General features: G+C 69.7%; 55 protein-coding genes, 2 rRNA genes and 1 riboswitch (1 of these 58 running past the window's edge). Of the genes, 23 read left to right on the top strand and 34 right to left on the bottom strand.

All coding sequences use genetic code 11. The features are described 5' to 3' along the window. Positions 1-71 precede the first annotated feature (71 nt). From OG302_RS35045 to OG302_RS35020, 6 genes are all read left to right on the top strand, one after another. Positions 72-776 carry a TVP38/TMEM64 family protein gene (locus OG302_RS35045; RefSeq protein ID WP_371530426.1) on the top strand — a complete coding sequence of 235 codons (705 nt, stop codon included), beginning with the start codon at positions 72-74 and terminating at the stop codon, positions 774-776. A 189-nt stretch (positions 777-965) separates the two neighbouring features. Further along, entirely contained in the window at positions 966-2,018 is a 1,053-nt protein-coding gene (locus tag OG302_RS35040; protein WP_371530425.1) for a dipeptidase, read from the top strand. 78 nt (positions 2,019-2,096) lie between these two features. Then, positions 2,097-3,761 (top strand): PucR family transcriptional regulator, encoded by a 1,665-nt coding sequence (locus OG302_RS35035; RefSeq protein ID WP_371530424.1) that lies wholly within the window; start codon positions 2,097-2,099, stop codon positions 3,759-3,761. Positions 3,762-3,954: 193 nt separating this feature from the next. Further along, complete coding sequence (locus OG302_RS35030; RefSeq protein ID WP_371530423.1) at positions 3,955-4,830, top strand: undecaprenyl-diphosphate phosphatase; 876 nt, start codon at positions 3,955-3,957, stop codon at positions 4,828-4,830. A gap of 108 nt (positions 4,831-4,938) precedes the next feature. After that, the gene (locus OG302_RS35025; RefSeq protein WP_371530422.1) at positions 4,939-5,895 is read left to right on the top strand and encodes an alpha/beta fold hydrolase; all 957 of its coding nucleotides are present in this window, start codon (positions 4,939-4,941) and stop codon (positions 5,893-5,895) included. Between the two features lie 426 nt (positions 5,896-6,321). Further along, entirely contained in the window at positions 6,322-6,636 is a 315-nt protein-coding gene (locus OG302_RS35020) for a DUF6401 family natural product biosynthesis protein (RefSeq protein WP_371530421.1), read from the top strand. 50 nt (positions 6,637-6,686) lie between these two features. Here the strand turns inward: OG302_RS35020 and OG302_RS35015 are convergent, their stop codons facing one another. Next, positions 6,687-7,457, bottom strand: coding sequence for a hypothetical protein (locus tag OG302_RS35015; RefSeq protein ID WP_371530420.1), 771 nt, complete (start codon positions 7,455-7,457; stop codon positions 6,687-6,689). A 246-nt stretch (positions 7,458-7,703) separates the two neighbouring features. Here OG302_RS35015 and OG302_RS35010 point away from each other — a divergent pair, with 246 nt between their 5' ends. Continuing rightward, complete coding sequence (locus OG302_RS35010; RefSeq protein WP_371530419.1) at positions 7,704-7,883, top strand: hypothetical protein; 180 nt, start codon at positions 7,704-7,706, stop codon at positions 7,881-7,883. Between the two features lie 91 nt (positions 7,884-7,974). Here the strand turns inward: OG302_RS35010 and OG302_RS35005 are convergent, their stop codons facing one another. Beyond that, positions 7,975-8,586 (bottom strand): HAD family hydrolase, encoded by a 612-nt coding sequence (locus OG302_RS35005; protein ID WP_371530418.1) that lies wholly within the window; start codon positions 8,584-8,586, stop codon positions 7,975-7,977. A 373-nt stretch (positions 8,587-8,959) separates the two neighbouring features. On the opposite strand from OG302_RS35005, the gene OG302_RS35000 reads away from it, so the two are divergent. Continuing rightward, on the top strand, positions 8,960-9,502 hold the full coding sequence (locus tag OG302_RS35000) for a nuclear transport factor 2 family protein (protein WP_371530417.1): 543 nt from the start codon (positions 8,960-8,962) through the stop codon (positions 9,500-9,502). Positions 9,503-9,617: 115 nt separating this feature from the next. After that, the gene (lnt, locus tag OG302_RS34995) at positions 9,618-11,384 is read left to right on the top strand and encodes an apolipoprotein N-acyltransferase (protein WP_371530416.1); all 1,767 of its coding nucleotides are present in this window, start codon (positions 9,618-9,620) and stop codon (positions 11,382-11,384) included. On the opposite strand, the gene OG302_RS34990 is transcribed toward lnt, so the two are convergent. Continuing rightward, a complete protein-coding gene (locus OG302_RS34990) occupies positions 11,308-12,213 on the bottom strand; it encodes a Gfo/Idh/MocA family protein (RefSeq protein WP_371750329.1) in 906 nt (301 codons plus the stop codon). The genes lnt and OG302_RS34990 overlap by 77 nt on opposite strands. 311 nt (positions 12,214-12,524) lie before the next feature. Here OG302_RS34990 and OG302_RS34985 point away from each other — a divergent pair, with 311 nt between their 5' ends. After that, positions 12,525-12,980, top strand: coding sequence for a hypothetical protein (locus OG302_RS34985; protein ID WP_371530415.1), 456 nt, complete (start codon positions 12,525-12,527; stop codon positions 12,978-12,980). A 51-nt stretch (positions 12,981-13,031) separates the two neighbouring features. On the opposite strand, the gene OG302_RS34980 is transcribed toward OG302_RS34985, so the two are convergent. Beyond that, the gene (locus OG302_RS34980) at positions 13,032-13,520 is read right to left on the bottom strand and encodes a hypothetical protein (protein ID WP_361843469.1); all 489 of its coding nucleotides are present in this window, start codon (positions 13,518-13,520) and stop codon (positions 13,032-13,034) included. A gap of 97 nt (positions 13,521-13,617) precedes the next feature. Next, positions 13,618-14,592, bottom strand: coding sequence for a helix-turn-helix transcriptional regulator (locus tag OG302_RS34975; RefSeq protein ID WP_371530414.1), 975 nt, complete (start codon positions 14,590-14,592; stop codon positions 13,618-13,620). 131 nt (positions 14,593-14,723) lie between these two features. On the opposite strand from OG302_RS34975, the gene OG302_RS34970 reads away from it, so the two are divergent. Then, positions 14,724-15,131 (top strand): DUF3224 domain-containing protein, encoded by a 408-nt coding sequence (locus OG302_RS34970; protein WP_371530413.1) that lies wholly within the window; start codon positions 14,724-14,726, stop codon positions 15,129-15,131. 66 nt (positions 15,132-15,197) lie between these two features. Here the strand turns inward: OG302_RS34970 and ung are convergent, their stop codons facing one another. From ung to OG302_RS34940, 6 genes are all read right to left on the bottom strand, one after another. Continuing rightward, positions 15,198-15,881 (bottom strand): uracil-DNA glycosylase, encoded by a 684-nt coding sequence (gene ung / locus OG302_RS34965; RefSeq protein ID WP_371530412.1) that lies wholly within the window; start codon positions 15,879-15,881, stop codon positions 15,198-15,200. Positions 15,882-15,991: 110 nt separating this feature from the next. Continuing rightward, the gene (locus OG302_RS34960; RefSeq protein ID WP_371750328.1) at positions 15,992-17,452 is read right to left on the bottom strand and encodes an ABC transporter substrate-binding protein; all 1,461 of its coding nucleotides are present in this window, start codon (positions 17,450-17,452) and stop codon (positions 15,992-15,994) included. Positions 17,453-17,767: 315 nt separating this feature from the next. Further along, complete coding sequence (locus OG302_RS34955; RefSeq protein ID WP_371530411.1) at positions 17,768-18,523, bottom strand: SDR family oxidoreductase; 756 nt, start codon at positions 18,521-18,523, stop codon at positions 17,768-17,770. A 23-nt stretch (positions 18,524-18,546) separates the two neighbouring features. Next, the gene (gene fabG / locus OG302_RS34950; protein ID WP_371530410.1) at positions 18,547-19,308 is read right to left on the bottom strand and encodes a 3-oxoacyl-ACP reductase FabG; all 762 of its coding nucleotides are present in this window, start codon (positions 19,306-19,308) and stop codon (positions 18,547-18,549) included. 135 nt (positions 19,309-19,443) lie between these two features. After that, entirely contained in the window at positions 19,444-19,851 is a 408-nt protein-coding gene (locus OG302_RS34945) for a DUF3037 domain-containing protein (RefSeq protein ID WP_371530409.1), read from the bottom strand. Further along, complete coding sequence (locus tag OG302_RS34940; RefSeq protein ID WP_371530408.1) at positions 19,848-20,639, bottom strand: HipA family kinase; 792 nt, start codon at positions 20,637-20,639, stop codon at positions 19,848-19,850. Before OG302_RS34940 ends, OG302_RS34945 begins: the two co-directional genes overlap by 4 nt. Positions 20,640-20,729: 90 nt before the next feature. Between OG302_RS34940 and OG302_RS34935 the strand changes: the two genes are divergently transcribed. Next, complete coding sequence (locus OG302_RS34935) at positions 20,730-21,215, top strand: Rieske (2Fe-2S) protein (RefSeq protein ID WP_371530407.1); 486 nt, start codon at positions 20,730-20,732, stop codon at positions 21,213-21,215. A 10-nt stretch (positions 21,216-21,225) separates the two neighbouring features. On the opposite strand, the gene OG302_RS34930 is transcribed toward OG302_RS34935, so the two are convergent. Further along, positions 21,226-21,867, bottom strand: coding sequence for a cysteine hydrolase (locus tag OG302_RS34930; protein WP_371530406.1), 642 nt, complete (start codon positions 21,865-21,867; stop codon positions 21,226-21,228). Between the two features lie 194 nt (positions 21,868-22,061). Here OG302_RS34930 and OG302_RS34925 point away from each other — a divergent pair, with 194 nt between their 5' ends. After that, complete coding sequence (locus OG302_RS34925) at positions 22,062-22,541, top strand: pyridoxamine 5'-phosphate oxidase family protein (protein WP_371530405.1); 480 nt, start codon at positions 22,062-22,064, stop codon at positions 22,539-22,541. 3 nt (positions 22,542-22,544) lie between these two features. Here the strand turns inward: OG302_RS34925 and OG302_RS34920 are convergent, their stop codons facing one another. Beyond that, positions 22,545-23,447, bottom strand: coding sequence for a LysR family transcriptional regulator (locus OG302_RS34920; RefSeq protein ID WP_371530404.1), 903 nt, complete (start codon positions 23,445-23,447; stop codon positions 22,545-22,547). A gap of 74 nt (positions 23,448-23,521) precedes the next feature. Here OG302_RS34920 and OG302_RS34915 point away from each other — a divergent pair, with 74 nt between their 5' ends. Further along, positions 23,522-24,580, top strand: a complete 1,059-nt coding sequence (locus tag OG302_RS34915; protein ID WP_371530403.1) for a DMT family transporter — start codon at positions 23,522-23,524, stop codon at positions 24,578-24,580. On the opposite strand, the gene OG302_RS34910 is transcribed toward OG302_RS34915, so the two are convergent. Then, on the bottom strand, positions 24,571-25,902 hold the full coding sequence (locus tag OG302_RS34910) for an aminotransferase class I/II-fold pyridoxal phosphate-dependent enzyme (protein ID WP_371530402.1): 1,332 nt from the start codon (positions 25,900-25,902) through the stop codon (positions 24,571-24,573). The genes OG302_RS34915 and OG302_RS34910 overlap by 10 nt on opposite strands. Positions 25,903-25,937: 35 nt before the next feature. Between OG302_RS34910 and OG302_RS34905 the strand changes: the two genes are divergently transcribed. Then, positions 25,938-26,642 carry a pyridoxamine 5'-phosphate oxidase family protein gene (locus tag OG302_RS34905; RefSeq protein ID WP_371530401.1) on the top strand — a complete coding sequence of 235 codons (705 nt, stop codon included), beginning with the start codon at positions 25,938-25,940 and terminating at the stop codon, positions 26,640-26,642. Then, entirely contained in the window at positions 26,642-27,277 is a 636-nt protein-coding gene (locus OG302_RS34900; protein WP_371530400.1) for an FMN-binding negative transcriptional regulator, read from the top strand. Before OG302_RS34905 ends, OG302_RS34900 begins: the two co-directional genes overlap by 1 nt. A 59-nt stretch (positions 27,278-27,336) precedes the next feature. Here the strand turns inward: OG302_RS34900 and OG302_RS34895 are convergent, their stop codons facing one another. The 3 genes from OG302_RS34895 to OG302_RS34885 all read right to left on the bottom strand — a co-directional run bounded on the left by OG302_RS34895 (position 27,337) and on the right by OG302_RS34885 (position 30,200). Further along, a complete protein-coding gene (locus OG302_RS34895; protein WP_371530399.1) occupies positions 27,337-28,326 on the bottom strand; it encodes a DMT family transporter in 990 nt (329 codons plus the stop codon). Between the two features lie 164 nt (positions 28,327-28,490). Continuing rightward, positions 28,491-29,513 (bottom strand): DMT family transporter, encoded by a 1,023-nt coding sequence (locus OG302_RS34890; protein WP_371530398.1) that lies wholly within the window; start codon positions 29,511-29,513, stop codon positions 28,491-28,493. 96 nt (positions 29,514-29,609) lie between these two features. Beyond that, positions 29,610-30,200: a Clp protease N-terminal domain-containing protein gene (locus OG302_RS34885; RefSeq protein WP_371530397.1), complete on the bottom strand. Its 591-nt coding sequence runs from the start codon at positions 30,198-30,200 to the stop codon at positions 29,610-29,612. 217 nt (positions 30,201-30,417) lie between these two features. On the opposite strand from OG302_RS34885, the gene OG302_RS34880 reads away from it, so the two are divergent. Continuing rightward, on the top strand, positions 30,418-30,588 hold the full coding sequence (locus OG302_RS34880; protein WP_361843518.1) for a hypothetical protein: 171 nt from the start codon (positions 30,418-30,420) through the stop codon (positions 30,586-30,588). A gap of 29 nt (positions 30,589-30,617) precedes the next feature. Here OG302_RS34880 and OG302_RS34875 read toward each other — a convergent pair whose 3' ends face one another. Further along, complete coding sequence (locus OG302_RS34875; protein WP_371530396.1) at positions 30,618-31,433, bottom strand: putative protein N(5)-glutamine methyltransferase; 816 nt, start codon at positions 31,431-31,433, stop codon at positions 30,618-30,620. A 304-nt stretch (positions 31,434-31,737) separates the two neighbouring features. On the opposite strand from OG302_RS34875, the gene OG302_RS34870 reads away from it, so the two are divergent. Continuing rightward, positions 31,738-32,166 (top strand): SRPBCC family protein, encoded by a 429-nt coding sequence (locus OG302_RS34870; protein ID WP_371530395.1) that lies wholly within the window; start codon positions 31,738-31,740, stop codon positions 32,164-32,166. 106 nt (positions 32,167-32,272) lie between these two features. Here the strand turns inward: OG302_RS34870 and OG302_RS34865 are convergent, their stop codons facing one another. Next, positions 32,273-32,893: a PadR family transcriptional regulator gene (locus tag OG302_RS34865; RefSeq protein WP_160503658.1), complete on the bottom strand. Its 621-nt coding sequence runs from the start codon at positions 32,891-32,893 to the stop codon at positions 32,273-32,275. A 234-nt stretch (positions 32,894-33,127) separates the two neighbouring features. Between OG302_RS34865 and OG302_RS34860 the strand changes: the two genes are divergently transcribed. Continuing rightward, positions 33,128-33,949 carry a PhzF family phenazine biosynthesis protein gene (locus OG302_RS34860; protein WP_371530394.1) on the top strand — a complete coding sequence of 274 codons (822 nt, stop codon included), beginning with the start codon at positions 33,128-33,130 and terminating at the stop codon, positions 33,947-33,949. A gap of 101 nt (positions 33,950-34,050) precedes the next feature. Here OG302_RS34860 and OG302_RS34855 read toward each other — a convergent pair whose 3' ends face one another. Continuing rightward, complete coding sequence (locus OG302_RS34855; protein WP_371530393.1) at positions 34,051-34,851, bottom strand: CPBP family intramembrane glutamic endopeptidase; 801 nt, start codon at positions 34,849-34,851, stop codon at positions 34,051-34,053. Between the two features lie 166 nt (positions 34,852-35,017). Here OG302_RS34855 and OG302_RS34850 point away from each other — a divergent pair, with 166 nt between their 5' ends. Next, positions 35,018-36,790, top strand: a complete 1,773-nt coding sequence (locus tag OG302_RS34850) for a substrate-binding and VWA domain-containing protein (RefSeq protein WP_371530392.1) — start codon at positions 35,018-35,020, stop codon at positions 36,788-36,790. An 18-nt stretch (positions 36,791-36,808) separates the two neighbouring features. Here OG302_RS34850 and OG302_RS34845 read toward each other — a convergent pair whose 3' ends face one another. Next, positions 36,809-38,326 carry a glutamate--cysteine ligase gene (locus OG302_RS34845; RefSeq protein WP_371530391.1) on the bottom strand — a complete coding sequence of 506 codons (1,518 nt, stop codon included), beginning with the start codon at positions 38,324-38,326 and terminating at the stop codon, positions 36,809-36,811. A gap of 483 nt (positions 38,327-38,809) precedes the next feature. On the opposite strand from OG302_RS34845, the gene OG302_RS34840 reads away from it, so the two are divergent. Together OG302_RS34840 and OG302_RS34835 are read left to right on the top strand one after the other, a co-directional pair. Next, entirely contained in the window at positions 38,810-39,394 is a 585-nt protein-coding gene (locus OG302_RS34840; protein WP_371530390.1) for a hypothetical protein, read from the top strand. Between the two features lie 305 nt (positions 39,395-39,699). After that, entirely contained in the window at positions 39,700-39,906 is a 207-nt protein-coding gene (locus tag OG302_RS34835; RefSeq protein ID WP_361843540.1) for a DUF5999 family protein, read from the top strand. 89 nt (positions 39,907-39,995) lie between these two features. On the opposite strand, the gene gcvP is transcribed toward OG302_RS34835, so the two are convergent. Further along, a complete protein-coding gene (gcvP, locus tag OG302_RS34830; protein WP_371530389.1) occupies positions 39,996-42,881 on the bottom strand; it encodes an aminomethyl-transferring glycine dehydrogenase in 2,886 nt (961 codons plus the stop codon). A 197-nt stretch (positions 42,882-43,078) separates the two neighbouring features. Continuing rightward, positions 43,079-43,176, bottom strand: a riboswitch (glycine riboswitch). Between the two features lie 144 nt (positions 43,177-43,320). Here gcvP and OG302_RS34825 point away from each other — a divergent pair. Next, positions 43,321-43,701 (top strand): PRC-barrel domain-containing protein, encoded by a 381-nt coding sequence (locus tag OG302_RS34825; RefSeq protein ID WP_361843546.1) that lies wholly within the window; start codon positions 43,321-43,323, stop codon positions 43,699-43,701. Between the two features lie 78 nt (positions 43,702-43,779). Here the strand turns inward: OG302_RS34825 and OG302_RS34820 are convergent, their stop codons facing one another. The 12 genes from OG302_RS34820 to OG302_RS34765 all read right to left on the bottom strand — a co-directional run. Next, complete coding sequence (locus OG302_RS34820) at positions 43,780-45,204, bottom strand: DNA polymerase IV (RefSeq protein WP_371530388.1); 1,425 nt, start codon at positions 45,202-45,204, stop codon at positions 43,780-43,782. A 72-nt stretch (positions 45,205-45,276) separates the two neighbouring features. Then, positions 45,277-45,900, bottom strand: a complete 624-nt coding sequence (locus OG302_RS34815; RefSeq protein WP_371530387.1) for a MerR family transcriptional regulator — start codon at positions 45,898-45,900, stop codon at positions 45,277-45,279. Positions 45,901-46,072: 172 nt separating this feature from the next. Then, a complete protein-coding gene (locus tag OG302_RS34810; protein ID WP_006123076.1) occupies positions 46,073-46,546 on the bottom strand; it encodes a bifunctional nuclease family protein in 474 nt (157 codons plus the stop codon). Positions 46,547-46,599: 53 nt separating this feature from the next. Continuing rightward, complete coding sequence (locus tag OG302_RS34805; protein WP_371530386.1) at positions 46,600-47,343, bottom strand: MerR family transcriptional regulator; 744 nt, start codon at positions 47,341-47,343, stop codon at positions 46,600-46,602. Between the two features lie 42 nt (positions 47,344-47,385). Further along, complete coding sequence (locus tag OG302_RS34800; protein ID WP_371750327.1) at positions 47,386-48,354, bottom strand: FHA domain-containing protein; 969 nt, start codon at positions 48,352-48,354, stop codon at positions 47,386-47,388. 82 nt (positions 48,355-48,436) lie between these two features. Further along, complete coding sequence (locus OG302_RS34795; protein WP_371530385.1) at positions 48,437-49,312, bottom strand: DUF881 domain-containing protein; 876 nt, start codon at positions 49,310-49,312, stop codon at positions 48,437-48,439. Between the two features lie 5 nt (positions 49,313-49,317). Beyond that, positions 49,318-49,650: a small basic family protein gene (locus tag OG302_RS34790; protein ID WP_030794354.1), complete on the bottom strand. Its 333-nt coding sequence runs from the start codon at positions 49,648-49,650 to the stop codon at positions 49,318-49,320. Beyond that, the gene (locus OG302_RS34785) at positions 49,647-50,546 is read right to left on the bottom strand and encodes a DUF881 domain-containing protein (protein ID WP_371530384.1); all 900 of its coding nucleotides are present in this window, start codon (positions 50,544-50,546) and stop codon (positions 49,647-49,649) included. Before OG302_RS34785 ends, OG302_RS34790 begins: the two co-directional genes overlap by 4 nt. Before the next feature lie 89 nt (positions 50,547-50,635). Further along, positions 50,636-53,131, bottom strand: coding sequence for a sugar phosphate nucleotidyltransferase (locus OG302_RS34780; RefSeq protein WP_371530383.1), 2,496 nt, complete (start codon positions 53,129-53,131; stop codon positions 50,636-50,638). 113 nt (positions 53,132-53,244) lie between these two features. After that, a complete protein-coding gene (locus OG302_RS34775; RefSeq protein WP_371530382.1) occupies positions 53,245-53,853 on the bottom strand; it encodes a CDP-alcohol phosphatidyltransferase family protein in 609 nt (202 codons plus the stop codon). A gap of 161 nt (positions 53,854-54,014) precedes the next feature. Then, positions 54,015-54,131 (bottom strand): 5S ribosomal RNA (gene rrf / locus OG302_RS34770). Between the two features lie 91 nt (positions 54,132-54,222). Beyond that, positions 54,223-56,907, bottom strand: a 23S ribosomal RNA gene (locus OG302_RS34765) (it continues 440 nt past the right edge of the window).

Genomic DNA, 56,907 nt, shown 5'->3' with positions numbered 1-56,907 from the left:
ACCTTAGAACTGTGACGTGCGTGAGACGCTCCATACGGCGATCACACACATATGTCGGTTAGTCTCCCCGGATGTTCGACTCAGCCGCAGCCCGCCCGCAGGGTCTCGCCGAGCGCTGCACGAGGGTGCTGCTCTCGCCGTGGTCGCGGCTGTCCCTGCTGGTGGCGCTGCTCGCGGCCGCCGGAACGTGCGTGCTGCTCTTCGAGCCGCAGCGGCTCATGTCCGACGGCTGGCCCGCACAGCTGGGCGGCGCCGCGGCGGTGCTGGTCTTCGCCGTCGCGTACGGCGTGTGCACGACCGCGTTCGTGCCGCGTCCGTTGCTCAATCTGGCGGCAGGCGCCCTCTTCGGTTCACAGGCGGGCCTGGCCGCGGCGCTCGCGGGCACGGTCCTCGGCTCCGGGATCGCCTTCGGGCTGGGCAGGATGCTGGGGCAGGACGCGCTGCGCCCGCTGCTCCGCGGGCGCTGGCTGAAAGCGGCCGACGGGCAGCTGAGCAGGCACGGCTTCCGGTCGATGCTGGCGGCGCGGCTGTTCCCCGGGGTGCCGTTCGCGGCCGCCAACTACTGTGCGGCGGTGTCGCGCATGGGCTGGCTGCCGTTCCTGCTCGCGACCGGCCTGGGGTCGATCCCGAACACCGCCGCGTACGTCATCGCGGGCGCCCGCGCGTCGACGCCGACCTCCCCCGCCTTCCTCGTCGCGATGGGCTTCATCGCGGTGACCGGGCTCGCGGGCGCGGTGGTCGCGTGGTGCAAGCGCCACCACTTGCGCGGCCGTTAGCCGCCCGAAGCCCTCCGGCTGAATGACCGTCGGGTCCCACGGCGGCCCGGACTCGCTTGTCGTGCGGCACCAGCCGCCCAGTTCTTTCTTGTGCGCCGGAACGAATCGCCGCCTCCCGAGTGACGCGAGACTCACTGGTCGAGGAGGACCTCGGCGCCTCCGTGACCGCCGGCCGAAGGGAACCCGCACATGACCACGGCATCGGGCGAAGCCGCCGCACTGCACCGGCGCAGCGTCGTCGCCGACACCCACAACGACCTGCTCTGCGCGGTGACGGCACGGCCCGTCGACCGGTGGGCGGGGTTCTTCCGCGAGCGGTGGCTGCCCCAGCTCCTGGCGGGCGGCGTCGACGTACAGGTGCTGCCCGTGTTCATCGACGACACCTACCGGCCCGAGGGAGCGCTGCGGCGGACGCTGCGCATGATCGAGGCCGCGCACCGCGTCGCGGAGGGCAACGCCGACGCCGTCCGGCTCTGCGGCGACGGCGCCGAGGTGGACGCCGCCCTGGACGACGGGAGGATCGCCCTGGTGCTCGCCCTGGAAAGCGCGCCGGGCGTCGCCGACGACATCGAACTCCTGGAGACGCTGCACCGGTTGGGCGTACGGATCGCCTCGCTCGCGCACTTCGGACGTACGCCGCTCGCCGACGGCAGCGGAGAGGACGCGGCCGGGAGCCGGCTGACCCGTGCGGGTGTGGCCGCGCTCGCCGAGATGGAACGCATCGGCATGATGTTCGACATCAGCCATCTCGGCGCCGCCGGTGTCGACCACGTACTGGAGCTGGCGTCCCGGCCGGTCATCGCCACGCACTCCTCCGCGCGTGCGCTCCGCGACCACCACCGCAACCTCACCGACGACCAGGTGCGGGCGACCGCCGCGAACGGCGGCGTGATCTGCGTGAACTTCTTCGCCCCGTTCCTCCACGAGAGCGACTTCACCCTCGACCGGCTCGTCGACCACATCGAGCACCTCGCGGACGTCGCGGGCCTCGCACACGTGGGCCTGGGACCGGACTTCGTCCAGGAGGTCATGGCCGACACCACCCCGCCCTGCTGCGCGCACCCGGTCGTCGAAGGCGTGCGCACCGACCAGTTCCTGCCCGGTCTTGAGGGCCCCGCCGGACTTCCCCTGGTGACCGAGGCGCTGCTGCGGCGCGGCTGGGCCGACGGCGACATCGCCCGGGTCCTCGGCGGCAATGTGCTCCGCCTCTTCCGCGACGGCCTGGGCATACCCGCCTCCTGACCCCTGCGGCGTACGACTGGCCGCGCATGACGCCGATTCTCATCCCCCGGCCCATTCCCACCCCCTTCAGGAGGAAGCGTGCTCGTCCCGGTGACCACCCACCCCCGAGCCAGCCTCCGGCGCGTCCTGGAGGATCTGGGCCCCACCCTCCTGGACCTCGTGTGCGGCGACCCGGACGGTGCCGACGACATCGGCGGCGTCGTCATCCACGACCCGCACGACGAACCGGTGCCGCCCCCGCAGGCGCTCGTGCTCGGCGTCGCCGTGCAGGATCCGGTGCAGATCGTTCACCTGCTCGACGCCCTCGGCACGCAGGGCGCCGCCGGGCTCGTCGTCCGTGCGCCGGTCGCCGCCGACGAGAAGGTCACCGAGGCGGTGCGGAGGTCCGGGGTCGCGCTGCTCGGTCTGACGCGCGGCGCCTCGTGGGCGCAGCTCGCCGCGATGCTGCGCGCGCTCATCGCGGAGGGGGATGTCGGGGAGACGGGGCAGGAGACCCTGGGCGGGGTGTCGTCCGGCGACCTGTTCGCACTGGCCAACGCCGTCGGGGCGCTCCTGGACGCGCCGGTCACCATCGAGGACCGCAGCTGGCGGGTGCTCGCCTTCTCCGGGCGGCAGGACGAGGCCGATTCCTCGCGCGTCGAGACCATCCTCGGCCGCCAGGTGCCCGAACGCTTCACGCGCGTCCTGGAGGAGCGCGGTGTCTTCCAGGCCATGTACCGCAGCGACCGGCCCGTCTACGTGGAGCCCCTGGTGGAGGTGGAGGGCGGCGATCTCAGCCTGCCGCGCGTGGCCCTCGCGGTGCGCGCAGGTGACGAGATACTCGGCTCCATCTGGGCCGCGGTCCACGGACCGCTCAGCGCCGAGCGCGAGCAGGCCCTGCGCGACGCCGCCAAGCTGGTCGCGCTGCATCTGCTGCGGCTGCGGGCGGGCGCCGACGTCGAACGCAGGCTGCGCGCCGACCTCGTGGGCACGGCCCTGGAGGGCGGACCCGGCGCGGCGGAGGCCGTCGCCCGCCTCGGGCTCGCCGAGCAGCCGGGCGCGGTGCTCGCCCTCGCCTTCGCCGGCCGCGGGGACGGCGACCGCTCCGCCGCGCGGCACGCCCGTTACGTGGCCGAACGGCAGCGCCTCGCCGACGCGTTCGCGATGCATCTGACGGCGGTCCACCCGCGCTCGGCCGCCGCGCTCGTCGGTGACGTCGTCTACGGCATCGTCCCGGCCCCTGCCGGGCGGCCGGACGCCGAGGAGCGGGCCGCCCGGGTCGCCGAGGAGTTCCTCGAACGCGTCGGCGAGCGGCAGGAGTTGCTCGTCGGGGTCGGTCCGCCCGCGCCGGAGAGCGCCGCCCTGCCCGCGTCCCGGGCCGGCGCCGACCGGGCACTGCGGGTGCTGCGGGCGGGCGAGGGCCATCGCTCGGTGGCCCGCATCAGCGACGTACTCGTCGAGTCGTTGCTCCTGGAGCTCACGGACGCGATCGCCGAACGCGGCGACCCGCCGTCCGGCCCCGTGGCCCGGCTCGGCGCGTACGACGCGGCGCACCACACCTGTCTCGTCGAGACGCTGCGGGCGTGGCTCGACGCGTTCGGCGACGTCGCCACGGCGTCCACCGCCGTCCATGTGCACCCGAACACCTTCCGCTACCGGCTGCGGCGCCTCGCGGAAGTGGGCGGCATCGACCTGACGGACACCGACGCGCGCTTCGCCGCCATGCTGCAACTGCGGCTGTGGCCGCAGACTCGACGGTCCTGACGGAGCGACCGGTGGGCCCGGCGCAAGGAGGGCCGCCGCCCCCGGACAGCGGCCCTCCGGCGATCTCGTAACCAAGTGACGCTACGCTGCCCACGGCAAGGGAGTGATCACCCCTCGCGCTCATACCTTCCGTATCTCCCATCACATGACCGCACCCGCAGCCCATGATCCGTACTTGGACGGCGCAGTTTCCATGTCTTGGCTTGAATCCTTCATTCTCGGGCTCGTCCAGGGACTGACCGAGTTCCTCCCGATCTCGTCCAGCGCGCATCTGCGGCTTACCGCTGCCTTCGCGGGCTGGCACGACCCCGGGGCCGCGTTCACCGCGATCACCCAGATCGGCACCGAGGCAGCCGTGCTGATCTACTTCCGCAAGGACATCGCGCGGATCATCTCCGCGTGGTTCGGCTCCCTCTTCGGCAAGGTGCCACGCTCGGACCACGACGCGCAGATGGGCTGGCTCGTCATCGTCGGCTCGATCCCGATCGGCGTGCTCGGCGTCACGTTCAAGGACCAGATCGAGGGCCCGTTCCGCGATCTGCGGCTCATCGCCACGACGCTCATCGTGATGGGCATCGTCCTCGGCGTCGCCGACCGCCTCGCGGCCCGCGACGAGACCGGCGGCAAGCACCGTGCCGTGAAGGAGCGCAAGAGCCTGAAGGAACTGGGCGTCCGCGACGGTCTGATCTTCGGCTTCTGCCAGGCGATGGCCCTGATCCCGGGCGTCTCCCGCTCCGGCGCCACCATCAGCGGCGGCCTGCTCATGGGTTACACCCGCGAGGCCGCGGCCCGCTACTCGTTCCTGCTGGCCATCCCGGCCGTCCTCGCGTCCGGCGCCTTCGAGCTCAAGGACGCGGGCGAGGGCGGGCACGTGTCCTGGGGCCCCACCATCTTCGCGACGATCATCGCGTTCATCGTCGGCTACGCGGTCATCGCGTGGTTCATGAAGTTCATTACTACGAAGTCCTTCATGCCGTTCGTGTACTACCGCATCGCCCTGGGCATCGCCCTGTTCGTGCTGGTGGGGACGGACGCGCTGAGCCCGCACGCGGGCGAGTCGGCGGACTGAGCTGGGCCCGGGCGACGGCTCTCCGGGCGGTCGGCCGCGGGCCGGCGCCCTGCGCGCGGCGTGTACTGATCTCACCGCTGGAGGATCACAACACGTAGGCTCGTGGCCATGGTTGAGCATCGGATGATCGACGTGAACGGGATACGGCTGCACATCGCCGAGGAGGGTGAAGGCCCCCTTGTCGTGCTGCTGCACGGCTTCCCCGAGTCATGGCACTCCTGGCGCCACCAGTTCGGCCCCCTGGCCGCCGCGGGCTTCCGCGTCGTCGCCCCCGACCAGCGTGGATACGGGCGCAGCGACCATCCCGCCGACGTCGACGCGTACAGCATCCTTCACCTGGTCGGCGACGTCGTCGGGCTGGTCCACGCGCTGGGCGAGGAGAAGGCGTACGTCGTCGGGCACGACTGGGGCGCGCCGGTGGCCTGGCACACCGCGATGATGCGGCCTGACCTGGTGCTCGGGGTGGCCGGGCTCAGCGTGCCGCCGCCCTCCCGGGGTCCCGAGCCGCCGCTGGCCGCCATGGACAAGGCTTTCGGCGGGCGCTTCTACTGGAACTACTTCGACCGTCCCGGTGTCGCCGACGCCGAGTTCGCCGAGGACACCCGCACCGCCCTGCGGAAGTTCTTCTACGCGGCCTCCGGTGACGCCCCCGGCGAGATCATGCAGCCGATGGTCGACCCCGAGCGGGGCTGGCTCGCAGGCATGCCGGACCCCGAGGTCCTGCCGGACTGGTTCACCGAGGACGACCTCGACGTGCTCACGGAGAGCTTCGCCGGGGGCTTCACCGGCGGCCTCAACTGGTACCGCAACCTCGACCGCAACTGGGAACTGACCGCGCCGTGGCAGGACGCCGTCATCACCCCGCCCGCCCTGTACATGTACGGCGACCGGGACATCGTCGCGGCCTTCCCCGGCACACCCGAATTCATCGAGAGCCTTCCCGACCGCTTGCCCCACCTGCACCGCAAGCCCGTCAAGCTGGCGGGCTGCGGGCACTGGACCCAGCAGGAACGCCCGGACGAGGTGAACGAGGCGCTCATCGATTTCCTCGGGACGCGCCGCTGAGTCCGGCCCGTCAGGGGGTGGCACGCAGGAGGACGAGGGATCCGGTGTAGGTGGGCCGGTGGCGCAGGTGGCCGAAGGCCTCGTCCCAGGCGCCGGATCCCAGGGCGCGGCGCAGGGAGGTGTCGATGGGGGGACCTCGCCTCGTGGGCCTGGACCTGGGCCGGGACGGTGACCTCCGCATCCCGAACGACGTCCCCTATCTTGCATCTGCCACGTGAGATCTCATAGATGGCTGGCTAATGCTTGGCTGGTCGACCAGGGCTCTTGGCATATGTGGAACTTCACCCTTGGATGTTGTGCCAGGGGTGGGATGGGCTTGGAGGCGCGAGCGTGAGGCTGTCCGGCCATGGCGGGGCGAGGAGCGTGTGACCAATGGCATGCCAAAAGACCCTCTTCCGGAGGGTTTGACCGGCCTACGGTGAGGGGATGTCGCCCCTCGCCCGCATCAGCGCCTCGTACGCCCCGCGCTTCGCCGAGTTCGCCTTCGAGCCAGCGTTCACGGCCGCCGTGGACCAGCACGTCGCGGAGCTGCGGGACCGGCTCGAGATGGGCGGGGCCGGGCTCGTGCCGCCGACGCCGGACCCCGAGATCCTCGCGGACTACGCCCTGGGGTTCCTCGACGCGCTGTCGGAGAACGGGTGGCGGGAGCCGGTGGGCCATGACTACGCGGTGTGCCGCCTCACCGCCATCTCATGGCTGGTGAGGCGGCACGACCTGGTGCCGGAGTCCGCAGGATCCTGACCGAGGAGCCGAGGGCCCCCGAACCGGTTCCGTCCGGGACCCCGGACCGGTCAGATGTCGAAGCGCTCGCGCTCCTCCACCGGCTGGTTGGTCATCGCGTCCTCGCGCCCCGCCTGGTAGGCGCTCACACTGCCGCGGGCCTTGGCCGTCTCCTGCTCCGCCGTGTTCAGCCACCGCTCCCAGCGCTGACGCATCGGGCCGATGAGACCACCGCCGACGCCGACGATCAGGATGCCCGCACCGGCCGCGAGCGCCGCGTACAGGACGGGCTGGGTGACCGTCGTGGCGATGCCCGCCTGACCGAGGGCCGCGATCACGCCGAGCGCGACGATGCAGGCCCAGACGATCGTGCCGATGGTCTTCCCGTACGACATCGAGGACAGGGCGCTGGTGACGATGTCGCGCACGACGTTGGCCACCGCCATGGCGACGACCATCAGGACGATGGCGACGACGGCACGCGGGATCCAGGAGACGATGCCGTCGAGCATCGTGGAGACCGGGTTGCTGCCGAAGACACCGAAGCCGAGCTGCAGGGTGATCAGGAGCAGGGCGAAGTACACGACCTTGCAGACGATCCCCGTCATGTCGTACTTGGAGTTCGCCAGCATCCGGTGCGCACCCGCCCGTTCGGCGAGTTTCTCGGAACCGGCCTTGCGCAGCACCTTGTCGAGGACCTTGGCGATCATCTTCGACACGAACCAGCCGATGGCCATGACGACCAGGAAGCCGATCAGCTTCGGCACGAATTGCGCGACCTTCGACCAGGCGTCGTTGAGACCCTGGGTGAAGTCCACGGAGAGACTGATGTACTGGGACATGAGTGGCCCTCCACTCGGTGAGCCCGGGCGCCACAACGGCGTCAGGGCGATGAATCCCCCACGGCGCGCGGCTTCCGGCGCGTCCCTTCTCCCTGGATATCAGGCACCACGGGCGGGGACTGTGCGGTGATGGGCCGGATGGGTGACGGCGTGTGACGCACCGGGGCGCTGTGTGTCCGCTCACTTGGAGGATCTGCCCAGTAGCTGAGAGTTCCGATTGTCGTAGCCATCCCCTAGGCTTGACGCATGCCCTTAACCCCTCAGCCCCTTGGTTCCGCACGGTCTGCCGCGGAACTGAACGAGCGGATCCGCGGTCTGTGGATGCGCGCCGGTGGACGTCTCTCGGTCGAACAGCGCCGTGAGTACGAGCAGTTGGTGACCGCATGGGCCGCCGCCGTGCGCGAAGAGGTCGTCAAGGCGGCCTAGCTGCCCAGTTGATGCCCCGGCGCCCCGCGGGCGCTGCGGGCCCGCCCTTCGGGCCACCCTCCGGGCTCTCCCGTCCGGCGCTTGCGAGCCCTCAGCCCTGAGCCGTGAACTCCGCGATACGCGCGAGGGTTTCCGCCGTGCCGGTGTGCACGTGACCCGCCATTCCCAGCGCCCGCGCCGCCGCGACGTTGTCGGCGGTGTCGTCGATGAACAAGGCCCGCTCGGGCTCGACGGCCAGCAGCCGCAGAGCGATCTCATAGATCCGCAGGTCCGGCTTGGCGCATCCGACCTCGCAGGACAGCACGAGGTGATCGGCGACGTCCGACAGTCCACCGGCCGACATGCGCGCCCGCAGACCGGGCCAGGTGTTGCTGACCACGGCGGCGGGGACGCCCCGCTGCCGCAGGCCGCGCAGGCACGCCACGAGCTCCGCGTCCCAGTTCTCGGCGGCCGCCAGGTCCCGGCGCAGCTCGGCGATCACGTCCGGTCCCGTGCGGAGCCGCCCCCGGACGGTGTCCCACCACGCGTCCTCGCTGACGCGGCCTACGAGAACTCCGGATTCGTTCCCCTCGTACAGCGCGGCCATGAAGGCGGCGGCCGGGATGCCCAGCCGCCTGCCCCAGGCCGCCGCGACGGCGGGCAGGTATTCGCGGACGAGCACACCGCCGACGTCGATCAGTACGCCGCGGGTGTACGAGCTCATGAGCCGTACCTTCGACGAGTGGCGCCCCGCCGTCAACGGCTGCCGCGTCAGCCCTTGCCCTGACGTGCCTTCCTCGCGATACGGCGCTTCTGCCGCCCCGTCAGTTCCCTGCGGTTGCCCTGCCTTTTGTACGCCGCGATGCGCTGCTCGTTCTTCACCGGGCCTCCCAGCTCGGAGTGCTCACGCTTCCCGAAGAACGCTCCACGAACACTCTACGAACGCACAGCGGGCGCTCAACTGTCCGGCATAGTACGACAGTTGGTCTGCACGGCGCCCCGCACCGACCGCAACATACGCGCCGCGCCGCCAGCCCTTTCCGGCATGTTTCCGCATGCCTCTTGGCTGCGCACGCCCCGTGCCCAACACTGACCCGATGACGCAGCGCGTGGAACTCGCCGCCGTGATGGACCGGTTGGCCATCGACTCCCTCATCACCGAGTACGCAGTGACCGTCGACGACGGCGACTGGGGCGCCTACCAGCGGCTCTTCACCCCGGACGGACGCGCCGACTACAGCTCGGCGGGCGGTATCGACGCGAGCGCCGCCGAGGTGGCCGGATGGCTGGCGGGGACGATGGAACTCTTCCCGATGCGGCAGCACCTGATCGTCAACAGGATGCTGCGGTTCGGGACGCTCGACCAGGACGTCGGCGACCTCGCGCAGGTCCAGGCGGACTACGTGAACCCGATGCGCTTCGCCACGAGCGAGGGGGCGGGCGAGGACGGGAACGGGGATGGAGGGAAGGGAGATGAGGGTGGGGGCGGCGCGGAAGCCTCCGCCCCCGACTTCATCTGCGGCGGCCGCTACGCCTTCACGGCCCTGCGCACGCACCAGGGCTGGCGGCTGCGCCAGGTGACCGTGCGCGAAAAGTGGCGCCAGGTCCAGCAGCGGTCCCGGACCCGCGCGTCCGGCTGAGAAACCGTGCCGGAAAAGCCTCTGGGAAATTGCACGGCAGGCGCACTGTCCTAGATCGTCCGGGGCGCGCACACTGGAGGAACGACCTGGCGTCGGGGAGCGAGGGAGGCGCTGCATGGATCTTCTCGGCGACGACCGGGACCGGCGGTGGCCACGCCTTTCGGCCGCCTGGGCCGCCCCGGCCTCCTCGGCTTCGGGGCTGCTCGCATCGGCCCGATGGCGAGGCGTCCTCGCCGTCCTCGCCGGCGCACTGCCCGCCCTCGCCTTCCCCGCCCCGTCGCTGTGGTGGTTCGCCTACGTCGCGCTCGTGCCCTGGATCCTGCTGGCACGCTCGGCGGAGACCGGACGCAGGGCCGCGATCGACGGATGGCTCGGCGGCCTCGGGTTCATGGTGGCCGTGCATCACTGGCTGCTGCCGAGCCTCCATGTGTTCACCCTCGTCATCGCCGCGCTGCTGGGCCTGCTGTGGGCGCCGTGGGGCTGGCTGGTACGCAGGCTCCTGGGCGGGGCGATCACACCGGGGCGGACCACGGCCGCGCTGGTCGTCCTGCCGTCGGCCTGGCTGATGGTCGAACTGGTCAGGTCCTGGGAGGGGTTGGGCGGTCCGTGGGGGCTGCTCGGCTCCAGTCAGTGGCAGGTCGAGCCCGCCCTGCGCCTCATGTCGGTGGGCGGGGTGTGGCTGGTCAGCGCCCTGATCGTCACCTTGAACACCGCCGTCGCCGCGCTCGTCGCGGCCCACGCCGTCCGCTCGCCGGGGGCATCACGCACGTCAGCGGTGCCCCGCGCCTCGGGGGTGTCCAGGAGTTCCACGATCTCCGGGATCTCCCGCGCATCCGTGGCCAGGACCCTCCCCGCCACCGCCGGGCTCGTGGCCGTGGCCGCCGTGACCACCTCCGCGTGGGTCTGGGCGCCGCGCCCCGAGCCCACGGGCCGGACGATGCGCGTGGCCGTCGTCCAGCCCGGCGTCATGGACGGGGTCGGCGGCGCCGACAAGCGGCTCGCGCGCGAGGAGGAACTGACCCGCGGCCTGGCGGGACGGGACCTGGACCTCGTCGTCTGGGGCGAGAGCAGTGTCGGCTACGACCTCGCGGAGCGCCCCGACGTCGCCCGGCGGATAGCCGCGCTCTCCCGGGAGGTGGGCGCCGACATCCTGGTGAACGTGGACGCCCGCCGATCGGACATGCCAGGCATCTTCAAGAGCTCCGTACTCGTCGGCCCCCAGGGCCCGACCGGCGACCGCTACGACAAGATGCGGCTCGTCCCCTTCGGCGAGTACGTACCCGCCCGCTCGCTCCTCGGCTGGGCGACGTCCGTGGGCAAGGCGGCGGGCGAGGACCGCAGGCGCGGTGAGCGTCCGGTGGTGATGGACGTCGGGGGCACCCTGAAGGTCGGGCCACTGGTGTGCTTCGAGTCGGCCTTCCCCGACATGAGCCGGCATCTGACGCGTGAGGGCGCCCAGTTGCTGCTCGCGCAGTCGTCCACCTCGTCGTTCCAGTCGAGCTGGGCGCCCGAGCAGCACGCCTCGCTCGCGGCGGTGCGGGCCGCCGAGACCGGCCGCCCCATGGTGCACGCCACGCTCACCGGCGTCTCCGCGGTCTACGGCGCCGACGGCGAGCGGGTCGGGGCACCGCTCGGCACCTCGGCGAGCACCACGTCGACGTACGACATACCGCTGGCCAAGGGCGTCACCCCGTATGTCAGGCTGGGCGACTGGCCCGTGCACACGGCCCTCGCCGTGCTCGCGGTGCTGTGCGCGGCGGAGGGCGTGCGTTCCCTGCGGGGCCCCGGCCCCGTGAAGGGACGGCTCAGCCAGCCTGCTCCTGAGCCGCGAGAACCACGCGCTCGCACAGCTCATGGGTCGCCAGCGCATCCCGGGCGCTGAGCACCTTGCCCGCGCGCACGGCGTCGAGGAACGCGAGGACCACCTGCTCGATGCCGCGCTGCCGGGCCACCGGCACCCAGTCGCCGCGCCGCCGCACGCTGGGCTGGCCCTTGTGGTCGATGACCTCGGCGAGGTTGAGCACCTGCCGCTTGGTGTCCTGTCCGGACACCTCGAGGATCTCCTCGGTGGAACCGCTCAGCCGGTTCATCATGCCGATCGCGGTGAAGCCGTCCCCCGCGAGCTGCAGCACGACGTGCTCCATGAGCCCGTCCTGGCTGCGGGCGCGCACGCCGACGTGCTCGACCGGTCCCGGCACGAGGAATCGCAGCGTGTCCACGACGTGGATGAAGTCGTCGAGGACGAGCGTGCGGGCGTCCTCCGGCAGGCCGACGCGGTTCTTCTGCATCAGGATCAGCTCGCGCGGGTGCTCGACGCACTGCGCGTAGCCGGGCGCGAAGCGTCGGTTGAAGCCGACGGCGAGGCTGACCGCGCGCTCCTCCGCCAGCCGCACGAGCCGCTCGGAGTCGGCGAGTTCGTACGCGAGGGGCTTGTCGACGTAGGTGGCGACGCCCGCTTCGAGCAGCCGCGTCACGATCTCCGGGTGGGCGGAGGTCGAGGCGTGCACGAAGGCCGCGTCGATGCCCTGGGCGAGGAGCGCGTCCAGATCGGTGTGGCAGCGCTCCTCGGGGATGTGGTGGGTGCCCGCGACGCGGGCGAGGGTGGCGGGCGTGCGCGTCTGCAGGTGCAGCTCGACCCCCGGCAGGGTGGTGAGCACCGGCAGATACGCCTTCTGCGCGATGTCACCAAGTCCGATACAGCCGACCTTCACCACTGTCCCTGTCTCCTCTATCACTGTGCGAGTTCTGCTCCCGCAGCATACGGCGGCTGCGGCGGCTGCCATCCGGCGATCGGGGCGAGGCGCCGCAGGATCAGGTTCGGGCCCAGGCGCCCGGCCGGGGCTGCCGGGTAATCGGGTGGGTGGGAAAGATCCGCCGCGCAGCGGCGGGCAGGGCGCAGTCGACCCGCGGACCAGCCCCCAGCCCCCGCACCCCCCGCCGGCCAGAGGCGAACTCACCCATGCGGGCCAACTTCCGCCCGTTCCCTCGCCGAAAGCACCCCCCGCCCCCCAGAGTTGCGCGAATGCACCGAACCACGACCGCCGCCACGCTCCTGGCCTCCGTGGCGGTCACCGCCCTCTCCGGATGTGTGAGCGTCGAGCGGCACCCCGCCCCAGGTCCGTCCGCCGAGAGTGCCCCGCCCCCGGCGCCCCGCACCGACGGCTACTCCCGCCCCCGGGTCGTGGAGGCCCCCGCCCGCGAAGCCCTTGAACTCATCGGCCCGCCCCGCGCCCCGGCACCCCGCACCACCGGCACCGCCCCGACCGTCCCCGCCGCACCGCAGCGCACGCCCGACCCCGCGCGCCACTCGGACCCGCCCCCGCGCCGCCATGCTCACCGGCCCGAGGCCGCCGAACCGCCGGCTCTTCCCACCTCCGTGCCCACGACCGCGGACCTCTGCGCCCTGGGCAAGCAGTACGGCGGCTGGCAGCCGGGCAGCCCCGAGGCAACCATCTGCCAGGACGCCTACGGGCACTGACCCCACCGCTGACCCCACCCCACAAAGCCACCGCACACGGAGCCCTCCCCCTCACTCCACCTCGCTCCCCTCCCCCAACTGCAGCTCCAGCCGCCCGATGGCCGCCCGAATCCCGTCCCCGTACCCGTCGTCCCCCAGCGCTCCGACCACCCCGCGCGCCCGCCGGATGTGGTTGCGCGCCGCCTCGGGGCGGCCCAGCTTCGCGTAGTCCGCGGCCAGGTTCAGGTGCAGGGACGGGTAGAAGCCGCGGACCGCGATCGAGTCGTGGTGTTCATGCAGGCGCTCGTCCGTGAGCTCGTCCGCCGCCGACAACGCCCGCAGGTCCCACGCCAGTTCGTCCGACGGGTCCTCCTGCGTGTCCGCCATGTAATGAGCGAGCGTGCAGCGGTGCAGCGGGTCTCCGTCCTCGCCGATCTCCGACCACAGACCGAGGAAGCGGCCCTGCGCCTCCTCACGGTCACCCCCGTGGTGCAGCATGACCGCCTGCCCGATCCGGGTCATCATGGCATCTTCCGCCGCCTGCTCCTGCTGCTCCGCCACCAGGTCCTCCACGCTCGTACGCCCATCGTGCACACCGTTCTCGACGCTATCCGCCCCCACTGACAATCACGGTCAGGCGCGATCGGCCGCGAGGCGCTCACGCATACCGCTGGGCCAGGCCGGTGACGGTCCTGGTCAGTGCGGCGCGGAGTTCGGGCGGGCCGAGCACCTCGGCTTCAAGCCCCAGCCTCAGGAGGTCGCTCACCGCGACGGGCAATGTCTCGACCTCCAGGTCGACCACCCGTCTGCCGTCCGCGTCCGGCTCGCCCGCCGCCTCCACGGCCCGCGCCCCCGCCGCCCCGAACAACGCGGGCAGCAGCCGGAGCCCCGCCGGTGAGATCCGCACGCGCGCCGTGCCCTGCAGCACCCGCGCCCGCAGGTCGCGCGCGGCGCCCTCCCAGTAGGCGGCCAGATCGAACCCGGCGGGCCGCACGGAGGGCTCATCCGCCGCCGTCACCTCCAGGAAGCGTGAGACCCGGTAGGTACGTACGGCGTCGTCGGCGGCCTCACCTGCAGCTGCCACCAGATACCAATTTCCCGCCTTGAGCACGAGCCCCAAAGGATGCAGCTCACGCCGCACTTCACCGCCCCACCGCCGGTAGTGCGCCCGCAGCACCCGCTGACGCCACACGGCGTCGGCGACGACGGACAGCAGCGGCGCGGGATCGGCCGCGCGGAACCACCCCTCCGCGTCCAGGTGAAAGCGCTCCTGGATCCGCCGTGACCGCTCACCGAGCCCGGCCGGGAGCGCCGCGCCCAACTTGAGCTGAGCGGTGACCAGTTCGGCCCCCAGACCCAGATCGGCGGCGGCGGCCGGCATCCCCGCGAGGGCAAGGGAGTCGGCCTCGTCGTCCGTGAGTCCGGTCAGCCGGGTGCGGTAGCCGTCCATCAGCCGGAGACCGCCCGCCGGACCCCGCTCGGCGTACACGGGCACACCGGAGGCGGCGAGGGCCTCCGCGTCCCGGTAGACGGTCCGCACCGAGACCTCCAGCTCCTCGGCGAGTTCGGGCGCGGTCATGCGCCCGCGGTTCTGGAGCAGCAGGAGCAGGGCGAGAAGCCGGTCAGCACGCATGGGATCAAGTCTGCACCCGTACCTGACAGAAGGTGTCAGGTACGGGCGTCAAGCTCTTCTCAGGACCCCGGGGCCACCCCGGCCCGCCGAACCCCGGCACCCCACCAACACCGCCCCGAGAAAGGCACCCCATGACCACGCAAGCCACCGGCACCTTCACCTTCTCCCACTGGGACGAGAAGCCGGTCTCCGGAGCGGAGGGCGGCGCCCGCATCGCGCACGCCGCCGTCACGAACGACTTCGCCGGTGCCATCGAGGCCACCGGCACCTCCTGCGAGTACACGCTCGTGTACGTCGACGAGACCACCGGCGCCTTCGTGGGCTACGAGTTCATCGAGGGAACCGTCGACGGTCGCACGGGCTCCCTCGTCCTGGAGCAGCGCGGCTCGTTCGGCGCCGACGGCACGGTCACCTGCCTCCTGACCGTGCAACCCGGCTCGGGATCGGGTGAGTTGACGGGCCTCTCCGGCACCGGCGCGTTCACCGCACGGCACGGTGAGACCACCGTCCCGTACAGCCTCACGTACGAGATCGGCTGACCCCGGCCCACAAAGACCCCCGCCCACAAAGAAGTCAGCCCACAAGGAGGTCAGCCCGGAAGACAGTCAGCCCAGATCCGGAATCCGCCAGTCGATCGGCTCGTGACCCTGCGCCGCCACCGCCTCGTCGATCTGTGTGAAGGGGTGCGAGCCGAAGAACTTCTTCGCGGACAGCGGCGAGGGGTGCGCTCCCTTCACGACCACGTGCCGCTCCTCGTCGATGAGCGGGAGCTTCTTCTGGGCGTAGTTGCCCCACAGGACGAAGACGGCGGGATCGGGGCGCTCGGCCACCGCACGGATCACCGCGTCGGTGAACTTCTCCCAGCCCTTGCCCTTGTGGGAGTTGGCCTCTCCCGAGCGGACCGTGAGCACCGCGTTCAGGAGCAGGACGCCCTGCTTGGCCCACGGCATCAGATAGCCGTTGTCCGGCACGGGGTGGCCGAGCTCCTCCTTCATCTCCTTGTAGATGTTGCGCAGCGAGGGCGGGGTCTTCACGCCCGGCCGCACGGAGAAGCAGAGGCCGTGCCCCTGCCCTTCGCCGTGGTACGGGTCCTGGCCGAGGACCAGCACCTTCACCTGGTCGTACGGCGTCGCGTCGAGCGCGGCGAACACTTCGTCACGCGGAGGGTAGACGGGACCCTTCTCCCGCTCTTGCTCGACGAACTCGGTGAGCTCCTTGAAGTAGGGCTTCTGCAGCTCCTCGCCGAGGACTCCGCGCCAGGACGCGGGCAGCATGGCGATGTCGGTCACGTCAACAACCTCCGGTGTGCGGTCACTTCTCACTCACCGAAGAACCTACCGGCGGCCACTGACAATCAGCGCCGCCCACCGGTCGCCGGCCACGCGCCACCAGCTACGCGCTACCAGCTGGTCTTGCGCTGCAGCTCCCACATCATCATGATCGCCGAGGGGTCGAGGGCGCGCTCGCCGCCCGCGATCTCCTCGCTCGCCATGATGTACTGCTTGCCCTGCCACAGCGGCAGCAGCCGCGCGTCGTCCACGAGGAGCTTCTGGGCCCGCTCGAAGTCGTCGGCGACCGCGCCCCGGTCGGCCTCACGGCGCGAACGCGGCAGCACCTCGTCGGTGATCTCCTTCGACGGGTACGGCGTATTCAGCACGTTCTTCTCGCCGATGAACGGCGCGATGAAGTTCTCCGCGTCGGGGAAGTCGGGGAACCAGCCACGGCCGAAGACCGGGTACTCGCGCTTCTTGGTGCCCGCGTCGAACTCGGTCCAGGGACGGCCCTTGATGGTGATCTTGAACAGGCCCGACGCCTCGAGCTGCCGCTTGATCTCCTTGAACTCTCCCTCGGTCGCCGAGCCGTACCGGTCGGTCGTGTACCAGAGGGTGAGCGGCACGGGTGCGTTGATGCCCGCGCTCTTGAGGATGTTCGCGGCCTTGGTGTCGCTGGGGTCCCCGTAGTCGTCGAAAAAGCCGGTGCCGTGCCCGGTGAGCCCCTGGGGGACCATCGAGTACAGCGGCTCGACGGTGTCCTGGTAGATCTTGTGTGCGATGGCCGGGCGGTCGATGACCTGGGCGAACGCCTGGCGGACCGGCTTCTTCCTGGCCCAGGGGTCATCGGGGTTGAACACCAGGTAGCGGATCTCGGTGCCCGAGCCCTCCACGAGCTGGATGCCCTCGCGCGCGTTCTTGTTCGCCTGCATCTCGACGATGTCCTTCGCCGCGAGTCCGCGGAAGGTGACGTCGATCTGCTTGTTCTTCAGGGCGTCGACCATGGCGGCCGACTTGTTGAAGTATCGGATCGTGACGGCGTCGTTCTTGCGGTCGGCCGCACCCTTGTAGTTGGTGTTCTTGACCAGGTCCGCGCGGTCACCGGCCTTGTACGCCTCCAGGTCGTACGGCCCCGAGCCCGCGATCGTGGTGCCCTCGCGGAGCTTGTCCGCCGGGTACTCACTGGGGTCGACGATCGACATGGCGGGCGTGGAGAGCACGAACGGGAAGGTGGCGTCCGGCTTCTTGAGCCGGAACGTGACCGTCCGGTCGCCCTTCGTCTCCACCGAGTCGAGTGACCCGAGCAGACCCGTGGGCCCGCCCTTCACGTCGATGCGCCGCATGCGGTCGAAGGTGTACTTGACCGCCTTCGCGTCGAGGTCGTGGCCGTCGGAGAACTTGAGGTCCTCGCGCAGCTCGCAGGTGAAGACCATGTTCGTCGCGTCGGTGAACTTGCAGGACTCGGCCGCGTCCGGCTCGGGCTCGGCCGCCCCGCTGGGGAAGCTGAGGAGCGTCTGGAAGACGTTGCGGTACAGCTCCCAGGAGCTGTCCCAGGCGGCGGCCGGATCGAGGGTGCTGGGAGCACTCATCGTGCCGACGGTGATCCGCTGCTCCTCGTCGGAATCGTCCGACGAGAAGACCCCGCATCCCGAGAGCAGGGACAGGGACACCAGCGCCGCGGCGGGCCGCAGACCCCGGCGGGGCAGCCCGGCCGGGCCACGGAGACCCGCTGCCGCCACCAGGCGAACTTCACTGAACACGCGCACGCTCCTCGATCGGCCATGCCATGGGGTCGGGAGACAATATCGCAATGCCCCGCCGGGCCAACTTGCGGCGCCGACGGGGCACTTGATGCGCGCGTACGTCCCCTTTAGGTGGTGTACCTCGCGGTTGGGCGGGCTTCGTCAGCTGACGCCCGCATTGAGGAAGATGCCGCCATCGACCACGAGTGTCTGACCTGTGACCCAGTCGGACTGGCTGGACGTGAGGAACGCGGCGGCGCCCCCGATGTCCTCCGGCACACCGAGCCGCCCCAGGGGGTACGCGGCGGCGGCCTCCTCCTCGCGGCCCTCGTACAGCGCCTGGGCGAACTTGGTCTTGACCACGGCCGGCGCGATCGAGTTGACCCGCACCTTGGGCGCGAACTCGTGCGCGAGCTGGACGGTGAGGTTGATCATGGCGGCCTTGCTCATGCCGTACGCGCCGATGAACGGCGAGGGGGCGACGCCCGCCACGGAGGCGATGTTCACGATCGCGCCGCCGTTCTCGCTCTGCCAGGCCTTCCAGGTCTGCTGGGCGAAGCCGAGCGCCGAGATCACGTTGGTCTCGTAGACCTTGCGCGCCACGTTGAGGTCGAGCTCCGCCATCGGACCGAACACCGGGTTCGTGCCGGCGTTGTTGATCAGGAAGTCGACCCGTCCGAAGGCCTCCATGGCGCGCTCCACGGCGACCGCCTGGTGGGCCTCGTCATGGGCCTTGCCCGCGACGCCGATGACGCGGTCGGCGCCGAGCTTCTCGACCGCCTCCTTCAGCGCGTCCTCGTTGCGTCCGGTGATGCATACGCGGTCACCGCGGGCGACGAGCGCCTCCGCGATGCCGTAGCCGATACCGCGGCTGGCGCCCGTGACGAGCGCGGCCTTTCCGCTGTCCTGCACAGTCATCTCCGCATCCCTCCGGGACAGAACTAGTTGAGCGGGCCGCCGGCCACGTACATGACCTGACCCGAGACGAAGCCCGCCGCGTCGCCCGTGAAGAAGGCGATGGCGTTGGCGATGTCATCGGGGCGGCCGACGCGCTGCACCGGGATCTGGGTGGCGGCGGCGGCCTGGAAGTCCTCGAAGCCCATGCCGACGCGGTCGGCGGTGGCCTTGGTCATCTCGGTGACGATGAAGCCCGGGGCCACGGAGTTGGCGGTGACGCCGAACTTGCCGAGCTCCTTGGCGAGGGTCTTGGTGAAGCCCTGCAGACCGGCCTTGGCCGCGGCGTAGTTCACCTGGCCGCGGTTGCCGAGCGCGGAGGACGAGGAGAGGTTCACGATCCGGCCGAACTTGGCGTCCACCATGTGCTTCTGGATCGCCCGGGACATCAGGAAGGCACCGCGCAGGTGCACGTTCATGACCATGTCCCAGTCGTCCGCGCTCATCTTGAAGAGGAGGTTGTCGCGGAGCACACCGGCGTTGTTCACGAGGATCGTGGGCGCGCCGAGCTCGTCGGCGATCCGGGCGATGGCCGCCTCGACCTGAGCCTCGTCGGACACGTCGCAGCCGACGGCGATCGCCTTGCCACCGGCAGCGGTGATCTGCGCGACGGTGTCCTTGCAGGCGGCCTCGTCGAGGTCGATCACCGCGACGGCGCGGCCTTCGGCGGCCAGACGCACGGCGGTCGCCGCGCCGATGCCTCGCGCTGCTCCGGTCACGACCGCGACGCGCTGCTCAGTGGTGGACATGCTGGTTCTCCTCGCCCTTGGGATGCGGCTCTACGGTACGCCCCGATGGTGAGCGACCGCTTAGTACCTTCAGCTGAACGAGACGCTAGAAGCCCTGGCACCCGGTGTCAACGGCACACCGGGGCCTGTGATTCTTTACCTCACCAGGAGGTCGAGGAGTCGGTCCACCTCTGCGGCAGGATCCGCCGTGAGGCCCGTGTGCACCGGCCCCGGCTGTACGACGGTCGAGCGCGGCGCGATCAGCCACCGAAAGCGCCGCCCGGCGTCGTCGCGCTCGGCCTGGCCTGCCGCTTCGCCGCCCTCGCAGATCCGCTGGACGGCACCGAGCGCGGCCCTGATGCCGCTCACGTCGGCCCCGGGGTCCAGGGCCCGCAGCTTGCCCTCGTCGAGATGGGTGCGGGCGGCCACGAAGGACTTGGCCCGGCAGTAGACCACCACGCCAGCGTTGAACTGCTCCCCGCGCTCCACGCGCGGCACGACGCGCACGAGGGCGTACTCGAAGACGTCCCGCTGAGGCGGCTGTGGCGACGGCTGCTCGGTCACTGGGTGGCGCCCTTCCGCTGCGGCTCGGGCAGCTGGATCCGTTCGTGGATGGTCTTGGCGCGCGGCAGCAGGGCCGCCACGTAGGCGCGGCGCACGGCGTCCGGGCTGTCGAAGCCGGGCTCGTCCACCAGCCATGCGTCGGGCACGTCGGCTGCCGCGGCGGTGAGCAGCTCCTCCGTGACGAGCGGGGCGAGCTCGGCCGCGGCGGCGGCCACGTCGGGGCCGAACGGGGCCAGGGCGTGGTCGGAGGCGTCGTACGGCTTGGCGGCGGCGGTCTCCGCGGTGCGCCAGTTGTGGTGCCAGATCATGCTCGCGCCGTGGTCGATGAGCCACAGGTCGCCGCCGACGACCAGCATGTTCGGATTCCGCCAGGAGCGGTCCACGTTGTTGATGAGCGCGTCGAACCACACGACGCGGCCCGCCTCGGCCGGGTCGACGCCGAAGGCGAGCGAGTCGAAGCCGAGGGCGCCCGAGAGGTAGTCCATGCCCAGGTTCAGGCCGCCGCTCGACTTCAGGAGCTCCTGCACCTGCTGGTCGGGCTCGCCCAGGCCGATCACGGGATCGAGGTGGATGCCCACCAGGCCGGGCACCCGGAAGCCGAGACCACGCGCCAGCTGTGCGCAGATCACCTCGGCGACCAGCGTCTTGCGGCCCTGTCCGGCCCCGGTGAACTTCATGACGTACGTCGCGTACATCCCCTGGCCGTCGGCGGCCTCGACGAGGCCGGGGAGCGATCCGCCCTCCCGCAAGGGCGTGGCGTAGCGGACCGCGGTGACTTCGGTGAGCATTGCCCCAGGTTAATGCCGGTCCGAACGCGGCCCGCGCAAGAAGTGCTTGAGCGTTTGAACACAGCGGGGCGCGATCTCGTACCACCGGACATGACCATTTCGAAGGAACCTCAGCCCGCGCTCTCCCGCCGCTCCGTCGTCGCGGCGGCGGGTGTCGTCAGCCTGGCCGCGGCGCTCGCCGCGTGCGGGGAGGGCGATGACGGCGGATACGGCGGGGACGGCAAGGACGCTGCCGACTCCACTCCTGCCGCCGAGCAGACGCCCGGCGAGGCTGCCGGTGGCGCCGCCGGGGCCGCGCTCGCCAAGACATCGGAGATCCCGGTGGGCGGCGGCAAGATCTTCAAGAAGGAAGGGGTGGTGGTCACCCAGCCTACGAAGGGCGAGTTCAAGGCCTTCTCGAACCGCTGCACCCATAAACAGTGTCCGGTGACGAGCGTCGAGGGCGGCACCATCAACTGCCCCTGCCACGGCAGCAAGTTCTCCATCGCCGACGGGAGCGTGAAGGCCTCCCCGGCACCGAAACCGCTGCCCGCGGCCGAGATCAGTGTGGACGGCGACTCGATCAAACTGGCCTAGGACGTCTCGGTCACACTGCCCTGGGCCGCTTCCAGGTGCCGAGTATCTCCTGGGTGGTGGCGATGGTGGCCACCAGGGCGAGCGTGTTGCGGATCATCGCGGGTGCGTAGTCGGAGGGGACTCCCGCGATGGCGTCCGACGGCACGACGGCGGTGTAGCCCAGGTTCACGGCGTCGAAGACGGCGTTCGGTATCGCCACGTTCGCCGACACACCGGTCACCAGGAGGGTGCGGCAGCCCAGGTTGCGCAGCAGCGGGTCGACGTCCGTGCCCGCGAGGGGCGAGAGGCCGTGCAGCCGCCGTACGACGAAGTCCTCCTCGGCAACTTCGATGGGCGGCGCGATCCGCACGGCCTTCGTCCCGGAGAGCTGCTGCACGGGCAGCCGTCCCGCGGCACGGAAGAGGCGGGCGTTGTGGTTGGCGCCGCGCCCGTCGGGCCGCCGTTCGGCGACGGCGTGCAGCACCTGGACCCCGGCCTGGTGGGCGGCGGAGACGAGCCGCGCGACATTGGCGAGGCAGCCCGACGAGCGTGCCACGTCGGCGAGTTCGGGCAGCGCGCTCTCCGTCCCCACCACGCCCTGCTGGCACTCGACGGTCATCAGGACGGTGCTTGCGGGGTCGAGGAGTTCCCTGAGCTGTTCGTACGACGGCATCGCTCCCCCTGTCCGGATCATCCGGGTCGGCTGGGTCATCCGGGGCGGCCGGGACAGCCGGCGCCCGGGATGCGCGGAGGTTAGCCGCCATTGCGTCATGGCGGAAGAGACCGCATGCTTTCCAGACGCACGGTTCTGACGGGTTGTCAGTTCTGGCTGTGCGCCCACCTTTTCCACATGTCGCGGGAGGACCGATGGCCGTCACACAGCGCCGGGGCCGCAGGATCATGATGTCGCCGGGCGAACTCGACGCCTACCTCAGCACGGAACGTACCTGCCGCGTCGCGACCGTGTCCGGCGACGGCGCCCCGCACGTGAGCGCCCTCTGGTTCGCCTGGGACGGCACGTCCTTGTGGCTCTTCTCCATCACCCGCAGCAAGCGCTGGGCCGATCTGCGGGGCGACCAGCGGATCGCCGTGGTGATCGACTCGGGCGTGGAGTACGGGGAGTTGCGGGGCGTGGAGCTGTCCGGGACGGCGGTCTTCGTGGCCGAGTCACCGCGGATGGGCGATCCTTGCCCCGAACTCGAAGCCCCGGAGCGGCTGTTCGCCCAGAAGTACTTCGGGATGGACACGATGCCGTACGACGGGAAGCACGCCTGGATCCGGCTCACCCCCGACGCGATCACGTCCTGGGACTTCCGGAAACTGGCGGAACTGCAGGCCCGGCCCTGAGCTCTAGCGCAGCCCGGCACCGGCCACCTGGAGCGCCTCCACCGCCGCCCTGATCGACGGGCGGCGGTCGGCGTCCGCGCGCCACACGACGTACACATGACGGCGCACGAGGTTGCGCACCGGGACCGCCCTGACCCCGGCCGGCATCGGGTCGCGCCCCAACTGGGGTGCCACGCAGACGCCGAGGCCCGCGGCCACCAGCGCGAGCTGGGTGTGGTGCTCCTCCGCGCGGTGCGCGATCCGCGGCTCGATGCCCTTGGCGCGCAGCGTGAACATCAGCCACTCGTGGCAGAACTCCCCCTCCGCCCAGGTGATCCACTCGTCGTCCGCGAACTCCTCCAGGTCCACCTCGGCACGGTCGGCGAGGGGATGCGCCGCGGGCATGGCGACATCGGCGGGGTCGTCCAGGAGCGATGCCTTGACCAGACCTTCGGGCATCGGCAGCGGCTTGTTGTACCAGTCGAGGACGACCGCCATGTCGATGTCTCCGCGCACCACGGCGGCGACTCCGGGCTGCGGCTCCATCTCCTGGGAGCGGACGCGCAGGCCGGGGTGCCCGGCACGCAGTGCGGTGAGCGTGGCGGGCAGCAGGCCGCGCATCGCCGTGGGGAACGCGGAGATCCGCAGCTCGCCGACGGCCTTGCCGCGCTGTTCCTCCAGGTCGGACTGGGCGAGCTCCACCTGCGAGAGGATGCGCGCGGCATGCTCGGCGAGCAGCCGTCCGGCATCGGTGAGCCGTACGCCCCGGCCGTTCTTGGCGAGGAGCTGCTGGCCCACCTCGCGCTCCAGCTTGGTCATCTGCTGGGAGACGGCCGACGTCGTGACGTGCAGTCCGGCCGCGGCGCCGCTGACCGAGCCGTGCCGGGCCAGTGCGTCGAGTGTGCGCAGGCGCTCCAGGTTCAACATGTAAGCGATGCTACGCGGTATCGGGCAGTTAAATTCGCTTGTTCTACGAGGTCGGCTGGCTGAGGGTGAGGTCCATGAGCGTCACCACCCCTCCCGGCTCCGCCACCACCACGTCCCCCACCTCCCCGCCCTCCGCTGCCGGTTCTGCCGGCCCGAAGCGCCGCCGCGCCCTCGGCTGGCAGCTCCGCTTCGGCATCCTCTCGCTGATCTGGGGCTTCAGCTTCCTCCTGATCAAGGTCGGCACGGAGGGCTACGCCCCGTTCCAGGTCACCCTGGGACGGCTGGTGTTCGGCACCGCGGTCGTCGCGGTCGTCCTCGTGATGAAGCGCGAGCGGCTCCCGCACGGGGCACGGACCTGGGCGCACCTCACCGTCTCCGCACTGCTGCTCAACGCCCTGCCGTTCTCGCTCTTCGCGTACGCGGAGCTGACGATCCCGTCCACGCTCGCCGGCATCTGCAACGCGACCTCGCCCCTGTGGGGCATGGCGCTCTCCATGGTCGCCCTCTCCGAGGACCGGCCCACACGGCGCAGGGTCGCGGGGCTCGGCATCGGATTCCTCGGCGTGCTCACGGTGCTGGGCGCCTGGCAGGGCTTCAGCGGACTCGACTTCCGTGGCACGTCGATGGCGCTGCTCGCCTCGCTGAGCTATCCGGTCGGCTGGATCTACGTGCGCCGCACCCTGGCCGGTTCCGGCCACTCGAACCTCTCGCTGACCGGTGCCCAGCTCCTGGTCGCGACCGCCGAGCTGGCCGTCGTGACACCGCTGTTCACGTCGCTGCCCACCCACTTCCCCGTCGGGCCGCTCCTCGCGATCGTGGCACTGGGTGCCGTCGGCACCGGACTCGCCTTCCTGATTCAGTACGGCCTCGTCGCCGAGGTCGGTCCGACGACGGCCCAGATGGTCACGTACTTCGTCCCGGTCATCGCCACCGCCGCGGGCGTCGCCGTACTCGGCGAGTCCTTGAGCTGGTCGACGCCGGTCGGCGCGGTGATCGTCCTGGCAGGCGCAGCCCTCACCCAGTCCAGGCCACGAGCCCGGCCCACCGTGCCATCCGTGCCACCCAGGCAGGACGGCACGCGGAACGAGCCGATCACGCATAGCCACGCGCGAAGCCGGCCTGGTCACTCATAACGCCGCGCGGGAGCAGGCCCGGTGGCGGATGCGACCGCGTCCGCCACCGCTTCGATGTCCTCGCCCCGGAGCGTCGACACCGTGATCCGCACCCCGGGCCGCGCGCTCATCCGGAAGCGCGCCCCCGGAGCGACGGCCCACCCCGCGTGCAGCAGCCTGGCGACCGCCCCGGTCTCGTCCGGCACGGGCACCCATACGTTCATGCCGCTGCGCCCGTGCGCCGTGACGCCCCGCAGGGCGAGCGCGGCGATCAGGGCGTCACGCCGCTTCCCGTACGACGCAGCCACCTCGCCCGTGTCCACCGCCCCGTCCGTCCACAACCGCACGACGGCGCGCTGCGACACGTGACTCACCCACCCGGGGCCGAGCCGCTGCCGCCCCTGGACGCGGTCGACGGTGACGGGGTCCCCGGTGAGCAGGGCGAGGCGCAGGTCAGGGCCGTACGCCTTGGCGGTGGAGCGGATGAAGGCCCAGCTGCGGGTCACGCCCGCCAGCGGGTGCAGCGGCAGATCGACGATGGCGTGCCCGTGGTCGTCCTCGACGAGCAGCACATCCTTGTGCGCGGAGAGGACTTTTCGCAGCGCACGCGCGCGTGGAGCACTGATCGCGGCACCCGTCGGATTCTGGGCACGGTCGGTCACGACCAGCGCCCGGACGCCGCCGCGCAGCGCCTCCTCCACGTCGGCGGGCAACGGCCCGTCGTCGTCGACACCCACCGGCACCGTCCGCAGTCCGAGCACCGGCATCAGATCGAGCAGGCTGCCCCAGCCGGGATCCTCGACCGCCACCGCGTCGCCGGGCTTGAGGTGGGCCGCGAGCACGCGCTCGATGGCGTCGAGGGATCCGGAGGTGACGGCGACAGGACCGTCCGGCACCCCGTCCTCGTCGAGGGCCACGCGCGCGTGGCGGGTCATTTCCGGGTCCACGGCCTCCTCCCCGTACAGCACGGGACGCCGGTCACCCTCCGCGGCGGCCGCCGCGAACGCCTCGGCGAGCGGCGGAAGCAGCGCGGTGTCCGGATTGCCGTTCGACACGTCGCGCACGCCGTCCGGCACGTCCACCCGGATCAGCTCACGCACCGTCGTCGCGGGCTTGGGGCGTACGCGGCTGCCGCGCCGCCCCGCCGTCTCGATGACGCCGCGTTCGCGCAGCGTGCGGTAGGCGGCGGCCACCGTATTGGGATTCACCCCGAGCCGCTCCGCCAACTCACGCATGGGCGGCAGGAGTTGACCTGGTTCGAGGTCCCCGCCACCCACCGCGCGCTCCACGCTGGCAGCGATCTCAGCTGCGCGTCGGCCTTCGATCCGATACTCTCCTAGCACAAACCACATTATGCACTAGTGCAATGGAGAAGGCAATGAGCGTCGCATCCGAGTCCGGCATCGAGACCACCAACGACACCGCCTCGTACGCGCCGACCGACCTCACCGTCCCCACCCGCGGGCGGGACCGGGCGGCGTACGACCAGGAGCTGGTGCACGCGATACTCGACGAGGCCTACGTCTGCCACCTCGGTTTCGTGCGGGACGGCGCCCCCGTCGTCCTGCCGACGCTGTACGGCCGGGTGGGCGAGCGCCTGTACGTGCACGGTTCGACGGGTTCCCGGCCGCTGCGGATGGCGGGCGACGCCCCGCGGGAGGACCCGGGCCTCGCGGTCTGCCTGACCGTCACCCATGTCGATGGCCTCGTCCTCGCCAGGTCGGCCTTCCACCACTCCATCAACTACCGCTCCGTGGTGATCCACGGCACCGCCCACCAGGTCACGGACCCGGAGGAGAAGCGCACCGCCCTGGACGCGCTCGTCGACCACGTCGTGCCCGGCCGCTCCGCCGACTCGCGCCCCGCGAACGCGAAGGAGCTCGCGGCGACCGCCGTACTCAGCCTCGACCTCGCCGCGGTCTCCGCCAAGGTGCGCACCGGCGGCCCGAACGACGACCCCGAGGACCTCGGCCTCCCCCACTGGGCCGGCGTCGTCCCGCTGAGCAAGGGCCACGACCCGCTCGTCCCGTCGGCGGACCTCGCCCCCGGCATCGACACACCCGACTACCTGATCGAGCTGTGATGCTGATCCACCCCTGGGACGCGCCGCGCTCCGACGCCGAGTGGCAGCAATGGCTCGCGGGCCACGACTTCGGGCAGCTCGCCGTGAACGGCCTGCCCGGAGAGCCCCCGCACGTACAGCCCGCGCACTTCGCCTTCGAGCCGGGCCATGGCCCGCTCGGCAGGGTGATCACCCACCTGGCGCGCCCCAACCCGCTGTGGCCCGCGCTCGAAGCCGATCCCGAAGTGCTGCTCAGCGTGGTGGACGACTACGTATACGTGCCGGGCCCCTGGCAGGCGCCCCCGGACACCCCGCCCGAGCACGGCGTACCGACCAGCTTCTACGCCGCCGTCCAACTCCGCTGTACCGCCCGCGTCGTGGACGACCCGGAGGAGAAGGCCGAGCTCCTCAACCGCCAGGTCGCCCACTTCCAGCCGGAGGGCGGCTCGGCCCCGGCCGCGGTGGGCGAGGCACCGTTCGGCCGCATGCTCTCCGGGATCCGTGCCCTGTGCCTCGAAGTGACCGACGTACGGGCGAAGTTCAAGTACGCGAGCCACAAACCGCAGGACGTCCAGGACCGGATCGCGGCAGGCCTCGCGGACCGCGCCGGCCCCCGCGACGCAGCGGCACGCGACCACCAACTACGCCGCCGCTGACCACCCCAGAAGGGGCGCGGGGCACGGCACGCAACCACCAGCCGCGCCCCGCGAGCCCCTCACACCAGGTCCGACACCAGCGCCGTCTCCCGCCGCGCGGCAACCGCGCCCCGCGTCTCCGCGACCGCGAGCCCCGTCACTGCGGCCAGCATCAGCAGGGTGCCGAGCACCGTCGACACGGTGAGTTCCTCGCCGAGGAGCACGACCGCGATGACCGCGGCGCTCAGGGGTTCGAGGAGCGTGATCACGGAGACGGTCGCGGACCGGATGACGGCGGCGCCCGCGAAGTACAGGGCGTAGGCGACCGCCGTCGGGATCACGACGATGTACAGCAGGTACAGGCCCATCCGCGCCGGCTCGGCGGCGTGCGGGACGAGGCCCTCCACCGCGGCGAGCGGCAGCAGGCAGACGGACACCACGGCGAACGACCAGACCGTCGTGTCGGACGAGTCGGCGCTGCCGTCCCGCCCCCACCACCTCGTGAGCAGCGTCATCGTGGCGTACGCGGCCGCCGAGAGCAGCCCCCACCCGACGCCGAGCGGCCGCACGCTCGCACCACCGCCGCCGAGGACGAGCACCATGAGCCCGGCCAGCGCCCCGGCCACCGCGACGACGCCGCCGAGCCCGAGCCGCTCCCCCATGGTGAACCGGGCCCCGATCGCGATGAGTACGGGTCCCGCCCCCATCGTGACCACCGTGCCGACCGCGAGTCCGGTCGACTCGACGGCCGCGAAGTAGGCGGTCTGGAACACGGCGAGCGCCACGCCGGTCGCCACGATGCGCGGCAGCCTGCGCCGCAGCGGCGCACCCGCGGCGGCGACCGTGGACCGGCGGCGCGCCCGCATCATGCGGACGGCGAACAGCAGCACGAAGCCGCCCGCGCAGCGCCAGAAGGACAGGCTGACCGGCCCCATGTCACTGGCGTCGAAGACCAGCGCGGCGGCGGCACCGGCGGTACCCCAGGCCGTACCGGCGACGATCAGATAGAAGAGGCCTCGTCCGACGGACAGACCGGAGACAGAGGAGGCAGAAGAGGCAGAAGTCGACACACTCGACACGTGAGTTCTCCGCAGAAAGGAAAGAGCAGGTCCTTGGCTCCGTCTGCGGGCAGCGTCGTTCCACCCGGCCATCGGCCGGGTGTGATCCGGGAAGCGCCCGCGCCTAGGCGGCGGGAGGCGGAAGAACGAGCGCGCGTGAATGCATGATCAACACCCTAGATGGCGGTACCGGTCGACGACAACTGCTCTTCCGGCTCGGGCAGCCCGCCCGCGCCCGGCCCCTGGCGGGGCTTGGCGGGCGTGGACGACTGGGCGATGAACGCCCCCGCGAGCACCACCGCACCCCCGATGATCTGCGGCGCCGACAGGTGTTCGCCCAGCATGACCCAGGCGAGCACGGTGGCGACGACCGCTTCCAGGCAGGCCACGACGCCCGCCACCTGCGGCGAGAGCCGGCGCACGGCGAGCACCCCGGTGACGTACGCCACGACGGTCGCGACGAGCACGATCCAGCCGATGAGCGCCCACGCGGGCACGGCCGTGCCGTCCATGTCCGCACTCCCGGCGAGCACCGACCAGTCCATGCCCCAGGGCCGCGCCACAACGGTCAGCACCATGGCACCGATCAGCAGTCCGTACGCGATGACGCCGAGCGGGTCGGGAGCGTCGTCGCCCGCGTCGCTGCCCTGGTCGGAGAGGACGAAGTAGCCGACCTGGCAGCACGCGGCGCCCAGCGCGAGGAGTAGCCCCACGGCATCGAAGCTCAGACCGGCCCACACCTCGACGACGCAGGCGAGCCCACCGACGGCGAGCACCACGCCCACCGCCGCGGCGCGCGTCACGGGACGCCGCTGCACGAAGCGCACCCAGCCGAGGACGAGCGCGGGCGCGAGGTACTCGACCAGGAGCGCGACACCGACGGGGATGCGGGAGATCGCCGCGAAGTAGCAGGCCTGGACACCGGCGACGGCGAGCAGGCCGAAGCCGAGCAGGAGCGCGGGCCTGCGGAGCAGCAGAGCGCGGTGCTTCCAGGCGACCGGCAGCATCACCAGGGCGGCGCCCGCCACCCGCAGCCACACCACGTGGAGCGGGTCCAGGCCCGCCTCGATCAGCGGCTTGGCCGCCACGCCCGATCCGCCGAAGACGACCGCCGACCCCAGGGCGAGCCCCAGACCGACGCCTCTCCCCTGGCTCGGCCGCGAGCCTGTCTGATTCCCCTGAGACGCTTCCACCGGCACATCATGGCAGGACGTGTCATGAGCGTCACCCCCGATAGACCCTGTCTCAATCGGCGGACTCAGTAGACGGCCTCACCGTCGGCCTCGTCGGCGGACTCAGTCGACGGGCGTCTCCGCGTACGGATCGGCGAACGCGTCAGCGGCGGCCCCGGTGAGCGGATCGGCCTCGATCCGCCGGAGGATCACCTGCGCGTCGGCCCCTGCCCGAGCCAGGACCTCGACCGCGCGGTTGTCCGGGTCGGCGAGAAGCCCCGCCAGAAGGTCGAGGCCCAGTGCCCACGGTTCGCCACGGAGGTCGGCCCGCTCGATGGCCGCCTCCATGGCGGCACTCGCGGACGGCGACCAGCCCGTCTCCTTCACGGGGGCACCCTGGCCCGCCCCCACCACAGGCACCGCTCCGGAGTCCTCGACCGTCCCCTGCCACTGCAGGCCGTACCCGATGCTGCGCTGGACGAGATAGCCGAGGAGCCGCGCCACTTGCGCCCCCTCGTCGAAGACCGCCCGCACCTCGGGGTCGGCCTCCAGGAGGGAGTGCAGCAGATGCGCGGTGTCGATCTGCCGGTCCCCGTCCCGAACCGCACGCCGGCGCGCGCCGGCCACCACCGACGCCAGCGCGGCGCTCACTCGGGAGTCGGTCTCTGTTCGGGTAGGGCCGGGCTCGGCGCCCTGCGGGGTACGGCTTTGCACATCCCCCACCCCATCAGCCCCCGAAGGCGGCGTCATCGGCGGCGGGAAGCATCTTCGCGTCCGACACAAGTTGGGTAACGCATACGCGGCTTCTCCTCCTTACGGATGAGATCTGACTGTTCTTCCCCCGAGGGGCGTGCGCCGCCTTGATTCACGCCGGGCACGCAACCACGGCGCACCCGTCACTCGTCTTTCAGGCATGGAGTGCAGGTGCTGGATGGTCGCGCTGCCGGCAATAGACGGCAGGCAGTACGTGTACCGGGTGTACGCGCCCGAAAACGCGCTGCCCGCCGACCTCTTCTGGGAAGCCTGGCACTGCCACGACGAGGGCCCGTTCCCCAGGGCGTGCGATCTCTTCGACGCGGCGGTGATAAGCAAGGTGGGCTGACGCCCGCGCATGCTCCCGTCATGCCTGGCCTAAGCGGGCCGCGTCCCGATGACGACCGTCGCGTACATCTCCTCGTCGCCCACCGACCGCGGCACGAGACCGCCCCCGGCGACCGCTTTCAGCGCGTACGGCACCTGTCGCTCGCTCGTCTCGAACAGCAGCCGGCCGCCGGGCGCCAGCCAGTGCGCCGCGTCCGCGGTCACCCGCCGCAGAACGTCCAGGCCGTCCGCTCCGCCGTCGAGCGCCACGCGCGCCTCATGGACGCGGGCTTCCGGCGGCAGCAGACCGACCTCTTCGGTCGGTACGTAGGGGACGTTCGCCAGCAGTACGTCGACGCGGCCCCGGAGTGCGTCCGGCAACGGCTCGTAGAGATCGCCCTCGTACACCCGTCCCCCCGCATCGGCGACGTTGCGCCGCGCACACCGCACGGCGGCGGGGTCGATGTCGGCGGCGTACAGCTCGACCCGGCCGACCGCGGCGCCGAGCGCGGCCCCGAGAGCGCCCGATCCGCAGCACAGGTCGACGACGACGGCACCGGGCGGGGCGAGGGCGGCGGCCTGCCGCACGAGGAACTCGGTACGCCGCCGGGGCACGAAGACGCCCACGTCCACGGCGATCCGAAGCCCGCGGAACTCCGCCCACCCCAGGACGTGTTCGAGCGGCTGACCGGTGACGCGCCGCTCCACCATGGAGGCGAGTTCGGCGGGGTCACGCGCGGCGCCGACGAGCAGCGCCGCCTCGTCCTCGGCGAAGACGCAGCCGGCGGCGCGCAGCCTGGTGACGACGGCGGAAGGGGTGAGGGACGTCATGGACGGTGACGCGGGTGACGAAGGTGAAGCCGACATGAGAAGAGAAACCTTTCGGGACGCCCGTGGGGCTCCCTCGGTCACCTATGCCGGGTGAACCGCGCGGTCGCGAAGGGGGAGCACCCGACCTGCTGCTGCGGTAATGGGTCTCACCTCCTGAGTCCGTCTTCCCGCGTGCGTCGCGGGGGAGGGCCACAGTACCCGACCCGGTTCCGGGCAGCATCGCCGGAGCGGCAATGGCATCTGACGGTTCATCAGTATTGAATGTTGAAGGCCCTGCGGCTACGTTCCGCGACACCGCAGCTGCGCCCCGCCGCAGCGCCCGAAGAAAAGGGGTCGTCGCATGGCCGAAGTCAGCGCGGAAGCACGGATCGAGGCGCCCGCCGAGAAGGTCTGGGCCCAGCTCACCGACTTCTCCTCGTACGGCGAGTGGAACGCCACGCACACCAGTTTCCCGAACGGCGCCCCCACCACACTGGAGACGGGCGGCACGTTCGCGGAGAACATGAAGCTGATGGGCTTCCCCGCCGAGGTCAGCTGGACGATCGAGGAGCTGGAGAGCGAGCGCACCCTGGCCATCAGGGGCAAGGGGCCGATGGGCGTGACGGTCGGCACCCGCTACAGCCTCTACCCTGACGGCGACGCGACGAACGTACGCATAGACGGGGAGTTCACGGGCGCGGCGGTCTCCTTGATGGCGGGCAAGCTGAAGGACTCGGCGACGGCCGCGCTCAACGAGTCGCTGCGGAAGCTGTCGGGCCTGGTGACCTGAACGAACCTCCCCGCTCCCCCACTTCCCCCTGACACGAAGAGGCGCCCCACACAGGAAGTGCGGGGCGCCTCAACGGCGATGGGGGTCAGCAACAACCCCCACCACCTCAGTCCTCATCGGCGAGGATCAGATACAGCTTCTTACGGGCGTCGTTGATGACCGTGAGAGCCTTCTCGCGCTGTTCCTTGCTGCCGGTCTTCCAGACCTGGCCGAATGCCTCCATCAGACCGAAACCGGCCTGCCGGATCTCGCTCAGCGCCTCCCAGTCGACCCCGCGCCCGGCCTCTTCCCAAGGCGCGTCGGGACCTTCGTCGGCCGCGGTGCGACCGGCGTCGGTGAGCGAGAAGAGCTTCTTGCCGCCCTCGCTCGCGCTGCTGATCAGGCCCTCGTCCTCCAGGAGCTGGAGGGTCGGGTACACCGAACCGGGGCTGGGCTTCCACGCCCCGCCGCTGCGCTCGGCGATCTCCTGGATCATCTCGTAGCCGTGCATCGGCCGGTCCTTCAGGAGAGCAAGGATCGACGCGCGTACGTCACCGCGCCTCGCCCTGCCTCGCGGACCGCCCCTGCCGCCACGACCGCCCCAGGGGCCGCCGGGCCCACCGGGGCCGCCGAAGCCGGGCCCGAAGGGGCCGAACGCCGCGCGCCGCCCCTCGAAGCCGCCCCGGCCTTCATGCCCGGGGCCACACTTTCCACGTCCGTGTTCGTGCTCATATCCATGGGAACGCATAACAATCACTCCTCTTGTACGTGATGCACATGTCGTTGTTGGTGATCTATCGCGCCATCGTTGATCTGTCGCGATGCCTCAACGATATATCGCAACAGTTCGCCTGACAACCCCCGACTTCCGTGGCTCGCCAGGGCCCCCATCCCGACCGGTCCACCCGCGTCGTCCCGACCGGGCCACTCACCCCGAATTGGCCTTGTTCGCTTCCCCCATTGGCCCGCTAGCGTCGTCGACATGCCGACTTCTCACCGCATTCGCATCGTCGACGCCTTCACCGACCGCCCCTTCTCGGGCAACCCCGCAGGAGTCCTCCTCCTCGACGCCTTCCCCGACGACGCCTGGCTCCAGAGCGTGGCCGCGGAGGTCAACCACGCCGAGACCGCCTTCGCCCACCGCCTCCCCGCGGGCGGCGAAGCCGACTGGGCGCTGCGGTGGTTCACGCCCGCCACCGAGGTCGACCTCTGCGGCCACGCCACGCTCGCCACGGCCCACGTCCTCCAGGTCACCGGCTCCGCCGAAGGCCCCGTACGGTTCGCCACCCGCAGCGGCGTCCTGACCACGACCGCCCACGCCGACGGCACCGTCACGATGGACTTCCCGACCGCCCCGCTCACCCCGGCCGCGACACCCGACGGCCTGGCACAAGCGCTCGGCGCCCAGCCGCTCGCGGTGCATGACGCCGGGACGAACCTCGGCGACCTGCTGGTCGAGTTCGCCGACGAGAAGACGGTGCGCTCCCTCGCCCCGGACCACACGGCCCTCACCCAGCACTCCGAGCGCGGCATCATCGCCACCGCACCCGCCGAAGACCCCGCCCGCGGCTACGACTTCGTCTCCCGGTGCTTCTTCCCGCGCCTCGGCATCGACGAGGACCCGGTGACCGGCAGCGCCCACACGGCCCTGGCCCCCTTCTGGTCCCATCGCCTGGGCCGCCCGGAGCTCACCGGCCTGCAGGCATCGGCCCGCAGCGGCCTCGTCCGCACGGAACTGCGCGGCGACCGCACCCTCCTGACGGGCCGCGCGGTCACCGTCATCGAGGGCGACCTGTACGCCTGAAGACCAGACAAGGCTGTGGGGACGTTCGACGTCCCAGCCGTCGTACGTCCCCACCGAACCGTCCGCACGCAGAACCGCCCACGCACAGCACTGCCCGCCGCCTAAGGCGTGGGCAGCCACCCCACCTTCCCCGCAAGCAACGCGTACCCGACGAACGCGCCGATATCCAGCAGCGAATGGGCCACCACCAGCGGCCCGACCCGCCCCCACCGCCGGTACAGGAGCACGAAGACCACGCCCATCGCCATGTTCCCGATGAACCCGCCGATGCCCTGGTAGAGGTGGTACGAGCCGCGCAGCACCGAGCTCCCGGCCAGCGCGGCCATCGGCGTCCACCCCAACTGGCCGAATCTGCGCAGCAGATAGCCGACGACGATCACTTCCTCGAGCACCGCGTTCTGCACCGCGGACAGCACGAGCACCGGGAACTTCCACCACACGTCGGGCAGATCCTCCGGCACCACCGTCAGGTTGAACCCCAGCCCCCGCGCCGCCAGATAGAAGGCGATCCCGGTGCTGCCGATCACCGCGGCGACCTCCGCCCCGCGCCCCAGGTCCGGCCACGGCCGGCTCCGGTCGAAGCCGATCGAACGCAGCCCCGCGCCCTCCCGGATCAGGAAGTGCGCGACCAGGGCCACCGGCACCAACGCGGTCGTGATCCCGAACAATTGCCACGCGAGATCAAGCCATGGCCGCCCCGGAGCGGCCGACGCGTTCATGGTCGCCGCCTGATCCTTCAGACCACCCGGTTTGGTGACCGATCCGACAAAGCTGATCAGCGCGGACACACCGCTCGCGCCCAGTGAGAGCGCCAGGACGAGCAGCGTCTCGTCCCGGAGGATCCGTCGCGATGGCCCCTCACCCCGAAAAGAACCGGCCAACGGCCCGGACTCCGCTTGCACTCCGCCTCCAGTTGAGTAATCCCGCCTCATCCCCATCCCCGTCCCGCTAGGGTCTCGAAAGAAGTTACGAAGATCGTGCGCGACAGGCCGAGGGGGACGGACGCCGATTGCGGTCAGGCCACCCCCTCTTTCCTTGCTTCATCACTCAAGGAGGGGCACCACCGCCATGGGACGTCACAGCTTGCCCGATGAGTACGGGACGGACGCACCCGACCCTCGGCCACGTACCCGCGGCCGCACCGTGGCCATCGCGACGGCACTCGTCCTGACGGTCGCCGCGGGAACGGCGGTCGCGGTCCGCAGCGACCTGCTGAGCTTCGGCGGTTCGTGCCGCGACGACACGGTGGAGCTGAACCTCGTCGCCGCCCCCGGCATCGCCCCCGCCCTGCGCGAGGCGGCCGACGACGCGCGCGAGAAGGAGGTCACGTCCGACGGGGCGTGCATCGACGTCCGGGTCTCGGCCCGTGATTCGTACAAGGTCGCCGACGAGCTGCGCACGGGCAAGGGCAAGCCCGGCTACGACGTGTGGGTGCCGGACTCCGAGCTGTGGCTGCAGCGCGTGGGCCTGGGCGGCAGGCAGAACAGGGTGTCACCCGCGGGGAACATAGCCTCATCCCCGGTTGGCATGGCCATGGTCCCCTCCGCCGCCGAGACCCTGGGCTGGCCCGAGAAGACATACGACTGGCCGAAGTTGACCGGCGCGGCGATGAAGGGCGACAAGCTGCGGCTCGGCGCCGCCGATCCCGCGCGCAGCGCGACCGGCCTGCTGGCGCTCGCGAAGCTGAGCGCGTCGGCGAAGAAGTCGGGCGGCAAGGACGGCGACACCCAGGCCGCCGCGCTGGCCAAGGCGTTGTCCGCACGCACGTCCGACAGCGACAGCCAGCTCCTCGACACCCTGGCCCGCGATTCCTCCGGGACCGAACAGGGCAACCCGCGCCGCAACCAGGCGCTCATCCTCTCCGAGCAGGCCGCGTTCGAGCACAACGCGTCGGCGGGCGAGGAGAACAGCCTGGACATGTTCTATCCGAAGGACGGCTCGCCGCGTCTCGACTATCCGTACACGCTGGTCCAGGAGGACGAGCTGTCCACGGACCAGAGCCGGGCCGCCCTGCGTTTCATGACCCTGTTCAGCGACGCCGGGGGCCGCGCGATCCTGGAGAAGCACGGCTTCAGGACCGGCAGCGAGGACCCGTCGGAGAAACTCGTCACGGCAGCGGGCGGCCGCACACCCCAGCCGTACGGCGCCGAGGCGAGCGATCCGCCCTCCGAGAAGGAGCTCCAGGAGACGCTCGGCATGTGGACGATCACCGTCCAGAGCGCCCGGATCAGCACGGTCGTCGATGTCTCGGACTCCATGGGCCAGTTCGTGCCGGGCCGCAACCAGTCCCGGATGGAGGTCACCAAGTCCTCGCTCCTGCAGGCGCTCGCCGGGTTCACCGACGAGGACGAGATCGGTCTCTGGGAGTTCGCCACGCTCCTGGACGGCGAGCGCGACTACCGCAAGCTCGTGCCGACCCAGCGGCTCGGCGACCGCAAGGGCGACGGCACCCAGCGGGACAAGGTCGCGGAGGCCTTCAGCGGGCTCGCGCCCATCCCGGGCGGCGCGACCGGCCTGTACGACACCACGCTCGCCGCGTACAAGGAAGCCACATCCACCTACGCGCGCGGCAAGTTCAACGCGCTCGTGGTGCTCACGGACGGCGCGAACCAGGACCCCGGCTCCCTCTCGCGCAGCAACCTCGTCTCGCAGCTGGAGAACCTCTCCGACCCCAAGCATCCGGTGCCGCTCATCGCCATCGCGGTCGGCCCGGACGCGGACAAGGAGGAGGTCGTGCAGATCGCGGAGGCGACCGGCGGATCGGGCCACCAGGTCGACGACCCGGCGCAGATCCACGCGGTCATCCTCAAGGCCATCATGGAGGCGGGCAGCCACGGCTGAGCCCGCCGGCCGTGCGCCTCAGCTCAGGGCCGCGGGTTCGGGAAGGCCGACCGGCCAGGTGTGCACCGGCTCCCCCGCGTGCATCAGCTCGGCGTAGCGCCGTGTGGTCGCGGCGAGCGCGGCCTCACGTTCGAGCCCGCTCTCCAGGGCCTGGTGGTAGGTGGCCGCCTGCCAGGACGCCCCGTTCACCCGGCGCCTGCACCGCTCCTCGATGACGCCGAGGTAGAAGTCCCGGTCGGCCGCCTCGACACCCCACGCGTCGAGCCCGGCCGCGGCCAGCGGCAGCAGTTCATCGCGTACGAGAGCGACCGCGGGCACCTCCACGATCCCGCCCGACCGGCCGCGCCGCGGCCACCGCAGCCGGGCCTCGATGCCGTCTCGGCACGCGGTGTCGAAGTTGCGGGCCGCGGTGTCGAAGGGCAGCCGGGTCCACACGGGCCGGGGCTCCTCGGCGAGGGCGCGTACGACGCCGTAGTAGAAGGCGGCGTTGGCGATGACATCGGTGACGGTGGGGCCCGCGGGCAGGACGCGGTTCTCCACCCTCAGGTGCGGAACACCGCCCGCGATGCCGTACACGGGACGGTTCCAGCGGTACACGGTGCCGTTGTGCAGGACGAGTTCGCCGAGCTGCGGCACGCGGCCGTCGTCGAGCACCTCCAGCGGCTCCTCGTCGTCCATGAGGGGAAGCAGCGCGGGAAAGTACCGCAGGTTCTCCTCGAAGAGCTCGTACGCGTCGCTGATCCAGCGCTCGCCGAACCAGGTCCGCGGCCGCACGCCCTGGGCCTGGAGTTCGGGCGGGCGGGTGTCGGTGGACTGCAGGAAGAGCGGCGGCCGCGACTCGCGCCACAGCTCACGCCCGAAGAGGAACGGCGCGTTGGCGCCGACGGCGACCTGCGCCGCGGCGACGGCCTGGGCCGCGTTCCACACGTCGGCGAACCTGTCCGGCGTGACCTGGAGGTGCAACTGCACCGAGGTGCACGCCGCTTCGGGCGCGATCGAGGCGGAGGTGCAGGTGAGCCGCTCCACGCCCTGGATGTCCAGGACGAACTCCTCGCCGCGGGCGGCCACGATCTGGTCGTTGAGGAGCGCGTAGCGGTCGACGTCGGAGAGGTTTCCCGAGACCAGGTCGTGGTGCGCGAGTGTCGGCAGAATGCCGATCATCACGATGCCGGCGTTCACCTCGTTCGCTTTCCGGTGGGCATAGGCGAGACCGGTGCGCAGCTCCTCGGCGAGACGGTCGAGAACACGTCCGCCCAATCGGTGCGGTGCGATATTGACTTCAAGATTGAACATTCCGAGTTCCGTCTGGAAGTCCCGGCTCGCGATCCGTTCGAGAACTTCCGCATTCAGCATTCGCGGCATGCCGTCGGGTCCCGCGAGATTCAGTTCGATCTCCACGCCCATCAGGTTCTTCGGACGATCGAACCGCTCCTCGTCCAACAGCCTCCGCAGCCCCGCCAGACACTCTTTGAGCTTGGTCCGGTACCGGTTCCGCTCGGCCAGGTCAAACGTTCCTGCTACGACCTTCTCCCCCATCGAAGCGTCCCCTCCTCTGATGGGCAGCCAATGATCCGGCCGCTGTGTCTCGGTGGATGATGCCCTGCAATGTGATCGATAACGCCCCGCACATGCCCCCGGCCCAGTAGGCTCTTTGCCAAGTCCGGGCGGCACATTCACCAGGCATGAGGTTCGCCGGGGAATCTTCGCACCGGCGCCTGGTGAAAAACACCGACGAGAATCGGCCGACCGCTTCCGCGAAGGGAGCCGAGGTCAAACGTCCGGGCCCATCAGGAATCGGGTTAAAGCCCGCAAAATGGCGACCGAATAACGCCTTGCAGGCAATATAGGGTGCGGTTAGACGAAACACTGCCTGAACACGTGTCGTATAAACTCCGCGAACGAGGCAGAGAGTTGGCGCTCGCGGTCCCTTGCCCCCGCCCCTCTGCCCCCGGAGCAGACAGCGACGTCCGCACCTGTCCTCGTTCCACCGTGCCTGTCGAATGAGAGAGGCGACCCACCATGCCGCTGCAAGTCCCCCCGGCTCCCGCGCCCGCCCTGCGCAGCGTCCTCGCGGCACTCGGTTCACCCACCGCCGTACGCGAAGCCCGCACTCCGTCCCTGCGCGCAGCACAGGGACCCACGAGCCCCGAACTCCCTTTGCCCGTGCACGTGCTTGACCGGCTCAGCCCGTCGGGCGCCTCACCCACCCGGCTCGCCGGGTGGCGCTTCCTGATCCGCGCCGGCGAGCGAGCCGTCGCCGCGGCGGACACGATGCTGACGCCCGACGGATGGACCTTCTCGCACTTCTTCGAAGGTCCGTACATAGCGTCCACCGAGCGCGCCCTCCGTCAGGCCGAAGCGATGCCGATGCCATACCAGCCGCGACTGTTGTCCGTACCCGAGCTTTACATGCTGACACTCTGGTTGCACGGCGACTGCACCGCGGACGGCGCGAGCGGCCATCTCGCGCCCTCCGACGTCCTCGTGCCCCTGGCGCCCGCGCCCCCGGGCATCGCGGCGCACCGTCCGCACCGCGCCACGGAGCTCCTGGAGATGCTCACCCACCGCATGACCCCGGCGCCGCTGCTCGGCTCACCCGCCTGACCTCGCCATACGTCCCCGTGCCCCGCCGCCTCATCGGCCGCGGGGCTCGGCGCGTCATGGGCCCATACGGACTAGCCCGGTATGACCACCCCGAACCACCCGAAGAGACACTGCAGTTGGGCTGAACCGTCCGGGCGGGTGATACGTCATTAAGCAGTAAGGAGCGCTGCCGCTAAATCCCTGCGGATTGACGTCCGTAGGGCAACACTGGGACCGGACCAACTACACGGGGGGCGGTCATGAACACCGCATCGAGCCGCAAGGCAGACGTCACAGCCATCACACCGCAGCGAAAGAACCCTTCCATGTGCCAGCACCAACCACCGTGCCCGACAGCCGACTCCGCCGACCGGGAAGCCGCGCTCCTCATGGCGAGCCACCCGGAGCAGGGCTGGAGCCTGCTGTGCAACGGCGTCCTCCTCTTCGAGGACACCGGTGAGTTGCTGCCGGACGGCCAGATCATCGCGCCGCATCGACCGCTGGGCACGGACAAGATCATGACGGCCGCCTGACGCGAGGGCAGCACGGCACGGACAACAAAGGGGCCGACCCGGAGAGACAGAACTCCGGACCGGCCCCCGCGCATGTCCGGGACCCGATATCAGTCCTCGTACGCATCCAGCGGCGGGCAGGAGCAGACCAGGTTCCGGTCGCCGTACGCCTGGTCGACGCGGCGCACCGGCGGCCAGTACTTGTCCGCGGGCACGACACCGCCCGGGAAGACGGCCTCCTCACGGCTGTAGGCGTGCTCCCAGTCGCCGCCGAGCGCGGCCGCGGTGTGCGGGGCGTTGCGCAGCGGGTTGTCCTCGGCGGGCCACTCGCCGCCGACCTTCTCGATCTCCGCGCGAATGCCGATCATCGCCTCGCAGAACCGGTCGATCTCGACCAGGTCCTCGCTCTCGGTCGGCTCGATCATCAGCGTCCCCGCGACCGGGAACGACATGGTCGGCGCGTGGAAGCCGTAGTCGATGAGCCGCTTGGCGATGTCGTCGACGCTGACACCGGTCGCCTTGCTGATCGGCCGCAGATCGATGATGCACTCGTGCGCGACGAGCCCGCCGGGACCGGTGTAGAGCACCGGGAAGTGCGGCTCCAGGCGCTTGGCGATGTAGTTCGCGGAGAGCACGGCGACCTGCGTGGCGCGCTTGAGGCCCTCGCCGCCCATGAGGCGTACGTACGCCCAGGAGATCGGCAGGATTCCGGCCGAGCCCCACGGCGCGGCGGAGATCGGGCCGACGCCCGTCTCGGGGCCCGCGGCAGGCTGCAGCGGGTGGTTGGGCAGGTACGGCGCGAGGTGCTCGCGCACACCGACCGGACCGACGCCGGGGCCACCGCCGCCGTGCGGGATGCAGAAGGTCTTGTGCAGGTTCAGGTGCGAGACGTCGCCGCCGAACTTGCCGGGCTGGGCGAGGCCCACCAGGGCGTTGAGGTTCGCCCCGTCGACGTACACCTGACCGCCCGCCTCGTGCACCTGGGCGCAGATGTCGGCGACGTGCTCCTCGAACACACCGTGCGTGGACGGATAGGTGATCATAAGCACGGACAGCTCGTCGCGGTGCTTCTCGATCTTGGCGCGCAGGTCCTCGACGTCGATCTCGCCGTCGTCGCTGGTCTTCACGACGACGACCTTCATGCCGGCCATCACGGCGCTCGCGGCGTTGGTGCCGTGCGCGGAGGAGGGGATGAGGCAGACGGTGCGCTGGTCGTCGCCGTTGGCGCGGTGGTAGCCGCGCACGGCCAGCAGTCCGGCCAGCTCGCCCTGCGAACCGGCGTTCGGCTGCAGCGAGACCTTGTCGTAGCCGGTGACCTCGGCGAGCCGCTCCTCCAGCTCACGGATGAGCGTCAGATAGCCCTGCGCCTGCTGGGCGGGGGCGAAGGGGTGCAGCTGCCCGAACTCGGGCCAGGTGACCGGCTCCATCTCCGTGGTCGCGTTGAGCTTCATCGTGCAGGAGCCCAGCGGGATCATGCCGCGGTCGAGCGCGTAGTCACGGTCGGCCAGCTTGCGCAGGTAGCGCAGCATCGCGGTCTCGGAGCGGTACTGGTGGAAGACGGGGTGCGTCAGGTACTCGTCGTCACGCAGCAGCCCCGCCGGGAGCGTGTCCGCGGTCTCCGCGTCGAGCGCCTCGATGTCGGCCTCGACCCCGAAAGCGCCCCAGATAGCGGTCAGTTGCTTGCGCGTGGTGGTCTCGTCGCAGGCCAGGGAGACGTGGTCGGCGTCGATCTGGTGGATGTTGACGCCACCCTCACGGGCCGCGGCGACGAGCTCGTCGGCCCTGCCGGGCACCCGCACGGTCAGCGTGTCGAAGTACGCGCCGTGCACGACCTCTACCCCGCCGGCGGTGAGCCCCGCGGCCAGCACGGTCGCGTAGCGGTGGGTACGCCGCGCGATGGACCTCAGGCCCTCGGGTCCGTGGTAGACCGCGTACATTCCGGCCATCACGGCGAGCAGCACCTGAGCGGTACAGATGTTGCTGGTGGCCTTCTCGCGGCGGATGTGCTGCTCACGGGTCTGCAGCGCGAGCCGGTAGGCCTTGTTGCCGTCCGCGTCCACGGAGACACCGACGAGCCGCCCCGGCAGGCTGCGCGCGAACTTCTCGCGCACCGCCATATAACCGGCGTGCGGGCCGCCGAAGCCCATCGGGACGCCGAAGCGCTGCGTCGTTCCGACGGCGATGTCGGCGCCGAGCTCACCGGGCGAGGTGAGCAGCGTCAGGGCCAGCAGGTCGGCGGCGACGGAGACTATGGCACCGATCTCGTGCGCCTGCTCGATGAGGGGCTTGATGTCGCGTACGGCACCGGAGGCGCCGGGGTACTGGATCAGTACGCCGACGACGCCGCGCTCGGCGACCTCGGCCGGGATGCCCTCGCTCAGATCGGCGACGACGACCTCGACACCGGTCGGCTCGGCGCGGGTCTGGATGACGGCGATGGTCTGCGGCAGCGCGTCGGCGTCGACGAGGAAGACACCGTTCTTGACCTTGCCCATGCGGCGCGAGAGCGCCATGGCCTCGGCGGCCGCGGTCCCCTCGTCGAGCAGGGAGGCACCGGAGGTGGGCAGCCCGGTCAGCTCGGCGACGACGGTCTGGAAGTTGAGCAGCGCCTCGAGGCGCCCCTGCGAGATCTCGGGCTGGTACGGCGTGTAAGCGGTGTACCACGCCGGGTTCTCCATGACGTTCCGCAAGATCACCGGCGGAGTGAACGTCCCGTAGTAACCGAGCCCGATCATGGAATCAAGAACCTGGTTACGGTCCGCGAGGGAGCGCAGCTCGGCCAGGACCTCGGCCTCGGTGCGCGCTCCCGGCAGGTTCAGCGCCTCGGCGTTCTTGATCACATCCGGCACGGCTGCGGCGGTCAGCTCGTCGAGCGAGCCGTATCCGACCTGCGCGAGCATCTTGGCCCGTGCTTCGGCGTCGGGACCGATGTGCCGCTGCTCGAAGGGAATGCCCTGTTCGAGCTGGGAGAGCGGGATGCGAGGGGTGGCGGTCATTGCGGAGGCCTCCTGGTCTGACGCGACCTGCGAGGGGCACCACGGCACGGGTACCCGGACGGCCTCCCCCTCTGTCATCTCAACCTGAGAGCTTCACCGGCCCGCGCCCCAGGAGAGGCGTAGTACCGGCTTTCACCGTCGGTGAGGAAGGGATTCGAACGTGCCCGCCCGACGCCCGCCCTACTTTCCAGAGTGACCTCGTCCGTGCGGTACAGGGGCCTGAGAGATTCCGGGGAGGAGTTGCTCCTTCGGCGCCCCCGGTGTCTCCACCGGAGAGCTCTCCCGCACGGGGTCAGCAGCCAAGCGCCAGCCTACCAGCGAGGACCGCGGCCCATCCCTCGAGTGGCCGCCTGCCCCGAAGTGCTCTTTCGTAGTGATTACGAACGAACGAGGATGAGTTACGCCCCACTTCGACACGCCTCGACCAGTTGGAGGGACCGTGCAGACCGATATCGATCCGCGCAACCTGATCGGCCGCAAGGCGTTCGACCGGACCGGGGCCAAGATCGGCACGATCGACGAGGTCTATCTCGACGACGCCACCGGCGCCCCGGAGTGGGCGGCCATACGCACGGGTCTCTTCAGCCGGGACGCGTTCGTCCCCCTCGAGCCCAGCGAGCTCAGGAGCGACGGCACCCTGCGCATCCCCTTCGAACGCTCCCTGATCAAGGACGCCCCCGACTTCGGCGTGGGCCGCCATCTCTCCCCCGAACAAGAACTGCAGCTCTACCACCACTACGGCCTGGACATCACGCCCCCGCAGTCACCGCCGCCGCCGGACAAGGACTTCGGCACCATCGCGGGCCAGGAGAGCCCCTGACACTCACCGCGGCCACCCGGCCCGCCTCCGGGGCTCCGGGCTCCGGCTCCGGCTCCGGCTCCGGGGCAGGCACCGGCATCACTGCGGCTCCAGCGCCTCAGGAACCGCCACCAGCGGCAAGGGCTCAGCAGGCTCAAGGGCCGGATCATCCGTACGGAACGTCCGCACCCGCCCCGGCGCCGTCGACTCGGGCGTCTCGAAGCGGACCGTGACCCGCCCCAGGCCGCTGCCCTGCACCCACCCGTGCCCGTACTCGGCATGCCGCACGTCGTGCCCGGCGGCCCACCGCCGCTCGGCCGCGGTGACCGGCTCCGCCACCGTCCCGCTCACGGGCTCCGCCGCGGCCTCACCGGCCCGCTCCTCCTGCACCGCCTCGCGCTGCGTCTCCAGGGCCTCCACGGCCTCGGCAGCGGCCTCGGCCTGAGCCTGTGCCTGGGCCTGCGCGAAGAGGTCCTCCTGCGTGTAGTCGGCGAGCCCCGTGACGCCCACCCCCAGGAGCCGCACGCCCCCGGTGGTGTCCACGGACTCGAGGAGCCGCGCGGCGGCCTCCCGGACCACTCCGGGGTCGTCCGTGGGCCCACGCAGCGTCTCGGAGCGCGTCAGCGTGGAGAAGTCGAACCGCCGCACTTTCAGGACGATGGTCCGCCCGGAGTGCCCCGCCGCCCGCAGCCGCTCCACACACCGGTCGGCGAGCCGCGCGACCTCGCCCCTGACCCGTACCCGGTCATGGATGTCCACGTCGTACGTGTCCTCGACGCTGACCGACTTCGATTCCCGCTCCGCCACCACGGGCCGCTCGTCCCGCGCGAGGGCCATCGCGTACAGCGCGCTGCCGTGCGACTTCCCGAGGAGCCTTACGAGCTCGTCCCCGCCCGCCTCCGCGATCTCCCCCACGGTCGCGATCCCACCCCGCCGCAGATGATCCCCGGTGGCGGGCCCGACCCCGGGCAGCGTCCGCACCGGCATCGGCGCGAGCAGGTCCCGCTCGGTCCCCGGCACTATCAGCCGCAGCCCGTCCGGTTTGGCATCCTCCGAGGCGATCTTCGCCAGCATCTTGGACGCGGCGAGCCCGACCGACCCCGCGAGCCCCGTCACCGCCTTGATGTCCGCGCGCAGCCGCTCGCCCACCACCAGCGCGGACGCCTGGTCGTCGGCCACGCCGCCCGCCTCCAGGTCGACGAAGGCCTCGTCCAGGCTGAGCGGCTCCACCAGCGGCGACAGCTCCCGCAGCAGCGCCATCACCTGGTCGCTGATCTCGCGGTAGAGCCCGAAGCGGGGCACCAGATAGGCGGCATTGGGCGCCAGCCGCCGCGCCTGCCCCATGGGCATGGCCGAGTGCACACCGAACTTCCGCGCTTCGTACGAGGCCGTCGCCACCACGCCGCGCGGCCCGAGACCGCCCACGACCACGGCTTTCCCGCGCAGACTCGGCTTCGCGGCCTGCTCGGCAGACGCGTAGAAGGCATCCATGTCCAGATGCAGAATCGTGGGCGCGGTTCTCACACCCCTGATGCTGCCCTACGCCACTGACAACGCCCCCTGAAACGCACCGCGCACCCGCAGGCCGCGACCGCCTCACACGGCCCTGTTGCGCCGCCTCGCGAGCTCATCGGCGGGGTTCTGCCGCACCAGCGTCTCCCCGGTGTCGACCCGCTCCCCGTGCAGCTGCGAGAGCGCCGACTCCACGTCCCGCCACACGACGCCCACGGCGATCCCGAAGACCCCCTGGCCGCCCTGGAGCAGGTCGTGGACCTCGTCGGGCGACGTGCACTCGTAGACCGTGGCGCCGTCGCTCATGAGCGTCATCCGCTCCAGGTCCTGGAAACCGCGGTCCCGCAGGTGCTGCACCGTGGTCCGGATGTTCTGCAGGGACACACCGGTGTCGAGGAACCGCCGCACGATCTTCAGGACGACGACGTCCCGGAAGCTGTAGAGCCGCTGGGTCCCCGACCCGCCCGCAGAGCGAACACTGGGCTCGACGAGACCCGTACGGGCCCAGTAGTCGAGCTGGCGGTACGTGATGCCGGCGGCCGCGCACGCGGTCGGCCCCCGATATCCGATCTGTTCCTGTTCGGACTGTCCGGACGTGGCGTCCCCGCTCCCCTGAACCGCCATCGGCCTCTTCGGAGAGTGACCGGCCGCGCTGCTCTGAAGCGGATACGGACCGCCCATCGCCGTACCGTCGCCGCTGCTTCTCACGCCGACCTCCGTCCTTGACCTGCCTCCACGACGGTAGGCAGTCACCAGGGGCTCGTCAACGATCGCCACACTCGGCACGCCGAGTGATAATCACCCTAAGAGTGGTTTGCCGTACCGCGCCGCCGGGAACGGCTAGTCGAATGGTCCGCCGGGACCCTCGGGAAGCGACGGCCTACTGGCTGTTGGTACCGAAGTCCTCGGGCGAGATCTGGTCGAGGAACTCGCGGAACTTCTCCACCTCGTCCTCCTGCTCGTCCGGAATGGCGATGCCCGCATCGTCCAGGACACCGTCACTGCCGTAGATCGGCGTTCCGGTGCGCAGTGCGAGCGCTATGGCGTCGGACGGCCTCGCGCTCACCTCGACTCCACTGGCGAAGACCAGCTCCGCGTAGAAGACGCCTTCTCGGAGGTCCGTGATGCGCACTTCGGTGAGCTCCTGACCCACCGCCTCCAGCACGTCCTTGAACAGGTCGTGGGTCAGCGGTCGTGCGGGCGCCATCCCCTGCTGTGCGAAGGCGATCGCGGTCGCCTCCCCTGGTCCGATCCAGATGGGGAGGTATCGATCGCCTCCCACTTCACGCAGGAGCACGATCGGTTGGTTGGAGGGCATTTCCACCCGGACACCTACGACGTCGAGCTCGTTCACACAGCAACCCTAGGACGTGCCCGGCCGGTTTGGGTAGTCGGGCACCCCCCGAGTCAGGGCAACCGCACTCCGAGAGCGGTCTGCACCAGCGCGGAATGGAGCTTTCCGGTCAGCCCCGCGAGTTCCTTCGTACGGGCTTCCGCATGGGCTCTGGTCTGCGGATTGCGGTGCCGGCGCAGCGGCGCGACGACCTGGTCGACCAGGCCCGCCTCACGCTCGGCCGCCGACTTCAAGGTGCGCAGATGCCTGGGTTCGATACCGAATCGCCCAAGTTCGACGACGAGCGCGGCGACCGTCACGGCCTCCGCGTCATAACCACCGTCCGGCAAGGGCACGATGAGCCCGTACGCCTCCCAGTCGGCGAGCTGCTCCGCGTCGATCTCGGCGGCGGCCAGCAGCTCCGCACGGCCCACACGGGCAGCGGTTGGCTCCCCGGCGTCACTGACGCCCCAGGCGTCACCAGGCTCGCGCGGCTGCCCCAGGGAGGGCATGGAGACCCGCTCACCGCGTTCCATGGCGTCCAGGTGCTCCCGGATCACCTTGAGCGGCAGATAGTGGTCCCGCTGCATCCGCAGGACGTGACCGAGCCGCTCGACGTCTTCCGGGGTGAATTTCCGGTAGCCCGAAGGTGTGCGCTCCGGCTCGATGAGCCCTTCCGACTCCAGAAAACGGATCTTGGAGATTGTGACCTCGGGAAACTCGTCACGCAGCGCGTTCAACACCGCGCCGATGCTCATCAGCCGACGGTCCTCGGCGGCGGTGCCGTTCCCGGCACCGCCCCTCGGTGTTTGAAGCATGGACCTTCCTGGGGGTCCCCCCGGACGAAGTCCGGGGGAGGATCAGATGCCGATGCCCCGCTGGCTCGCGTAGAAGACCAGCCGGTACTTGCCGATCTGCACCTCGTCGCCGTTCGACAGCGCGACCGAGTCGATGCGCTCCCGGTTGACGTACGTGCCGTTGAGGCTGCCCACATCGGCGACGGTGAAGGAACCGTCACCGAGGCGACGGAACTCCACGTGGCGACGCGAAACGGTCACGTCGTCCAGGAAGATGTCGCTCTGCGGGTGGCGCCCCGCCGTGGTCAGCTCGCCGTCCAGAAGGAAGCGGCTGCCCGAGTTCGGCCCACGGCGCACCACGAGGAGCGCGGAACCGAGCGGCAGTGCGTCAACGGCGGCCTGGGCCTCCGGCGAGAGGGCGGGCGAGGCGGTCTGCCCCGTCACCTCCGCGTCGTAGGCCTCCAGGCCGGAGATGGAGATCGTGGAGGTCGTCTCGGACGGACGCTCCGGCGCGGCCCCGGCCCGCAGCGGCGCGCCGCAGTTGGAGCAGAACCGGCTCGCCTCGGCGTTGCGGTTCCCGCACCTCGTACACACCAGGGCCATGGACGGATCCTCCTGCCGCGGCTGCCCCGCGGGGGCATTCGATGCGTACGGATCGGGGCTAAACCCTCCACCCGTACTTGAGGTTGACGGTTCTCCGAAACCTATGCGGCCCGGACCGGCAGGGTCAACAGACGACGCGCCCTGCGCGCCCGAAATGTCACCGCCTGGCCCACCGACCTGATCACGGAACATCGGGCGCTCGGCGCCCTGCTCCTCGGCATCTCCATGGCGCGGGGCACGGTGGCGGGCGGTGGCGGGATTGCCACTGTCCTCACGTGCGCTCTTGCCGAACAACTTCGCAAACAACTTCACGGGCGATTCCCCTTGACCGAAACAGACCCGCCCGTGGGGCAGGACGAACCCTGATTGCACACACCGGCGTACATCGGCAGCACAGACATCCTCACAACGTCCGCATCCACCAAACAGTTTCCACCACGCACCACGCTTACAGTGCGCCGACCCCCCGCAACCTCATGCCCTCGACCGGCGGGCCCCATGCGCCCCCGCCTCACTGGGACGACGACCGAGCGTAGTCAGGCCGCTTCGCCGGTCGCAAGGCGTCCACCACGATCTTCTCCGCTCGCGTCACGGTGACGGTGGCCTGCTCCTTCTCCAGAGTCTGCACCACGCCACCTGGGATGTTCAGCGCCGGCTCGAGGTCCTGCGGCTTGCCGATCACCTTGAACCGATAGGGCTTGCCGACCTTGCGGCCGTCCACCCGGACACCACCACTGTCCGTATCCGACAGATAGGTGTTGGCCACTACGCGTACATCATTGATCTGGATGGCCTCGGCACCCGCGGCACGCAACTCCTGAATGGCATCGAGCAGCATGTCCGCCTCTACCGACCCCTTCTTGTCATCGATGGTCAGCGTGATACCAGGACCCTGCGCGGCCACGGTGCCCGCCAGAATGCCGAGTTGACGCTCCTTCTCGGCAGTCTGCTTGCGGGCCTCCTCGGCCTGGTCCGAGCTGTTCTCCAGCCCGGTCCGCTGGTCCTCGAGACGCTGCTTCTCACCTTCCAGACGCTGTGTACGGTCATCCAGTTCATCGAGGATGCGTACGAGATCTTCCTGACGTGCGCCACGGAGCGCGCTGCTGTCGTTGTTGGAGCGCACCTGGATGGCGAGACCGAGCCCCAGCACGAACAGCAGCAGCGCCACGATGAGTTGAGGGCGCGTGACGCGCGGCGGCCACAGCCCCTCCGCCAGCCGCTGACGGCCGCTCAGCGACGCCTGCCCGTCCTGCGGCTCGTCGTGCCGCTCGTGCTGCTCGTCCTGCTCGGGCGACGCGCCGTCCCCGGGCCCGGTGGGCACACCGTGCACCTCCGCGGGCAGTTCCCTGCTCCGGCTGTCGCCCCCGGGCGTCTCGTCCGTACCCATCGGTGTCACGCCCTGAAGATGTGTCGGCGGATGGCGGCGGCGTTGGAGAAGATCCGGATGCCGAGCACCACCACGACGCCGGTGGAGAGCTGCGCGCCCACGCCCAACTTGTCGCCCAGGAAGACGATCAGGGCGGCCACGACCACGTTCGAGAGGAACGACACCACGAAGACCTTGTCGTCGAAGATGCCGTCGAGCATCGCGCGCAGGCCTCCGAACACCGCGTCGAGTGCCGCGACCACGGCGATCGGAAGGTACGGCTCGACCACGGCCGGAACCTCGGGCCGGACCAACAATCCGGCCACGACTCCCACGACGAGGCCCAGTACGGCGATCACGATGTGCCCTTTCCTGCCTTCGGCTCTGCTGTACGTACGGTCACACTCGGTGCTGCCGGCAGTCGGACATCGTCCTGGACTGAAATGCTGGTCCGGACGTCGAAGTTCTCCTGCAGAGCATGCAGATACTGACCGTCGCGACTGTTCTGGAAGCGCGTGCTCAAACGCTGTCCGTCGCCCACGGCAAGCACCGTATACGGCGGCACGAGCGGCTTGTTGTCGACCAGTATCGCGTCACCCGCGGCCCTGATCGCCGACAGCGCCGTCAGCCGCTGGTCGTTGATGGCGATCGCCTCCGCGCCGGACTGCCACAGGCCGTTGACGACCCGTTGCATGTCACGGTCGCGGACCCGTCCCGTGTCGGAGAATCCCGCGCTCTCACGCGGGCCGCCCCCGCCCTGGTCGGCTTCCTTGGCGTCGTCCACCACAAGCTTCACGCCGGGCCCGTGGATCTTGGTCGCACCGGAGAGCAGGGACACCAACTCGCCCTGGCTGCCCCCGTGTTTCTTCAGTGCCTCACGCTGCCGCTCGCCCACGTCGTCCCGGAGCGTCTCGACGTCCTCTTCGAGCTCGTCGGCGTCCGAGGTCGCCGACTCGATCCGGTCGATGAGCTCCGCGCGCTCCTTGGCGACCACCGGAGCCGCTATCCGCGCCTGCGCGGCACCCACCGTCACCACCAGGGCCGCGAGCACGAGCCCGAGTGCGAGACCGAGCTTCGCCCGCAGCGGACGCGGCACTCCACCGGCGCCTTTGGCCTTCTTGCGGGCCGCCGCCTCGGCGTATCCCTCGTCCAGGCTGTGGTCCATGACCGTGTTCAGCAGCGACATGGAGGCGTCCGGACGCCGGGGGCGCGAGGGGGTGCTCCGAACGGGGGGCTGCTGCGGCATGCCGCACATCGTCGCACGTCGCGGGCGTTACCTCCGAATGGCCCCACCGGCGTGCCGGACGGCACCCGTCAAGGGTGCCGTCCGCCCCGTGCCACCGGTCAACGACCGGCGCTGTCCACCACCGCCGACCATTCGTCGAGCAGCGCCTGAGCGGACGCGTCGTCCGGCCCTTCGGCCCACAGATGGGTGACGGCCTCCGCGGGGTCGGGCAGCACCAACGCCCACCGCCCGTCGGACTCCACGACCCGCACGCCGTCGGTGGTGTCCACCGAACGCTCCCCGGCCGCCTCCACCACGGTCCGCATCACGAGCCCCTTGACCGCCCACGGCGTCGCGAGGTCGCGCCGCAGCACATGGGCACGCGGGATACGTGCGTCGATCTGGCTCAGCGTGAGCTGCGTCCGCGCCACCAGGCCGATGAGCCGCACGAAGGCGGCCGTACCGTCGAAGACGCTGCTGAACTCGGGAATGATGAAGCCGGCGCGGCCGTCCCCACCGAAGATGGTCGACTCGTCACGCCCCACGCGCGTCAGGTCGTCGGGCGACGTGGTCGTCCAGTCCACCTGCGTCCCGTGGTACGCGGCCACCTGCTCGCCGATGCGCGTCGTCGTGACCGGCAGCGCGACGCGACCACTGCGGCGTTCCGCGGCGACCAGGTCGAGCATGACCAGCAGCGCGCGGTCGTCCTCGATGATCCGCCCCTTCTCGTCGACGAGCGAAAGCCGCTCACCCACCGGATCGAACCGCACACCGAAGTCAGCACGCGACGACGCCACGATCTCGCCCAGCCGCACCAGGCCCGACCTGCGGGTCTCGTAGGTCTCGGTCGGACGTGACTCGTCGAGCCCCGGATTGATGGTCAGCGCGTCGACACCGAGCCGCCCGAGGAGGCTCGGCAGCACAAGACCGGCGCTTCCGTTGGAGGCGTCGACGACGACCTTCAGGTTCGACTCCGCCACACCCGTGGTGTCGACATTGCGCAACAGCGAACCCGTGTAGGAATCGAAGACGCTGGACGGGAAGTGCAGGTCCCCGATCTCGCCGGGGAAGGCCCGCCGGTACTCCTGGCGTGCGTACACCCGGTCCAGCTTCCGCTGACTCCCCTGCGAGAGGTCGGCCCCTCGCCCGTCGAAGAACATGATGTCGACGGAGTCGGGCACCCCTGGCGTCGTCCGGATCATGATCCCGCCGGCACTGCCCCGAGCCGTCTGCTGCCGCGCCACGGGCAGCGGCACGTTCTCCAGGTCCCGTACGTCGATGGCGCTGGCCTGCAGCGCCGAGATCACCGCTCGCTTCAGCGCCCGCGCGCCTCGGGAGTGGTCACGGGCCGTGGTGACGGTCGAGCCCTTCTTGAGGGTCGTGGCATACGCCCCCGCGAGCCGCACCGCGAGTTCCGGCGTGATCTCCACGTTCAGGATCCCGGAGACACCACGTGCTCCGAAGAGATGGGCCTGGCCCCTCGACTCCCAGATGACCGAGGTGTTGACGAAAGCGCCGGCCTCGATCGTCTTGAACGGATAGACGCGGACATTGCCCTGGATAATCGATTCCTCACCGACGAGGCACTCGTCGCCGATGACGGCACCGTCCTCGATGCGGGAGGCCCGCATGATGTCGGTGTTCCTGCCGACGACACAGCCCCGCAGATTGCTGTGCTGGCCGATGTAGACGTTGTCGTGCACGACGGCCTTGTGCAGAAAGGCGCCCGCCTTCACGACGACGTTCGATCCCAGGACCGTGTGCTCACGAATCTCGGCGCCGGCCTCTACCTTGGCGTAGTCACCGATGTAGAGCGGCCCGCGCAGCGTCGCGTCGGGGTGCACCTCGGCGCCTTCGGCAACCCACACACCGGGCGAGATCTCGAAGCCGTCGAGCTCGACGTCGACCTTGCGCTCCAGCACGTCGGCCTGAGCCTTGACGTAGCTCTCGTGCGTGCCGACGTCCTCCCAGTAGCCCTCGGCGATGTACCCAAAGATGGGCTTGCCTTCCTTCATGAGCTGGGGGAAGACGTCGCCGGACCAGTCCACCGACACGTCGGCGTCGACGTAGTCGAAGACCTCGGGCTCCATGACATAGATACCCGTGTTCACCGTGTCGGAGAAGACCTGCCCCCAGGTCGGCTTCTCCAGGAAGCGTTCGACCTTTCCTTCTTCGTCCACGATGGTGATGCCGAATTCCAGCGGATTGGGTACGCGCGTCAGGCATACGGTGACGAGCGCGCCCTTCTCCTTGTGGAAATTGATCAGCTCGGTGAGATCGAAGTCGGTCAGTGCATCACCGGAGATCACGAGGAACGCATCATCCTTCAATGCTTCCTCGGCGTTCTTCACGCTCCCGGCAGTGCCGAGTGGCTTCTCCTCATTGGCATAGGTGAGCTCCATCCCGAGCTCTTCACCATCGCCGAAGTAATTCTTGACCAGAGAGGCCAGGAACTGAACTGTCACTACGGTCTCGGTGAGCCCATGCCTCTTGAGCAGCCGCAGCACATGCTCCATGATGGGCCTGTTGGCCACAGGCAGGAGCGGCTTGGGCATGCTCGAGGTCATAGGGCGAAGGCGCGTGCCTTCGCCTCCGGCCATTACGACGGCCTTCATGTCGGAAGCGTCCTCCTCAATAGACGACGATCTAGCCGACTTAGCCCGCCAAGATAGCCCCGTGAATGTCGCTCACGGGACTGCAAGCCTCTACAGCTGCCCAATCGGCAAGCTCAATCGGCCGTGATGTTCGCACGGACAAGGCGGCGGACCTGAACCACGTAGAGGATCCCTGCCCACCAGTACAGACTTGTACCCCATCCTGCGAACGCCCATCCGAAAATAGCAGCGAGTGTGCTGATCCAGCCACTTCCGTCGCTGAGGAGCAGTAGTGGAAAGGCGTACATCAGGTTGAAGGTGGCCGCCTTGCCGAGGAAGTTCACCTGGGGCGGCGGATAGCCGTGACGCCTGAGGATCCAGACCATCACCAGCAGCATCAGCTCACGCAGCAGCAGCGCCGCGGTCAGCCAGAGCGGGAGAATCTCCCGCCAGGTGAGCCCGACCAGAGTGGACAGAATATAGAGCCGGTCAGCGGCAGGGTCGAGCAGCCGCCCGAGGTTGCTGATCTGGTTCCAGCGGCGGGCCAGCTTGCCGTCGAGATAGTCGCTGATGCCGCTCAGCATCAGCACCAGCAGCGCCCAGTGGTCGCTCTTGGGCCCGCCGAACTCCGGCCTGAGGATCAACCACAGGAAGAGGGGTACGCCAACGAGACGCGCCATGCTGAGCACGTTCGGGATGGTGAGGACCCGGTCCGTCTGGACGCGAGTCTCCTGGACCTCCACCCGGGGGCCTCCTGTGGGAAACGAGCCAATGATGCCCCCTGACCTTACCGTCAGTTGTCAGCCGGCGGTGCAGAGGGGTGACGCGGAGCCACAAAGGCCCGGAAACGCAAAAAGCCGTGGCCCCTGGACGATAAAGTCCAGGGGCCACGGCTATAAAATGAGTTCGGCGGCGTCCTACTCTCCCACAGGGTCCCCCCTGCAGTACCATCGGCGCTGTGAGGCTTAGCTTCCGGGTTCGGAATGTAACCGGGCGTTTCCCTCACGCTATGACCACCGAAACACTATGAAACTGTCAACCGCACCGTAGTCGTGGCCCGACATACGGGGTTGTTCGTGGTTTCAGAACCAACACAGTGGACGCGAGCAACTGAGGACAAGCCCTCGGCCTATTAGTACCAGTCACCTCCACCCGTTACCGGGCTTCCAGATCTGGCCTATCAACCCAGTCGTCTACTGGGAGCCTTAACCCCTCAAAGGGGGTGGGAATACTCATCTCGAAGCAGGCTTCCCGCTTAGATGCTTTCAGCGGTTATCCTTTCCGAACGTAGCCAACCAGCCATGCCCTTGGCAGGACAACTGGCACACCAGAGGTTCGTCCGTCCCGGTCCTCTCGTACTAGGGACAGCCCTTCTCAATATTCCTACGCGCACAGCGGATAGGGACCGAACTGTCTCACGACGTTCTAAACCCAGCTCGCGTACCGCTTTAATGGGCGAACAGCCCAACCCTTGGGACCGACTCCAGCCCCAGGATGCGACGAGCCGACATCGAGGTGCCAAACCATCCCGTCGATATGGACTCTTGGGGAAGATCAGCCTGTTATCCCCGGGGTACCTTTTATCCGTTGAGCGACGGCGCTTCCACAAGCCACCGCCGGATCACTAGTCCCGACTTTCGTCCCTGCTCGACCCGTCGGTCTCACAGTCAAGCTCCCTTGTGCACTTACACTCAACACCTGATTACCAACCAGGCTGAGGGAACCTTTGGGCGCCTCCGTTACTCTTTGGGAGGCAACCGCCCCAGTTAAACTACCCATCAGACACTGTCCCTGATCCGGATCACGGACCCAGGTTAGACATCCAGCACGACCAGAGTGGTATTTCAACGTTGACTCCACGAACACTGGCGTGCCCGCTTCAAAGTCTCCCACCTATCCTACACAAGCCGAACCGAACACCAATATCAAACTGTAGTAAAGGTCCCGGGGTCTTTCCGTCCTGCTGCGCGAAACGAGCATCTTTACTCGTAGTGCAATTTCACCGGGCCTATGGTTGAGACAGTCGAGAAGTCGTTACGCCATTCGTGCAGGTCGGAACTTACCCGACAAGGAATTTCGCTACCTTAGGATGGTTATAGTTACCACCGCCGTTTACTGGCGCTTAAGTTCTCAGCTTCGCACACCCGAAAGTGCACTAACCGGTCCCCTTAACGTTCCAGCACCGGGCAGGCGTCAGTCCGTATACATCGCCTTACGGCTTCGCACGGACCTGTGTTTTTAGTAAACAGTCGCTTCTCGCTGGTCTCTGCGGCCACCCCCAGCTCACGGAGTAAATCCGATCACCGGTGATGGCCCCCCTTCTCCCGAAGTTACGGGGGCATTTTGCCGAGTTCCTTAACCATAGTTCACCCGAACGCCTCGGTATTCTCTACCTGACCACCTGAGTCGGTTTAGGGTACGGGCCGCCATGAAACTCGCTAGAGGCTTTTCTCGACAGCATAGGATCATCCACTTCACCACAATCGGCTCGGCATCAGGTCTCAGGCTTAATGCGTGACGGATTTACCTATCACACGCCCTACACCCTTACCCCGGGACTACCACCGCCCGGGCTGGACTACCTTCCTGCGTCACCCCATCACTCACCTACTACCACCTTGGACCGGCGGCTCCACCACTTCCCTTTGCCCGAAGGCTCCAGGACGGCTTCACGGCCTTAGCATCAATGGGCTCGATGTTTGACGCTTCACAGCGGGTACCGGAATATCAACCGGTTATCCATCGACTACGCCTGTCGGCCTCGCCTTAGGTCCCGACTTACCCTGGGCAGATCAGCTTGACCCAGGAACCCTTAGTCAATCGGCGCACACGTTTCTCACGTATGTATCGCTACTCATGCCTGCATTCTCACTCGTGAACCGTCCACCACTAGCTTCCGCTGCAGCTTCACCCGGCACACGACGCTCCCCTACCCATCACAGCACCCGTTGGGGCTTATTACTGCAATGACACGACTTCGGCGGTACGCTTGAGCCCCGCTACATTGTCGGCGCGGAATCACTTGACCAGTGAGCTATTACGCACTCTTTCAAGGGTGGCTGCTTCTAAGCCAACCTCCTGGTTGTCTCTGCGACTCCACATCCTTTCCCACTTAGCGTACGCTTAGGGGCCTTAGTCGATGCTCTGGGCTGTTTCCCTCTCGACCATGGAGCTTATCCCCCACAGTCTCACTGCCGTGCTCTCACTTACCGGCATTCGGAGTTTGGCTAAGGTCAGTAACCCGGTAGGGCCCATCGCCTATCCAGTGCTCTACCTCCGGCAAGAAACACACGACGCTGCACCTAAATGCATTTCGGGGAGAACCAGCTATCACGGAGTTTGATTGGCCTTTCACCCCTAACCACAGGTCATCCCCCAGGTTTTCAACCCTGGTGGGTTCGGTCCTCCACGACCTCTTACAGCCGCTTCAACCTGCCCATGGCTAGATCACTCCGCTTCGGGTCTTGAGCGCGCTACTATATCGCCCTATTCGGACTCGCTTTCGCTACGGCTTCCCCACACGGGTTAACCTCGCAACGCACCGCAAACTCGCAGGCTCATTCTTCAAAAGGCACGCAGTCACGACTGTATGTGCAAGCACATACAGCGACGCTCCCACGGCTTGTAGGCACACGGTTTCAGGTACTATTTCACTCCGCTCCCGCGGTACTTTTCACCATTCCCTCACGGTACTATCCGCTATCGGTCACCAGGGAATATTTAGGCTTAACGGGTGGTCCCGCCAGATTCACACGGGATTTCTCGGGCCCCGTGCTACTTGGGTGTCTCTCAAACGA

It is taken from the genome of Streptomyces sp. NBC_01283 (genome assembly GCF_041435335.1).
GTDB lineage: Bacteria > Actinomycetota > Actinomycetes > Streptomycetales > Streptomycetaceae > Streptomyces.
The sequence above is the reverse complement of the archived record's forward strand: the minus strand, read 5'-3'. Positions and strand labels throughout refer to the sequence as shown.

Coding starts and splice junctions, on each gene's coding strand:
- OG302_RS34915 (WP_371530403.1), top strand. CDS start 23,522: ATGAGCGTCACCACCCCTCCCGGCTCCGCCACCACCACGTCCCCCACC.
- OG302_RS35045 (WP_371530426.1), top strand. CDS start 72: ATGTTCGACTCAGCCGCAGCCCGCCCGCAGGGTCTCGCCGAGCGCTGC.
- OG302_RS34970 (WP_371530413.1), top strand. CDS start 14,724: ATGACCACGCAAGCCACCGGCACCTTCACCTTCTCCCACTGGGACGAG.
- OG302_RS35030 (WP_371530423.1), top strand. CDS start 3,955: ATGTCTTGGCTTGAATCCTTCATTCTCGGGCTCGTCCAGGGACTGACC.
- OG302_RS34840 (WP_371530390.1), top strand. CDS start 38,810: ATGCCGCTGCAAGTCCCCCCGGCTCCCGCGCCCGCCCTGCGCAGCGTC.
- OG302_RS34930 (WP_371530406.1), bottom strand. CDS start 21,867: ATGCCGTCGTACGAACAGCTCAGGGAACTCCTCGACCCCGCAAGCACC.
- OG302_RS34940 (WP_371530408.1), bottom strand. CDS start 20,639: ATGCTCACCGAAGTCACCGCGGTCCGCTACGCCACGCCCTTGCGGGAG.
- OG302_RS35010 (WP_371530419.1), top strand. CDS start 7,704: ATGCCCTTAACCCCTCAGCCCCTTGGTTCCGCACGGTCTGCCGCGGAA.
- OG302_RS35020 (WP_371530421.1), top strand. CDS start 6,322: ATGTCGCCCCTCGCCCGCATCAGCGCCTCGTACGCCCCGCGCTTCGCC.
- OG302_RS34880 (WP_361843518.1), top strand. CDS start 30,418: ATGGTCGCGCTGCCGGCAATAGACGGCAGGCAGTACGTGTACCGGGTG.
- OG302_RS34780 (WP_371530383.1), bottom strand. CDS start 53,131: ATGAAGGCCGTCGTAATGGCCGGAGGCGAAGGCACGCGCCTTCGCCCT.
- fabG (WP_371530410.1), bottom strand. CDS start 19,308: ATGTCCACCACTGAGCAGCGCGTCGCGGTCGTGACCGGAGCAGCGCGA.
- OG302_RS35025 (WP_371530422.1), top strand. CDS start 4,939: ATGGTTGAGCATCGGATGATCGACGTGAACGGGATACGGCTGCACATC.
- OG302_RS34875 (WP_371530396.1), bottom strand. CDS start 31,433: ATGTCGGCTTCACCTTCGTCACCCGCGTCACCGTCCATGACGTCCCTC.
- OG302_RS34920 (WP_371530404.1), bottom strand. CDS start 23,447: ATGTTGAACCTGGAGCGCCTGCGCACACTCGACGCACTGGCCCGGCAC.
- OG302_RS34975 (WP_371530414.1), bottom strand. CDS start 14,592: ATGCGTGCTGACCGGCTTCTCGCCCTGCTCCTGCTGCTCCAGAACCGC.
- OG302_RS34870 (WP_371530395.1), top strand. CDS start 31,738: ATGGCCGAAGTCAGCGCGGAAGCACGGATCGAGGCGCCCGCCGAGAAG.
- OG302_RS34860 (WP_371530394.1), top strand. CDS start 33,128: ATGCCGACTTCTCACCGCATTCGCATCGTCGACGCCTTCACCGACCGC.
- OG302_RS34845 (WP_371530391.1), bottom strand. CDS start 38,326: ATGGGGGAGAAGGTCGTAGCAGGAACGTTTGACCTGGCCGAGCGGAAC.
- OG302_RS34955 (WP_371530411.1), bottom strand. CDS start 18,523: ATGACTGTGCAGGACAGCGGAAAGGCCGCGCTCGTCACGGGCGCCAGC.
- OG302_RS34935 (WP_371530407.1), top strand. CDS start 20,730: ATGACCATTTCGAAGGAACCTCAGCCCGCGCTCTCCCGCCGCTCCGTC.
- OG302_RS34960 (WP_371750328.1), bottom strand. CDS start 17,452: ATGAGTGCTCCCAGCACCCTCGATCCGGCCGCCGCCTGGGACAGCTCC.
- OG302_RS34835 (WP_361843540.1), top strand. CDS start 39,700: ATGTGCCAGCACCAACCACCGTGCCCGACAGCCGACTCCGCCGACCGG.
- OG302_RS35015 (WP_371530420.1), bottom strand. CDS start 7,457: ATGTCCCAGTACATCAGTCTCTCCGTGGACTTCACCCAGGGTCTCAAC.
- OG302_RS34865 (WP_160503658.1), bottom strand. CDS start 32,893: ATGCGTTCCCATGGATATGAGCACGAACACGGACGTGGAAAGTGTGGC.
- lnt (WP_371530416.1), top strand. CDS start 9,618: ATGGATCTTCTCGGCGACGACCGGGACCGGCGGTGGCCACGCCTTTCG.
- OG302_RS34985 (WP_371530415.1), top strand. CDS start 12,525: ATGCACCGAACCACGACCGCCGCCACGCTCCTGGCCTCCGTGGCGGTC.
- OG302_RS35005 (WP_371530418.1), bottom strand. CDS start 8,586: ATGAGCTCGTACACCCGCGGCGTACTGATCGACGTCGGCGGTGTGCTC.
- OG302_RS34805 (WP_371530386.1), bottom strand. CDS start 47,343: ATGCTTCAAACACCGAGGGGCGGTGCCGGGAACGGCACCGCCGCCGAG.
- OG302_RS34795 (WP_371530385.1), bottom strand. CDS start 49,312: ATGGGTACGGACGAGACGCCCGGGGGCGACAGCCGGAGCAGGGAACTG.
- OG302_RS34925 (WP_371530405.1), top strand. CDS start 22,062: ATGGCCGTCACACAGCGCCGGGGCCGCAGGATCATGATGTCGCCGGGC.
- OG302_RS34905 (WP_371530401.1), top strand. CDS start 25,938: ATGAGCGTCGCATCCGAGTCCGGCATCGAGACCACCAACGACACCGCC.
- OG302_RS35040 (WP_371530425.1), top strand. CDS start 966: ATGACCACGGCATCGGGCGAAGCCGCCGCACTGCACCGGCGCAGCGTC.
- OG302_RS35000 (WP_371530417.1), top strand. CDS start 8,960: ATGACGCAGCGCGTGGAACTCGCCGCCGTGATGGACCGGTTGGCCATC.
- gcvP (WP_371530389.1), bottom strand. CDS start 42,881: ATGACCGCCACCCCTCGCATCCCGCTCTCCCAGCTCGAACAGGGCATT.
- OG302_RS34785 (WP_371530384.1), bottom strand. CDS start 50,546: ATGTGCGGCATGCCGCAGCAGCCCCCCGTTCGGAGCACCCCCTCGCGC.
- OG302_RS34850 (WP_371530392.1), top strand. CDS start 35,018: ATGGGACGTCACAGCTTGCCCGATGAGTACGGGACGGACGCACCCGAC.
- OG302_RS34900 (WP_371530400.1), top strand. CDS start 26,642: ATGCTGATCCACCCCTGGGACGCGCCGCGCTCCGACGCCGAGTGGCAG.